The 57,671-nt window shown below is 52.5% G+C and carries 51 protein-coding genes (1 of these 51 running past the window's edge); 21 read left to right on the forward strand and 30 right to left on the reverse strand.

Features of this window, described 5'->3' with window-relative positions; all coding sequences use genetic code 11:
- Nucleotides 1-1,074, forward strand: coding sequence for a RepB family plasmid replication initiator protein (locus tag ACXKZD_RS19055; RefSeq protein WP_010256943.1), 1,074 nt, complete (start codon nt 1-3; stop codon nt 1,072-1,074).
- 1,362 nt (nt 1,075-2,436) lie between these two features.
- On the opposite strand, the gene ACXKZD_RS19060 is transcribed toward ACXKZD_RS19055, so the two are convergent.
- The 4 genes from ACXKZD_RS19060 to ACXKZD_RS19075 all read right to left on the reverse strand — a co-directional run bounded on the left by ACXKZD_RS19060 (nt 2,437) and on the right by ACXKZD_RS19075 (nt 6,777).
- Entirely contained in the window at nt 2,437-3,624 is a 1,188-nt protein-coding gene (locus tag ACXKZD_RS19060) for a diguanylate phosphodiesterase (protein ID WP_488982104.1), read from the reverse strand.
- 251 nt (nt 3,625-3,875) lie between these two features.
- A complete protein-coding gene (locus tag ACXKZD_RS19065; RefSeq protein ID WP_033759908.1) occupies nt 3,876-4,085 on the reverse strand; it encodes a YdgH/BhsA/McbA-like domain containing protein in 210 nt (69 codons plus the stop codon).
- A 162-nt stretch (nt 4,086-4,247) separates the two neighbouring features.
- On the reverse strand, nt 4,248-6,032 hold the full coding sequence (locus ACXKZD_RS19070; RefSeq protein ID WP_010256951.1) for a GGDEF and EAL domain-containing protein: 1,785 nt from the start codon (nt 6,030-6,032) through the stop codon (nt 4,248-4,250).
- Between the two features lie 520 nt (nt 6,033-6,552).
- Nucleotides 6,553-6,777 (reverse strand): DUF3606 domain-containing protein, encoded by a 225-nt coding sequence (locus ACXKZD_RS19075; RefSeq protein WP_010256955.1) that lies wholly within the window; start codon nt 6,775-6,777, stop codon nt 6,553-6,555.
- A gap of 368 nt (nt 6,778-7,145) precedes the next feature.
- On the opposite strand from ACXKZD_RS19075, the gene ACXKZD_RS19080 reads away from it, so the two are divergent.
- Nucleotides 7,146-7,385, forward strand: a complete 240-nt coding sequence (locus ACXKZD_RS19080) for a hypothetical protein (protein ID WP_022624236.1) — start codon at nt 7,146-7,148, stop codon at nt 7,383-7,385.
- Between the two features lie 175 nt (nt 7,386-7,560).
- Nucleotides 7,561-8,049, forward strand: a complete 489-nt coding sequence (locus ACXKZD_RS19085) for an Hsp20 family protein (protein ID WP_010256958.1) — start codon at nt 7,561-7,563, stop codon at nt 8,047-8,049.
- A gap of 73 nt (nt 8,050-8,122) precedes the next feature.
- Here the strand turns inward: ACXKZD_RS19085 and ACXKZD_RS19090 are convergent, their stop codons facing one another.
- The 3 genes from ACXKZD_RS19090 to ACXKZD_RS19100 all read right to left on the reverse strand — a co-directional run bounded on the left by ACXKZD_RS19090 (nt 8,123) and on the right by ACXKZD_RS19100 (nt 10,681).
- Nucleotides 8,123-8,887 (reverse strand): MerR family transcriptional regulator, encoded by a 765-nt coding sequence (locus tag ACXKZD_RS19090; RefSeq protein WP_010671952.1) that lies wholly within the window; start codon nt 8,885-8,887, stop codon nt 8,123-8,125.
- A gap of 195 nt (nt 8,888-9,082) precedes the next feature.
- A complete protein-coding gene (locus ACXKZD_RS19095) occupies nt 9,083-9,292 on the reverse strand; it encodes a CsbD family protein (RefSeq protein ID WP_010256969.1) in 210 nt (69 codons plus the stop codon).
- A 171-nt stretch (nt 9,293-9,463) separates the two neighbouring features.
- Nucleotides 9,464-10,681 carry a diguanylate phosphodiesterase gene (locus ACXKZD_RS19100; protein WP_010256973.1) on the reverse strand — a complete coding sequence of 406 codons (1,218 nt, stop codon included), beginning with the start codon at nt 10,679-10,681 and terminating at the stop codon, nt 9,464-9,466.
- Between the two features lie 959 nt (nt 10,682-11,640).
- On the opposite strand from ACXKZD_RS19100, the gene ACXKZD_RS19105 reads away from it, so the two are divergent.
- Nucleotides 11,641-11,874, forward strand: a complete 234-nt coding sequence (locus tag ACXKZD_RS19105; RefSeq protein ID WP_060678836.1) for a hypothetical protein — start codon at nt 11,641-11,643, stop codon at nt 11,872-11,874.
- A 75-nt stretch (nt 11,875-11,949) separates the two neighbouring features.
- On the opposite strand, the gene ACXKZD_RS19110 is transcribed toward ACXKZD_RS19105, so the two are convergent.
- On the reverse strand, nt 11,950-12,279 hold the full coding sequence (locus tag ACXKZD_RS19110) for a hypothetical protein (protein WP_010256979.1): 330 nt from the start codon (nt 12,277-12,279) through the stop codon (nt 11,950-11,952).
- Between the two features lie 641 nt (nt 12,280-12,920).
- Between ACXKZD_RS19110 and ACXKZD_RS19115 the strand changes: the two genes are divergently transcribed.
- On the forward strand, nt 12,921-14,579 hold the full coding sequence (locus tag ACXKZD_RS19115) for a methyl-accepting chemotaxis protein (protein ID WP_157354224.1): 1,659 nt from the start codon (nt 12,921-12,923) through the stop codon (nt 14,577-14,579).
- Nucleotides 14,580-15,180: 601 nt separating this feature from the next.
- The gene (locus ACXKZD_RS19120) at nt 15,181-17,106 is read left to right on the forward strand and encodes a methyl-accepting chemotaxis protein (RefSeq protein ID WP_010256986.1); all 1,926 of its coding nucleotides are present in this window, start codon (nt 15,181-15,183) and stop codon (nt 17,104-17,106) included.
- 55 nt (nt 17,107-17,161) lie between these two features.
- On the opposite strand, the gene ACXKZD_RS19125 is transcribed toward ACXKZD_RS19120, so the two are convergent.
- From ACXKZD_RS19125 to ACXKZD_RS19135, 3 genes are all read right to left on the reverse strand, one after another.
- Nucleotides 17,162-17,962, reverse strand: coding sequence for an MBL fold metallo-hydrolase (locus ACXKZD_RS19125; protein WP_033786354.1), 801 nt, complete (start codon nt 17,960-17,962; stop codon nt 17,162-17,164).
- Between the two features lie 77 nt (nt 17,963-18,039).
- The gene (locus tag ACXKZD_RS19130; protein WP_488982105.1) at nt 18,040-19,155 is read right to left on the reverse strand and encodes a metallophosphoesterase; all 1,116 of its coding nucleotides are present in this window, start codon (nt 19,153-19,155) and stop codon (nt 18,040-18,042) included.
- A 237-nt stretch (nt 19,156-19,392) separates the two neighbouring features.
- Nucleotides 19,393-21,720 (reverse strand): FdhF/YdeP family oxidoreductase, encoded by a 2,328-nt coding sequence (locus ACXKZD_RS19135; protein ID WP_033786351.1) that lies wholly within the window; start codon nt 21,718-21,720, stop codon nt 19,393-19,395.
- Between the two features lie 267 nt (nt 21,721-21,987).
- On the opposite strand from ACXKZD_RS19135, the gene ACXKZD_RS19140 reads away from it, so the two are divergent.
- Complete coding sequence (locus tag ACXKZD_RS19140) at nt 21,988-22,518, forward strand: cyclophilin-like fold protein (RefSeq protein WP_235194763.1); 531 nt, start codon at nt 21,988-21,990, stop codon at nt 22,516-22,518.
- A gap of 173 nt (nt 22,519-22,691) precedes the next feature.
- On the opposite strand, the gene yajD is transcribed toward ACXKZD_RS19140, so the two are convergent.
- Together yajD and ACXKZD_RS19150 are read right to left on the reverse strand one after the other, a co-directional pair.
- Complete coding sequence (yajD, locus tag ACXKZD_RS19145; protein WP_003850685.1) at nt 22,692-23,039, reverse strand: HNH nuclease YajD; 348 nt, start codon at nt 23,037-23,039, stop codon at nt 22,692-22,694.
- 334 nt (nt 23,040-23,373) lie between these two features.
- Nucleotides 23,374-23,541: a hypothetical protein gene (locus tag ACXKZD_RS19150; RefSeq protein WP_009093121.1), complete on the reverse strand. Its 168-nt coding sequence runs from the start codon at nt 23,539-23,541 to the stop codon at nt 23,374-23,376.
- Between the two features lie 290 nt (nt 23,542-23,831).
- Between ACXKZD_RS19150 and ACXKZD_RS19155 the strand changes: the two genes are divergently transcribed.
- On the forward strand, nt 23,832-26,936 hold the full coding sequence (locus ACXKZD_RS19155; protein ID WP_031292285.1) for an efflux RND transporter permease subunit: 3,105 nt from the start codon (nt 23,832-23,834) through the stop codon (nt 26,934-26,936).
- Between the two features lie 59 nt (nt 26,937-26,995).
- Here the strand turns inward: ACXKZD_RS19155 and ACXKZD_RS19160 are convergent, their stop codons facing one another.
- Complete coding sequence (locus ACXKZD_RS19160; RefSeq protein ID WP_488982106.1) at nt 26,996-28,021, reverse strand: alpha/beta hydrolase; 1,026 nt, start codon at nt 28,019-28,021, stop codon at nt 26,996-26,998.
- Nucleotides 28,022-28,089: 68 nt separating this feature from the next.
- A complete protein-coding gene (locus ACXKZD_RS19165; RefSeq protein ID WP_331843457.1) occupies nt 28,090-29,214 on the reverse strand; it encodes an MFS transporter in 1,125 nt (374 codons plus the stop codon).
- A gap of 202 nt (nt 29,215-29,416) precedes the next feature.
- Here ACXKZD_RS19165 and ACXKZD_RS19170 point away from each other — a divergent pair, with 202 nt between their 5' ends.
- Entirely contained in the window at nt 29,417-30,313 is an 897-nt protein-coding gene (locus tag ACXKZD_RS19170) for a LysR family transcriptional regulator (RefSeq protein WP_062759515.1), read from the forward strand.
- A gap of 63 nt (nt 30,314-30,376) precedes the next feature.
- On the opposite strand, the gene ACXKZD_RS19175 is transcribed toward ACXKZD_RS19170, so the two are convergent.
- Entirely contained in the window at nt 30,377-30,553 is a 177-nt protein-coding gene (locus tag ACXKZD_RS19175) for a con-10 family general stress protein (RefSeq protein ID WP_010257023.1), read from the reverse strand.
- A gap of 124 nt (nt 30,554-30,677) precedes the next feature.
- Here ACXKZD_RS19175 and ACXKZD_RS19180 point away from each other — a divergent pair, with 124 nt between their 5' ends.
- Nucleotides 30,678-30,863: a hypothetical protein gene (locus ACXKZD_RS19180; protein WP_033786345.1), complete on the forward strand. Its 186-nt coding sequence runs from the start codon at nt 30,678-30,680 to the stop codon at nt 30,861-30,863.
- A gap of 44 nt (nt 30,864-30,907) precedes the next feature.
- Here ACXKZD_RS19180 and ACXKZD_RS19185 read toward each other — a convergent pair whose 3' ends face one another.
- Both ACXKZD_RS19185 and ACXKZD_RS19190 read right to left on the reverse strand, forming a co-directional pair.
- Nucleotides 30,908-31,195 carry a type II toxin-antitoxin system RelE family toxin gene (locus tag ACXKZD_RS19185; RefSeq protein WP_010257030.1) on the reverse strand — a complete coding sequence of 96 codons (288 nt, stop codon included), beginning with the start codon at nt 31,193-31,195 and terminating at the stop codon, nt 30,908-30,910.
- On the reverse strand, nt 31,195-31,434 hold the full coding sequence (locus ACXKZD_RS19190) for a type II toxin-antitoxin system RelB/DinJ family antitoxin (protein WP_033759932.1): 240 nt from the start codon (nt 31,432-31,434) through the stop codon (nt 31,195-31,197). Before ACXKZD_RS19190 ends, ACXKZD_RS19185 begins: the two co-directional genes overlap by 1 nt.
- A 359-nt stretch (nt 31,435-31,793) precedes the next feature.
- Here ACXKZD_RS19190 and ACXKZD_RS19195 point away from each other — a divergent pair, with 359 nt between their 5' ends.
- Nucleotides 31,794-33,767: a methyl-accepting chemotaxis protein gene (locus ACXKZD_RS19195; protein WP_122459953.1), complete on the forward strand. Its 1,974-nt coding sequence runs from the start codon at nt 31,794-31,796 to the stop codon at nt 33,765-33,767.
- A 104-nt stretch (nt 33,768-33,871) separates the two neighbouring features.
- Nucleotides 33,872-34,888 carry an NADPH-dependent aldehyde reductase Ahr gene (gene ahr / locus ACXKZD_RS19200; protein ID WP_010257039.1) on the forward strand — a complete coding sequence of 339 codons (1,017 nt, stop codon included), beginning with the start codon at nt 33,872-33,874 and terminating at the stop codon, nt 34,886-34,888.
- Nucleotides 34,889-34,937: 49 nt separating this feature from the next.
- On the opposite strand, the gene ACXKZD_RS19205 is transcribed toward ahr, so the two are convergent.
- Entirely contained in the window at nt 34,938-35,606 is a 669-nt protein-coding gene (locus ACXKZD_RS19205; protein WP_031292291.1) for a DUF2268 domain-containing putative Zn-dependent protease, read from the reverse strand.
- 350 nt (nt 35,607-35,956) lie between these two features.
- On the opposite strand from ACXKZD_RS19205, the gene ACXKZD_RS19210 reads away from it, so the two are divergent.
- Nucleotides 35,957-36,736, forward strand: coding sequence for an MBL fold metallo-hydrolase (locus ACXKZD_RS19210; RefSeq protein WP_010671936.1), 780 nt, complete (start codon nt 35,957-35,959; stop codon nt 36,734-36,736).
- 75 nt (nt 36,737-36,811) lie between these two features.
- Nucleotides 36,812-37,804 carry a GlxA family transcriptional regulator gene (locus ACXKZD_RS19215; protein ID WP_163641589.1) on the forward strand — a complete coding sequence of 331 codons (993 nt, stop codon included), beginning with the start codon at nt 36,812-36,814 and terminating at the stop codon, nt 37,802-37,804.
- A gap of 91 nt (nt 37,805-37,895) precedes the next feature.
- On the opposite strand, the gene ACXKZD_RS19220 is transcribed toward ACXKZD_RS19215, so the two are convergent.
- The gene (locus ACXKZD_RS19220; protein ID WP_010257048.1) at nt 37,896-38,297 is read right to left on the reverse strand and encodes an H-NS family histone-like protein; all 402 of its coding nucleotides are present in this window, start codon (nt 38,295-38,297) and stop codon (nt 37,896-37,898) included.
- Between the two features lie 275 nt (nt 38,298-38,572).
- On the opposite strand from ACXKZD_RS19220, the gene ACXKZD_RS19225 reads away from it, so the two are divergent.
- Nucleotides 38,573-40,135: a sensor domain-containing diguanylate cyclase gene (locus ACXKZD_RS19225; protein WP_191919426.1), complete on the forward strand. Its 1,563-nt coding sequence runs from the start codon at nt 38,573-38,575 to the stop codon at nt 40,133-40,135.
- Nucleotides 40,136-40,203: 68 nt separating this feature from the next.
- Complete coding sequence (locus tag ACXKZD_RS19230) at nt 40,204-40,650, forward strand: VOC family protein (protein WP_346542432.1); 447 nt, start codon at nt 40,204-40,206, stop codon at nt 40,648-40,650.
- 229 nt (nt 40,651-40,879) lie between these two features.
- Here the strand turns inward: ACXKZD_RS19230 and ACXKZD_RS19235 are convergent, their stop codons facing one another.
- Nucleotides 40,880-41,281 carry an H-NS family histone-like protein gene (locus ACXKZD_RS19235; protein WP_010257055.1) on the reverse strand — a complete coding sequence of 134 codons (402 nt, stop codon included), beginning with the start codon at nt 41,279-41,281 and terminating at the stop codon, nt 40,880-40,882.
- A gap of 872 nt (nt 41,282-42,153) precedes the next feature.
- Between ACXKZD_RS19235 and ACXKZD_RS19240 the strand changes: the two genes are divergently transcribed.
- A complete protein-coding gene (locus ACXKZD_RS19240; RefSeq protein ID WP_010671932.1) occupies nt 42,154-42,339 on the forward strand; it encodes a DUF2256 domain-containing protein in 186 nt (61 codons plus the stop codon).
- Nucleotides 42,340-42,391: 52 nt separating this feature from the next.
- Here the strand turns inward: ACXKZD_RS19240 and ACXKZD_RS19245 are convergent, their stop codons facing one another.
- The 3 genes from ACXKZD_RS19245 to ACXKZD_RS19255 all read right to left on the reverse strand — a co-directional run bounded on the left by ACXKZD_RS19245 (nt 42,392) and on the right by ACXKZD_RS19255 (nt 43,642).
- Nucleotides 42,392-42,694, reverse strand: coding sequence for a hypothetical protein (locus ACXKZD_RS19245; RefSeq protein ID WP_029519489.1), 303 nt, complete (start codon nt 42,692-42,694; stop codon nt 42,392-42,394).
- 105 nt (nt 42,695-42,799) lie between these two features.
- Nucleotides 42,800-43,342 carry a YfaZ family outer membrane protein gene (locus ACXKZD_RS19250; protein WP_033770122.1) on the reverse strand — a complete coding sequence of 181 codons (543 nt, stop codon included), beginning with the start codon at nt 43,340-43,342 and terminating at the stop codon, nt 42,800-42,802.
- A gap of 63 nt (nt 43,343-43,405) precedes the next feature.
- Complete coding sequence (locus ACXKZD_RS19255) at nt 43,406-43,642, reverse strand: YgdI/YgdR family lipoprotein (RefSeq protein ID WP_010257065.1); 237 nt, start codon at nt 43,640-43,642, stop codon at nt 43,406-43,408.
- A 970-nt stretch (nt 43,643-44,612) separates the two neighbouring features.
- On the opposite strand from ACXKZD_RS19255, the gene ACXKZD_RS19260 reads away from it, so the two are divergent.
- The 3 genes from ACXKZD_RS19260 (at nt 44,613) to feoB (ending at nt 48,039) form a co-directional block, all read left to right on the forward strand.
- Nucleotides 44,613-44,993, forward strand: coding sequence for a YgiW/YdeI family stress tolerance OB fold protein (locus ACXKZD_RS19260; protein WP_010671929.1), 381 nt, complete (start codon nt 44,613-44,615; stop codon nt 44,991-44,993).
- 494 nt (nt 44,994-45,487) lie between these two features.
- Nucleotides 45,488-45,712 (forward strand): FeoA domain-containing protein, encoded by a 225-nt coding sequence (locus ACXKZD_RS19265; protein WP_010257073.1) that lies wholly within the window; start codon nt 45,488-45,490, stop codon nt 45,710-45,712.
- Nucleotides 45,712-48,039, forward strand: a complete 2,328-nt coding sequence (feoB, locus tag ACXKZD_RS19270; protein ID WP_323170421.1) for a Fe(2+) transporter permease subunit FeoB — start codon at nt 45,712-45,714, stop codon at nt 48,037-48,039. The genes ACXKZD_RS19265 and feoB overlap by 1 nt, the downstream gene beginning before the upstream one ends.
- Before the next feature lie 435 nt (nt 48,040-48,474).
- On the opposite strand, the gene ACXKZD_RS19275 is transcribed toward feoB, so the two are convergent.
- On the reverse strand, nt 48,475-49,512 hold the full coding sequence (locus tag ACXKZD_RS19275; protein ID WP_010671927.1) for a tyrosine-type recombinase/integrase: 1,038 nt from the start codon (nt 49,510-49,512) through the stop codon (nt 48,475-48,477).
- Nucleotides 49,513-50,444: 932 nt separating this feature from the next.
- On the opposite strand from ACXKZD_RS19275, the gene ACXKZD_RS19280 reads away from it, so the two are divergent.
- The gene (locus tag ACXKZD_RS19280) at nt 50,445-50,915 is read left to right on the forward strand and encodes an SgcJ/EcaC family oxidoreductase (protein ID WP_033770116.1); all 471 of its coding nucleotides are present in this window, start codon (nt 50,445-50,447) and stop codon (nt 50,913-50,915) included.
- A 294-nt stretch (nt 50,916-51,209) separates the two neighbouring features.
- Here the strand turns inward: ACXKZD_RS19280 and ACXKZD_RS19285 are convergent, their stop codons facing one another.
- The 5 genes from ACXKZD_RS19285 to ssuD form a co-directional block, all read right to left on the reverse strand.
- A complete protein-coding gene (locus ACXKZD_RS19285) occupies nt 51,210-52,427 on the reverse strand; it encodes an acyl-CoA dehydrogenase family protein (RefSeq protein ID WP_033781081.1) in 1,218 nt (405 codons plus the stop codon).
- The gene (locus ACXKZD_RS19290; RefSeq protein WP_122889891.1) at nt 52,420-53,880 is read right to left on the reverse strand and encodes an MFS transporter; all 1,461 of its coding nucleotides are present in this window, start codon (nt 53,878-53,880) and stop codon (nt 52,420-52,422) included. Before ACXKZD_RS19290 ends, ACXKZD_RS19285 begins: the two co-directional genes overlap by 8 nt.
- A gap of 358 nt (nt 53,881-54,238) precedes the next feature.
- Entirely contained in the window at nt 54,239-55,648 is a 1,410-nt protein-coding gene (locus ACXKZD_RS19295; RefSeq protein ID WP_033759964.1) for an LLM class flavin-dependent oxidoreductase, read from the reverse strand.
- 68 nt (nt 55,649-55,716) lie between these two features.
- Nucleotides 55,717-57,129, reverse strand: a complete 1,413-nt coding sequence (locus tag ACXKZD_RS19300; protein WP_488982107.1) for an FAD/NAD(P)-binding protein — start codon at nt 57,127-57,129, stop codon at nt 55,717-55,719.
- Between the two features lie 19 nt (nt 57,130-57,148).
- Nucleotides 57,149-57,671 carry the 3' end of an FMNH2-dependent alkanesulfonate monooxygenase gene (gene ssuD / locus ACXKZD_RS19305; RefSeq protein WP_307595375.1) on the reverse strand. Its footprint extends 650 nt past the window's final position, so 523 of the gene's 1,173 nt are visible here — the last part of the coding sequence; the start codon falls outside the window, past its right edge; it ends in the stop codon at nt 57,149-57,151.

Raw genomic sequence — 57,671 nt, forward strand, 5'->3', positions numbered from 1 at the left:
ATGCCAAGAAAAGAACCAGATATCCTGAACATAGCTGATGCGTTTAGCGAAACAGATAAACGTACAGGTGAAGTTGTTACTCTTACCCCCAACAGTAACAACACCGTCCAGCCGGTAGCATTGATGCGACTCGGTTTATTTGTTCCGACGTTAAAATCCACAGCGCGCAGTCAGAAAAACCAGATGAACGCCATGGATGTGACCCAGGATCTTAAACAGTTATCCCTGGTCAGGTCAGAAGGCTATGACAACATTAAGATTCTGGGTGCCCGCCTGGATATGGATAATGATTTCAAAACCTGGGTCGGGATCATTCGTGCATTCGCTACGCATGAGTGTCTGGGAGACACGGTAACGCTCTCTTTCGTTGAATTTGCCAAACTATGCGGCATACCCTCAGTGCGTCTCTCCTCGAAGCTCAGGAGCCGTCTGGATGCTTCGCTGACGCGTATTGCCTCTAACACCCTGACTTTTACCAGCAAGGGCGGAGAGAACTACACGACGCACCTGGTGCAGTCTGCGAAATACAGCATCAAGAAGGACACGGTAACGCTGCAGGCCGATCCCAAGATCTTTGAGCTGTATCAGTTCGACAGAAAGGTTCTGCTGCAGCTTAAAGCCATCAATGAGCTGGCACGCAAAGAGTCTGCTCAGGCGCTCTACACCTTCATTGAAAGCCTTCCGCCGAAGCCTGCGCCGATATCTATGGCGCGTCTGCGCGCAAGACTTAACCTGACATCGCGTGTGATTACCCAGAATGCCACCGTCAGAAAGGCCATGGAGCAGTTAAAAGAGATCGGCTATCTCGACTACACCGAAACCCGACGTGGCTCATCAGTCTACTTCTGGGTTCATTATCGTCATCCTAAGCTGCGCCCGGCCGAACTGCCGCTCAGTAAGTCAGGCCTGATCGATGATGAGATGGATGAGTTTGACGATCTTGATATCGATTCCGACGTAATTGACGTCAGCCTGCCTGAACCGGTGATTGAAGAGGATAGCAGTGAGCTGGTGATGGTCTCGCGTGAAGAAAAAGAGCTACTGAACAAAATCAGGAAGCAGAAGAAGCAATGACACGCTTTCTGCTAGCATGCTACTCCGCTTTCAATCTCTTATCGGGAACGCCGGGCTGAAACGCAATAACCACTGTAGCGAGTAACGTTACTCACTATAGTGGTTACCAGCACGACAGCAACATACGTAACGCCTGTCTGAACAGGGCTAATCGCGCTATTCATCACTCTCCATCGGCAGGACCTGAATTGAGCCCGGTGCTGTGTTTACTCTCTATAGTGGTTAGTCTCTCCCGGAAGAGCGGCCTCAAAAGCGTAATAGCCAGAATGAGACCCAATGTTCACTCGCTATAGTGGTTACTTACCTGATCACAGCACAGAAAGTACGCCCGTCATGAAGTATTCAAGCAGGCCGTGCAGGGGAATTGGTGTCATTACTCTACTCGCTATAGTGGTTATCTCCTCCGTTACCGCGCTATTTCATCTCCGTTTTGTCCATCCAGGGTGAGTAAACTACTCGCTACAGTGGTTATCAGGTTGTTTTATCGCTAAAGCGTTCAGTTAATGATCAGATACTGGCGCTGATGAATGCGATATTCTCGCTACAGTGGTTGTTAATTGGGAGCAGAAATGAGGAGCTTACTCGCTATAGTGGTTGTTATTGTCACTGGCCTATGCTCGATATAGTGGTTACCTTAAATAGAGTAAGCACTCACTATCATTTATTGCACTGTCAGTAAAAGACTTCCTGTTAAATTGCCAAATTCCCACACCTAAAAATGGTTACTCGCCACAGCCGTTAAACGGTGTGCCGTGCTTCAGATTTTTGCAGTTAAAGAGCTTAGCTGCATTCATAAAAGCACCTTTGCGAGGACCCACACAGGGCGGATTCTGCAATCAAGGGTCAAAATTCATTGTTGAGAGGGAGATCGGTTTTTTACTCGCTATAGTGGTTATGACTGAATGAAACCGTACCTGGAGTACCTGAAACAAAGGCTAATGCGCCTTCGCGCTGCAATTTAGAAGGACGGATGACGATTTACTTGCTCTGCTTACTCGCTACAGTGGTTTCCGAACCCTGAATATCGTTACTTTACTCGCTACAGTGGATAGGCGATGAAGTTCGATCCTAAAAAGGATCCGCCACTGATTTGCTTACTGGAAGAGTTAAACAGGTAACTTTACTCGCTACAGTGGTTATCAAATAGAACTAAGCCAGAATGAGTACAGAGATTGAGGCATGGCCGGAACCATCAGGAAGGCGCTGCCGTTATCCCTGTCACAAGAACGGGTCCGATGGGGGCGCGGGGGAGGGGAGGTGTTTAGCGGGGCCGATGCGGCTTTGATACTGCTCTGCAGGACATCGGTGAAGAAAGCGGACTCGCGCTGACGTACCGCTTTATCACCGTTGGGACAGAGAGTGTTACATCGCCTCCCGGTATTCCGGCCAGGCAACGGATTGTGCTTCATAACGCCCTGCGGCTGCGAACAGCGTGCCCTGGAAGTTGATCACACCTGCAGCCTCCAGCCACATCCACTCTTCTGCCTGTACGATCCCTGCTGCGATGACGGTAATTTCCAGCGCGGAACAGCATTTAATAATCGCCTGAACCACCGCCTGCTTTGGCCCACTGCGATGAACATCGCGGGTGATACCGGCATCAATACGAATGCGGTCGGGCTGAATGTGAGTCAGCAAGGACAATCCCGCAGAGCCGTCACCAAAATTGTCGATCGACAGACTGATTCCGACCGCTTTTAGCGCGCGTACGGCTTCAGAGAACGCTTCCAGCTGCGAGATCACTGCGGTTTCACTTACGCCAACTACAATCTGCTCAGGAACCAGTCCCGCCTGCTGAATAGCGGCCACAATATGATCGACGGCATTGGGTATCACTACAAGCGTCATAGGCAGCAGGCTGACGTACAGTGTCATACCGTCCGGGCAGACCAGGCCAGCATGGGCAAACGTCTTTTTCACGGTTTCCAGATCGTTAACATAAAGCTGATCGCCTGAGATGTCGTCGGCGGGAGCAGGTCGCAGAGTGGTCGCTTCAATCGCTGTGACCTGACGAGCGAGGGGATCCACCACCGGGCGAAAGCTGACGCCTTCTGTCTCCGGACGGGAGTCCGGCACATCATTGTGCTCAGAAATAAACTCCCAGTAACCCGGCGGGAGGACCTCGTAGTAGTTCTCTTTCTCACGAGACTCTACAAACGTGCGCAGGAATTGCAGTGCCCGATCATCATAGGTCAGACGATATTTTGACGTCCCTTTATCCAGCACGGCCTGCAGGAGCGATGAGCGATCGTGTTCACGCAGGTCAAAGAGTGCCATGCCCGCATTACCAAAGCGGCGGTAAGGCGCATAGTCGCGCATCAGCTCCACCACATTGTGGTGCCGTCGATCTGCACAAATTCTCTGATAGACTGCCTGAATGCCCGCTTCCGGACCCTCAAGTAATTGAAAAAAATGGGTACCGTTAAATAATAAGATGCCGGTCACGTCGTGAGCCGCATTTATTTTGCTGGCGTTGTCGACCATCGCAGGCAGGGTTCTGATGGAGAAGTCATCTGAAATATGGCTGCGGTATATTATGGTAGTCAGCATGTGCAGCTCCGTTTTATAAGATTATTGCGCACACGCTAGCATTGTTCAAAAAATGTTTCATCTCTCCTTATTCACTGTCGCACAGACTGCACCACGGCAGGTGGCAGTAAGCGAAACGGCAAATTACGGGGCACGGTTCCAACAATCGTAATGGGATCAGAGACGCTGAACCTGAGCAGACGAACTTATGCTTACTGCATAATAAAAAAGGCCGCCGTAATGGCCGCCTCATCGTATTGAAGGGGTAAATGTTATTTGATCAGTTCAGCAGAGACATAAGCACGATTATCAACGCGTGCGCCGGTAATTTTATAGGATGCACCTGCATCTTTGGCCTGTGCCGCGACTTTAGCTTCAGCAGCATCCAGGGTAGACGCGGTAGCGGTAATAGTCTGGGCAAAACTACCGAATGAAATCAGAGAAAGTGCAGTAACAGCAACGAAAATTTTGATGGGGTTCATGGTCAATTCCTTAGCGTATTTCAGTCAGGGAGAGGCGTTTTGCCTCGATGGAATAAATGATAGGCGCGATCTCGCCAGACTGATATAGCTAAATTTTGCTGATATTGATCAAATATTTTGAATTATTACCATGGGGGATATCAGATTGCGTCAGCTCCAGTTTTAATGACACTCGCCACGCAGCTTCCAGTGCAGCCAGTGATCCAATGCTTCTTCGTTCAACGGCTTCGAATAGAAATAGCCCTGAGCCTGATCGCAGCCATACTCGGTCAGGGATGTTACTGCATCCGGACACTCAACCCCTTCTGCCACCACGGTATAGTCCAGCTCTTTAAGCATGGCGATGATGCTGCGTGCAATGATGCGTGAAGCCGTGTCAGAGGAAAGCTCACTGATCAGGGAACGATCCAGCTTAATCACATCAAGCGGCATGCGACGCAGATAACTGATATTGCTGTAGCCGGAACCGAAATCATCGAGTGAAATAGTGAATCCTCGTGCTCTGAGCATCTCCAGCCCGCGCAGGGCGGTCGGGCTTTCAAGGATACGTTCGGTTTCCAGACATTCAATTCCCAGCAGAGAGGTCGGGAGCTTAGATTTGACCATCTTACTTTCCAGCGCTGAAGCGAACCCCTCGCGCGCAAAGTCACGTACGCTGACGTTTATCGTTAGCGGCAGCTGGATACAGTTATTCCTCAGCCGGCTAAGGCGCTCAACCGCCCGATCGATAATCCAGGCTGTCAGCACAGAGAGCAGATCGGTCTGCTCAGCCAGCGGGATAAAGGCGGCAGGTGAAAGTTCGCCCCGGCTGGGATGTTGCCAGCGGATAAGCGCTTCCAGACCCACGGGTTTACCACTTTGCAGGCAAATTTTCGGCTGATAGACCATATATAGCCCGGTGTTCTCGCGTAATGCCGTTTTAAGATCGGTCATCAGCAGGAAATCTTCTGAACGCTGCGTTTCAGCCTCAGCGTCAAAGCGCTGAGAGGGCAGGCCGCGGCCGACCGCTTCATGCAGCGCACTGACCGCACGGCCTAATATTTCAGATGCTGGCATGCTGCCAGCGACAAAGTCAGCCTCACCGGTATGGGGAGTCAGCGCGACTGACAGACCTTCATCCATGTCCGCACTGATACCTTCCAGACGACCGGCTACCCACGCGGCACTGAGTCGGCTATCCGCTCGGGTCAGGATAGCAAAGCGGCCGGTGGCCACCGTATAGATCATCTCCCCAACCGCCGGACGCAGGCGTAGCGGCAGCAGAGTGGCCATATCTTTCAGCAGGCTCTCAACCGGGCTCATTCCCATGGTGCGGGCCAGTTCATAAGCGCGCGACATATCGATGCAATCAATCAGAACCAGACGGCGTGGCGTGGTATCGCCGGCAACGGCAAGATATTGCAAATCACGTATCAGGCGCTGACGGTTAGGCAGCCCGGTCACCGGATCGGTAAAACCCGCCGAGTGCCAGGCTTCAAGAAAGGACATTACCAGCGTAGAGAGCAGCGTTAAGGTCGTCACCTGGTCACTGGGAAACGCATGCGGCTCGGTGTCGGTCACACATAGTGTGCCCAGAATAATGCCATCGCGTGTTTTCAGTGGCACACCGACATAAAAGCGGATAAAGGGTGAGCCAGTGATCAGGGGATGCGTGACAAAACGCGCATCGTAATAAGTATCAGGGACGATCACCGCACTGTCGCTATCAACCACGTGTCGACAAAGTGAATCCGCACGCGTTGAGCGTTGCAGTTCAAAATTGTGTGATGCCCGAACGGTCTGGAACTCATCATCCAGCACCGATATAAAGCTGCCCGGGATACCCAGGGCCTGACTGGCTAACCGGACAAACTTCCGGAGAACTTCATCGCGGCTTTCATCAGGGTCGCGCAACGCCTGTAAGGCGCGGCTGCGGCGCTCATTGTCGCCGTTTAAATTGTTTAACATGTGTGTAGAACCCCCGCCCCGGCTGATTACGGAGCGAAAAAAGAAAACTGTCCGGAGCGAAATGTGATTCGGGCGGCAGGAAATATGGCGTGATTTTTTATTTTCAACTGGATAATAAGGGACTATGCAGCGGGTGTCTCTTAATATTTTCTTTAACGCATTAAAGGGGTTGTTACGATTCGAAAATTTAATCGAAGATGCGCCTGATTATTTACATTTGTACATTTTATATAGCCAGGAGAGGGTTTTTACGGTTGTTAATGTTTATTTTCCATCAGGAGATGAATAAGCATTCAGGGTGGTTAATGTTATTTCTAAGTCAGTTTTACAATTAAACAGGTCTGCAGCCAGAGACGGATCGCTATCCGCTGGTTGATCAGGAAGATAACCTATTAAAAATACAGGTAAAAGCCTGTAAAGATGAAGACCGGCAGATATGACCTGTCAGTGTACTCCTGACTGCTATAGGTCAATCCACCGCAAGACTGCCAGTAACGCGTCGCTTCAGAAAGTAATCAATTTAACCTTTCATGCCGTGTGTGAATTGTGTCGGACGACGTGGCGGCGGGTTTTGCTCCAGCCAGTCACGAACCTGTTCGGTCCGCGGCCCTCGCTCGCGGATCGCGCGTGTCAGCCTTTCCTGTGTTGTCCTCAGTTCCTGGGTCCAGTAGGTGATTTGCCACTGTTCACGAATTTCCACCTGCGACAGATCGTCGGGCGAGCGACGCTGGATAGGATTTTTCATTCATTATCCTCCTCTTTTTCAATGATTCTGCCTGAACATGACCCTCAGGCTATACCTCTATCCTGATGAAGAAAGGGCGCTTGAGGTAGCGGAATAATCCCTGAATGGCCCTTAAGGCAAATAACAGGATAATTCCTGGCAGGAGGAATAAAGCACTCTATGGAAATAGAAAAGTCTCCGTCAGGGCGAAATATGCCGCTTCGCTTATAAAAAATCATGCATAATTTTTAAACCTGAAATTTGACATTTATTTAAAATAGTCAATTATTCTGTGGTCTTTTCGTTATGGCCGCTCTTAGGTTGCTTCGCTTTTATTGATGGTGAAGCGCTGTGCCTTTGCGGTTTAATCATGTTGAAGGAGTCTTTGTTTGGTGAATCGTCCCCCCAGGCCGCCTGTGGTCGTCCAGAGTAATGTGCGTGAACTTCGTCTTGCCGCCGGGCTCTCACAGCAGAGCGCCGCTGAGCGTTTTGACCTTAGCCTGCGCGTCTGGCAAACCAAAGAAGCCGCAGGTAACCCGACACTATTAAGTCAGGGAGAATATGAGTTGCTGTTATTACTGGCTGGCTGTCATCCCCATTTTGCTCTTGCACCTCAGAGCAAAAAGTAACGGCTGCGTTAATACCCTGAAATTTATTTCTGTGGTAACCGGCTGTCTGATAACGGTAAAAAAATTATATTTACCAACTTGAAAACTGACTACTGATCCCTATTTATGGAGATGATCGGAAATATGAGCCCGATCAGATGAACTTTTGGATGAACCTGTTCAGGAGATTATCACCATGTCAGTACAACAATTTTCAGTGTTCCCTTCGCTGTCTGATTCAGTCTTTTCAGACCGCTTTAACCGCATCGATAAATTGTTCAGTCAGCTTACTGGCGACAGCCCGGTAACGTCGGTTCCCGCTTACGATCTGCAGCGGGTAGAGGATAATCGCTATGCGTTGACCGTCAGTGTACCTGGCTGGAAAGAGCATGAACTGGAGATCGAGTTACGAGGCGGACGGCTTTCAGTGGCCGGTCACAGAGAGAAACCGTCACAGGAAGCGTCTGGCGAGGCCCGGGAAGAGAACACCAGCTGGATCCACCGCGGCATTTCCCGACACGATTTCCAGCTGAGCTTTTCCATTCCAGAGCACATGAAGGTCACCGGAGCCAGCCTGGCGGAAGGTCTGCTTAGCATTGATCTGATCCAGGAAATACCGGAGAGCGAGAAACCGCGCCGTATCCCGATTGCGATCGGCGGTCAGCGAACTCTTGAACATCAGTAACATGAACAGGGCGGAAACGGCACAGGCTGTTTCCGCCTTTTTATTCACTGGCAGGTAAGAAAGTCAAAAGAGTTCAGGCGCTGGCTGCCATAAGGCTGATTTGCGACGGTAAGCCGGTATTCGTTCCGGTCAGCATGATCGGTTCACCCGCCTCAAGACTGGAGTGAAATGCAGCCTTCATCGATGCACTGATACCATCACCACACCACATCAGATGATGCTCAAAGCGGCGTTGCGCCACGGCGGGGATACCTGACGCATCTGCTGCAACTTCAACCCGAAAGCCCTGTCCGTTAAGCCGTATCGCTTCCATCCAGATCTCGGTTTCATCTGTGACACTGACTGCTTCAAGAAACAGCGGTACGGTGCTGCGTCGTTGTGAGGCCAGCGCCAGGCGCTCCCACTGACTGACTACCGCTGAATGAAAGCGCTGCTGGCGCCGCGCCGCACCTTCGCTGAGGTCAGTGCGCAGCCAGAGGTTGAGCGGCCGCAGGTAGCGATTAACATAATCATCACCACAATAGTCGGTATTCATCATCTGTAGTTCGCGATCAACATCTGCGTCCGTATTATGCGCCAGCAGATGCAACATATCCTCTTCCCGACAGGCCCAGCCGCCAGGCAGCGTAACGCTGGGCCAGTTAAATGCAGTATGGATATCAAAGAGCGTATGGCCCCCTGAGGTCATTTCACGCACACAGAGCGCACGCGTAAGCTGATTATCTGAGTAACCAGCAGGGCCAGGCGGCGTTATCAGCCCGGCACGGCGCCAGCGGCGCAGAGTTTCAGGAAGAACACCGACGAGACCACATACGGTGTCGGTAGAGTGCTGAGGCATAATTGATATCCGGAAGGCATTGAGATCCCATGAACAGGGAAGATGACGCAGTATGCGCGTCAGGAATAAATAAAGAAACAATCATTTCCATAATCTGCCGGTGTATCGGGTGCAGAGAGGGCAGTGGGTGAGGGGGATTAAACAGGGGTACAGAGCAGATGCCGGACGCAGAGACGCCCGGCGATTAAGAACGCGTTACCAGTGGTACTTGTTGGAATCTTCCCACTCTTTCACTTCTTTTTCGGCACGATCTTTCTCGTAGCCGTAGCGTTCCTGAATTTTACCGACCAGCTGATCGCGCTTCCCTTCTACAACGGTCATATCATCATCCGTAAGATCACCCCATTTTTCCTTAACTTTACCTTTGAACTGCTTCCAGTTACCGCCAATGCGATCTTCGTTCATGGTGACTCTCCCATTTCCGGTTGTTGTCCAGTGACCTGATGAATATCTGTGTTGCCTGAAGGCTGTCAGATGAATCAAGCATGGCACAGCTTTTGCCTTTTGCAGCGAAGCGGTGTGAGCCGCATCAAATTATGGGCAAAAGGGAAGGAAAGGGGATTATCACGGCGGGGTCTATTCCGGGCGTCGTGCTGGCCAGCTTACTGCAGGCAGGGCATTGAGGGCTGGACGGGCAAACAGAAAGCCCTGGTAATAGCGCACCCCGGCACCTTCCAGCCAGAGCCACTCTTCAATTTTTTCAACCCCTTCCGCAATAACCGTAATTTCCAGCGCCTGACAGCATTTAATGATGGCCATCACAATCGCCTGACGCGGGCCACTGCGGTGGATATCGGTGATCAGCTTGCGATCGATTTTCACTTTGTCGGGCTGGAAATCGGCTAACAGCGACAGGCCAGCGAAACCGGCGCCAAAATCATCGAGCGCCAGGCTGATCCCGGCCGCTTTCAGCTGCTGGACAGCAAACTGGAATGCGTCGAAGCGCGAGATGATCTCATCTTCGGTCACCTCAACCACCACCTGCTCTGGTCGCAATCCCTGCTGCCTGATCTGCTGGATAAGATGTTCAACAGCATCATCGATTACCACCAGCGACATTGGCAGCAGATTGACGGAGAGCGTTTGCTCGCGCAACCCCAGATGCCTGGCCAGCTGGAAAGCGTAGGTTTTAGAGTGCAGATCGCCCTGATAGCGCTCGCTTTCTGGCAATTGCGAAAAGTAATCAGCGGGCGATGCGCCGTGCTGGCCACGTATCAAGGCTTCACAAGAGACAATCCGGCGATTCGCTGTATCCACAATAGGCTGTAGCGCAAATTCACAACGCTGACCCGGTGCCGGTTGCCAAGCTGGCTGAGATTCGGAGGTGACGGGTGTTGTCAGCGTCCACTGACTGGCAGGATCAATTTTGATAAACGTCTCTTTATCCCGCCCCTCGACGAAAGAACGCAGGAACTTCACCACCCGGTCATCTCTGATCCGTTCATCACTCAGGGTAACCCGCTTAAGCAGGGCATCCACTACGGTGTGTTTCTGATAATCACGTAAATCAAATAAGGCCATACCGGCATGACCGAAGCGACGCGCAGGGGCGTAATCCCGCATCAGCTCAATCAGGTTAAAATGCCGCTCATCCTGACTGATACGCTGGAAAACCGTGTGAACGTTGTCGACGCTACCCTCCAGCACCTGAAAAAAGTGCTGTCCGTCATAGAGCAGTATCCCGGTGACTTCAGCCTCAGCATTTTTGATACTGGCGCGCTCCACCAGCGCTTTCAATCTCTCTGGCGAGACAGAACCCGCAAGCTGGCTACGGTAAATAAGGGTGGAGAGCATAATCAGACTCACGTGGCAGAAAGTTACTGATTAAACATATCACAGAAATATTGCTGGTTAAGCGCACAACTACGACCATTATGCCGTTATATTTGCAGCATTAATTTAATCGTAGATTCAGGTAGTACTAAAGGATTCGACAATCAGGACATCAGATCGCAGTGCGGCAATAACCGGGCATAGAAATGAAGGGAAAAGAAAAACCCCCATAAAATCGGGGGCGAACAGCAGATATAGCGCATTATTATAACGTTACAGCTTCCCTGGTGAGGCGCTGGTCAATCTGATATTGCCAGATTATTACGCACTTTTTATTCTCCTTACTACGTCATTCTGGCGAGGCTTTTAAGCGGGTAAAAAATCCGTTTATTTGCTATTTCGGAAAATTGTTTTCAGATTCAATCCACTGTTTCAGGCTTCTGCTGATGACAGCACGGCCAATGAATTATCAGGTTACGAATCAACCACTTTTCCAGACACTCCCTTGACGTCATCAGCAGATCAGCCCGGAACGCATGAACGTTGCCGGTCTGCAGAGACAATCAGATGTTGATATCTGCGTTATCTTAAAAAAGTGCCCCCTGTAAAAGGGGGCAAGGGTAGGAGTCAGATCACTCTGCAAAAGAAGTGGATTTCATTACAGAGCCATTCAAAGATAGGGCAAAAACGATGTTTATGCCGCTACGGTTAACTCTTTTTTTAATTAGATATCAAACAATTAAAAAGCTAACAATATTCAATGGCTATTTAAATCAATAGCTTAATCAGATATGAAAACGATTTCTAAGATTAGGATTAAAGTCCTGTTTCGCCTGCTGCTTCTGCTATAAATGGCCACAATTAAGCCATTGCTTAGCGATCTGAGACAGGTACACAGAGCAGACTTGACCGTATAAGAGAATAATTGTACTGTTTATATATACAGTTTATTATCGATTGAGAGCCGGTGTGGGGTAGAGATGTCACAGGATGATGAGGTCTGGTCAGCATTCAGAGAGGCGATGAGGCGGGATGATACCGGTCAGTGCACAGTGAGTACCCGGGATTTTGTGGCTGAACTGGAACAACGCAACTCACCTCACACACTTCGGGCCGCGAATACCTGGATCGAGATGCATATCACGACTTTCAGTGATATCTCAATTGAGCCCGGGGAATGTCGGCTGTTCCAGGTGCCTGCGGCGCGTGATTAAAACGTGCCGCAGCGCAGACAGGATAAGAAAGCGTTTCAGCCTGCCCGCTGTAACAGGTGCAGGCTGAAGCAGGCATCAGAGCCTGGATGTGTTCCGACGCATGTCAGACCGATCCTGGAATTTAGGATTCGCGGGGAAGCTCTTCTCGCACGCCATGCGCGCCAGATTCAATGCGACTTTGCGTTTTTTAAGCTTTAACTTCGGCAACCACTCTTTGAACTGTGCCGTTAGCGACGCTGCCTGCTGCTCGTTGGTGACACGACAGATAAATAGCTTGCTCTTGGTCTGACGACTGACATCAATGGCATAGATCTCTACACCTGCGCTGCACACTTCATATTCAACATCCGTAAACTGCATGTGTGGCCAAAGACCGGTTCTGGTTTCAAATGTGGCTAAATCCATGACGACTACCTTTTTTTATTTTAAGCGTTATTGCTACCCAACAGACTAAAGCCTGGTCGGGCCAGTGAGCATAGACCAGATTCAGCATTCCGCCAGCGATTTCACTGATTTAATCTGGCCCTGACACAAAAGGCTAAAATCTCCCACCGTCGCCTGTTATCTGACAGGTAGCCAGTCATCCTCTTATCAGAAAATCTGATGACAGACTGTCATGCTGGTTTTTCACCACTTCAGCTCTTCAGCTTTACAAGCCCTGCCTTTGCTGCGTCTGCGACGGTATCCCACGAATTTAAATCGCCTTCTCCTTAACAATTATCGTCAGCATCGCTGTTGAATTAGCGGGCTAATTATCAGATCCAAATGAATGCCTGCTTCCGCTTCATTGTGACCATCCGGCAGTGGAAATCTTCTGACAGGAGATGTGGCAAATTTATCTCAGATGATGAGATGTAAAAAGGTGTGTCAAAATAAAAATGAATAAATGGCAGAGTAGTGTTCTGGCTAGTTCACTCTGTACCATTCGCAAGGAAAAATAAAAAAATATATTCGCCATGCTTAATTAAAGCCCTGCAGACAAAAGCCGATAAGAACGATCCAACTTTGAATTATGTCCAGATTATTCTTTTTTGCCGGGGGCAAGTATGACTATTACACAACGTCTGGTATTGATTTTCTCACTGCTTGCAATGTCACTGATTGCGCTGGTGATTATCTCTTTATCAGTGATTTCGGGCTTTCAATCCCGCTTTGAATATGTACAGATGAACGCAATACCCAGCATTCGCGATCTCAATAAATCGATCAGCGTGACCAATCAGTTGGGTATTGCGCTTTATCGCCACCACAGCACCAGCGATGCGGCAAAATTCCCTGCTGCGGAAGAGCGCATTGAGAATCTGCTTACGCAGATTAAGTCGCTCAATGATTACTACATGGCTAACGACATCTCCAGCGATGAAGATAAGGCGATGACGGAACAGGCCTATAAAAATCTGGATGCGGTCCGCAGCGCATTGCCGGCATTTCTTGCCGCGTCACGCGCCCATAATGATGCGGTCACGCTGCCATTATTGCAGAGTGAGGGCGGTATTGGTGCCGCATCCCGTAAGATGGAAGCGGATTTCACCCGTCAGATTCAGCTGAATATCGATATTGGCGAACAGCTCAGGGCGGAGAACAAGCGCGTTTATAGCCAGACCCTGTGGGCGATGTCTGGCGGATCGCTGCTGCTTATTCTGATACTGGCCGGTTTCTCCACTAAGGTGATTCTCGGCATCAAAAAGAGCCTCTCAGGCATGGTCAATACCATGACGCAGGTGAGTCATACCCTCGACCTGACTCATACCGCGGAGGTCCGCAGTAAGGATGAGATCGGCAAAACGGCGATGGCATTTAATCAGCTGCTGGCACGCGTCTCCGGCACGTTGCTTTCCGTCAGTCACGCCGCGCAATCGGTGAGTACCGGATCAACGCAGATAGCGGCGGGCAACGAAGATCTCTCTGCACGCACGGAAGAACAGGCGGCTTCACTGGAGCAAACCTCAGCCAGCATGGCGACACTGAGCGAAACGGTGCGACAGAACTCAGAGGGTGCGCAACAGGCCAGCAGCCTGGCAAATAACGCGAATCACATGTCAATCCAGAATGGGACGGCGGTGAAGCAGATGCTCAGTACCATGGATGAAATCCGCGCCAGCTCTGCCAAAATCTCTGAAATTACCGGACTGATTGAAGGCATAGCGTTTCAGACCAATATTCTGGCGCTGAATGCGGCAGTCGAGGCAGCGCGTGCAGGCGAGCATGGTCGCGGCTTCGCCGTTGTTGCCTCTGAAGTGCGCAATCTGGCGCAGCGCTCCTCTTCTGCCGCCCGTGAAATTAAGGATCTTATCTCAACATCGGTTTCACAGGTCGAGCACGGTTTAGAGCAGGCCAGCGGCGTTGGATCTAACAGTGAAAATGTCCGTCAGGCGATTCAGCAGGTGGCCGATCTGGTCAATGAGATTGCGGCGGCTACCTCTGAGCAGAGTAAAGGCATTGAACAGGTTCATCAGGCCATTGGTCAGATGGATGAAGTGACGCAACAGAACGCCTCACTGGTGGAAGAGGCCTCATCTGCCTCTAAGTCGCTGCAGGAGCAGGCAGAAACGCTGTCGGGACTGGTGGCGACCTTTAAGCTGGAAAGCAATCACCGTGCAGTGCAGTCGCAGCAGACCGCTGCAGTACGGCGTCCGGTATTACACACAAAGCAGCCTGAGCACCATACCATCGACCTGACTAAGGCGAACTGGGAAAGTTTTTAATGGTTGAGCAGTAACTTAAGGGCCTCCACAATGTGGGGGCTTTTTTTATCTTAAATCAGAATAAATAAAGCAACTTTTCCTGAAATAAATATAATATGAAATCGATTTCATTATAAAAGCGCAGATAACTCTTTAGGGTTATAAGGTTTGAATTGAAAGCCGGGCGTGGTTATATGTGTGTAACAGTCTGGTGATAATGAATCAGATACAGGCAGGATGTCAGTTATCGGCTATTCATGACGCAACTTGAATTTCTTTATTTTCAAAACAATAACGCTGAAGTCAGGCTTGATGATTAATGTGTTATGCCAGATTGTTTTATTTCAATTATTTGATTTATATGGTTATTTTTTAAGTTTGTCTTAGGTGGATATTGAAGTAAATATTGTCATTTTATTCGCTGTAAAATAACGCAGCGCAATCTATACTCCCTTCCGTGTTATATGTACTTCTGATTTTTTATACGAAACTCCTTTCTTCATAGCGACATTGTGCTGCATGAGGCATCTCTGGCTATGTCAAAGAAACGGTAAAAATAATATTACGAAAGCTATTTCGTGCGCTACACACCTGCACGTCTCACACATCAGAGCGGAAAAGAATGAAAAAAATACTCGACCGGATTAATTTGCCAGCGAAATTCCTGTTACTCGGATCCTTTGCGCTGGTGCTGTTTATTTTACCCACCTTTCTGTTTATTCAGACGGGCAACCAGCTTATTGATACAAAGAATGTGGAACTGACCGGTATACCGGTCGAAAGAAAGGTGCTCAAGTTGCTGAACTTGCTGCAGCGGCACCGTGCGGAAAGCGCGATCGCTATCTCGCTGAACAAGCCAGATAACGCGCCACGTATGGCGTTGGTCAGTGAGGTTAATCGCTTATCTCAGACGATTGCTGACGAATTACGTCAGAATAATGAGCAGGCGCAGCCGCTGAAGCGGCTGGAGCGGGTTAATCAGGAGTGGAGCCAGCTGCAGAACGATATTAACGCGGGCAAACTGACCCTGGCAACCAGCCTGACGCGACATGCTCAGCTGATTCAGGTGCTACTCGATACGAACCAGGATGTACTTGATTTTTATCAGCTATCGCTGGATGCCGATCTGAATACCTACCAGCTGATTGTCAGTATCTTTAGTCGCCTGCCGCAACTGACTGAAACGCTGGGACAGATTCGTGCTAGCGGCACGTCGCTGATTGCGGGTGGGAATGTGTCGGATGCCGATCGCAGCCGCATGGCATTTCAGCTTGATTATGGCAAAACGGCGCTGAGACAGTTTAGCGGCAACATGGATAAAGTATTTTCCATTGAGCCAGATCTTAAAACCACCTTTGGCAATCTGGCACAGGATGCGAACCAGCAGGCGCTGAGTGCGCTGAATCTGGCTGATAGTGTCTTTGTCAGCGGTCACGCCAGCGTGACGCCGGTTGACTATGTACGGATCTTTACCCAGGCGATTAACCGTTACGGCGAGCTGGGTGAACAAACCAGCCATCGTCTGGAAGGAATGATGCAGACGCAGATCCAGGAACGCCGCTATGCGCAATATCTGTTACTGGCAGGTCTGTTTGCCGTCGCGCTGCTGGCCATTCTGCTGGCCGTGATGATCACCCGTTCTGTTACCCGGCCGGTTAAAGAAGCGGTCGAAGTTGCCAGCCGCGTCGCGGCGGGCGATCTGACGGCACAGCTGAACGTTTCCGGCAGCAATGAGATGGCTGAGCTGCTGAATGCACTGATGCGGATGCAGCAGCGTCTTGCTCAACTGGTGTCGGATATCAAAGGTAACGCGGCTACCATCGCCAACTCCTCAGAAGAGATTGCCCGTGGCAATGGCGATCTGTCGTCGCGCACCGAGCAACAGGCGGCTTCACTGGCTGAAACGGCTGCCAGCATGGAGCAGCTGGCGGCAATCATTCAGCAGAACGCGGATAACACGCGCTTTGCCTCTGCCCGTGCAGAATCTGCCACGCAGGCTGCACTCTCCAGTGGTGCAGCAATGGATTCGGTGATGGAAACCATGCACAAAATTCGTGGCAGCTCAGGTAAAATTGAAGAGATTACCTCGGTGATCGACAGTATCGCCTTCCAGACCAACATTCTGGCACTGAATGCGGCCGTTGAAGCGGCACGCGCCGGTGAGCAGGGTAAAGGTTTTGCGGTCGTCGCGTCGGAAGTGCGGGCACTGGCACAACGTTCAGCCAGTGCAGCTAAAGAGATCAAGGGTCTGATTGAGCAGTCAGTCGGCCACGCGCAGGAAGGGATCGCCATGGCGCAGAACGCAGGCGATAAGGTGAAACAGAGCGTCAGCGCCATTGAACAGACCTCTCAGCTGATGCGCGACATCACTTCTTCATCCGAAGAGCAGAGCAGTGGTATCTCGCAGGTCAATATTGCGGTGAACCAGATGGATCAGGTGACGCAGCAGAACGCCGTGCTGGTTGAAGAGTCGGCCTCCTCAGCTGATGAGCTCGCCGCGCGCGCAGGGCAGTTACGTACGATGGTTGCGGTGTTCCAGACCGCATAATGGTGTTAAACAGCCGCCTGTGGGTGGCTGTTCTCTTCTCAGCGTTTATTCCGCGCTACGCCTGATGATCCTGCAGACAGGCCAGATACTTCTCGCCCGACCGCATCACCTTCTCTTTTGCCTGCTGATGGATATCCTGCCCTTCAAACGCGCCATACAGTTGCCCGAATGTCACGCCGGAGAGCCTATGCAGTATGTCGCCTACCGTAGCGGCTGACAGCGGAAGCATATTCGGGTAGCTCCACATAAACGACACGCCATGCGCACCCGGCGTGACCTGGATAATATCACCCGCCAGAATCATCCCTTCTCCTTCGTCCCAGTGCAGCACGCTGCCGCCGGGAAAATGACCGCCCAGCCGTAACAGCGTCACAGAGGGCATCAGCGTCAGCGACTCGCCCTGCCATAACTGGATATGTGGACTCTTCCGCACAATCCATTGACGATCGCGGGCGTGCAGATGAATGGGCGCATTAAACGCTTCAGCCCACTCCTGCATGGTGGTGTAGTAGTGCGGATGTGAAATGGCGATAGCATCAATGCCGCCCAGCGCCGCGATCAGCGTATAGGTGGCATCATCAAGGTTGGCAATGCAGTCCCACAGTACGTTGCCATGCGGCGTGCGCAGCAGAAAAGCGCGCTGGTTAATGGCAAACTCAGGCACGGTTTTAAGACTTAACAGCGCATCGCTGTGAGCCGTCCACTTATTGGCGTGGCTGGCGCGCAGTTCATCAAACGCGAGCCAGCGCTGACCGGCGGCCGGAACGTACTGGCGTTCATCATCACAGATTTTACAGTGCTGATGAGTGGAATGAGCGGGATAAGCCGTTCCGCAGGCGGTACATAACATCGTCATGGTGATCTCCTTTGTCTCACTCAATCTTATGCACACCTGCGAAAACCGCACTTTCCTGAGGCCATTTCGTTACGCGATTACGGCTGGCGGCGAAGGGTAATCCGGGTGAGTTCTGAGGGACGACCCAGCCTCACCGCCATGCCTGGCCAGAGTGCCGTGCCGTTATTCACATAGAGCTGCATTCCGCCGACCTGATAAAGCCCGGAAACAAACCCGGCGTTGGGTTTAGCAAACAGCCTGTCCAGCCCGATAATCAGGCCGCCATGTGTATGTCCTGAGAGCTGCACATCCACGCCCTGCGCTGCGTTCTGGCGTGCATTGCGTGGCTGGTGATCCAGCAGGATTACCGGCGCGTTTTCAGGTGCCTGTTCCAGCGCGCGGGCCAGATCCGGGCCGACCGCGTTTCTGCCGGGTGCGGAGGCGTCCGGCAGGCCGGCAATCACCAGCTTTGCGGTTCCGCGCTGGATCACGGTATGGCTGTTGAGCAGAGGTTGCAGACCCAGTGAGGCCAGATGCGCCGTCCAGATTGCCTGATGGAAGAAATATTCATGGTTGCCGGTGATAGCCCATACGCCGTCAGGCGCTGCCAGCCCGCGCAGCGGCGCAACGTCCTGCCGCCGATGCGCCAGGCTGCCATCGATCACATCGCCCGTGACCACAATCAGATCGGCTTTGAGAGACATTGCCCGTTCAACCATTGCGGCGGTCCAGGCCGCATTAAACAACCGGGTGATATGCAGGTCGGTCAGCTGCAGCAGCTGATAGCCATCGAATTCAGCGGGCAGATTGGGCAGCGTAAGGGTCACCTCTTTGACTGGCGGCACGCGTATCGCCTGCTGAACGCCAAAGGCAGCCAGCCCCATCGCCAGCACTACGGCCAGATAGCGAACACCGGGAACCAGCTCCAGCGGATGACGCAACAGCAGGGCAATCAGCATAACCGCATCCATCAGCATCTGAAGCAGCGCCAGCAGCAGCACGGTGCTGTACGCCCAGTTAAACAGAATGATGATGATGCGGGGCATTTCAGCGGAGAAGATCCCGCCCGAGGGAAAACGGCTCACCAGAAGATATTGTGACGCCAGCAGCACCAGAGCGGAGAGCAGGATCTTTACGACAAGTGGCAGGGACAAAGGAATAATGACGCGCGCAATTACATACCAGCTGGGTAAGCTGAAAATCAGGTGAAACATGGCATTTTTCCGGTAGGGCGCTGAACATCTGCGCAGGCAAAAAAGAGTCGATCGTTTATAGAGCCGTTTTCAGGACTGTAGTGTATATGATGTTACCGTCAGGCTTGCTTCACGTCGGGTGCTTTACAGGCGGTAAAGCAGGCAGAGAGGATCGATAAAACTTCAGGGCGCAACAATGAAAACAGCGTGACCGGAGCACCGGCCACGCTGGCAACATTCGCAAATTGAGACGCCTGACTAGCGTAAAACGCCTGAGGTCGTCTGGGTCTCGTCAGTGACACGCTTCATGGATATCGGAATGCTTTTATAGGCGGGAATGCCGCTTTTGGTATCGTGGCTGTCAAGCGGAACCATCACATTGGCTTCGGGATAGTAAGCGCCGACCGAACCTGGGGCCATATCAATAATCACGATGGTCAGGTTTTTCATCTGGCGCGAGGTGGGATTGCCATCCGGGTCCAGCGCCATCAGATCGACACGGTCACCGACCCGTAACTGTCGCTTCTCCGCCTCTTCTGCATTGATAAACAGCACATCGCGGCGGCCTGTCACGCCACGATAGCGGTCATTCAGCCCGTAAAGCGTGGTGTTGTACTGATCGTGACTGCGCAGGGTAGTGAGCACCAGATCATGGCACTTCAGTGACCGGGGATCTTCATTGATGCCCTGCATCACTTTAAACTGCGCACGGCCAGATGGCGTCAGCCAGACGCGCTCTGATGCGGCGTTATAGAGCCGGAATCCACCCGGATGCTTAATCCTCTCATTGAAGTTTTCAAACGCTGGGAACACCGCTTCAATGGCATCGCGGATGCGGCTGTAATCGGCTGCCATGGCCGACCAGTCAACCACGCTGTCCGGCAGCGTTGCCTTCGCCAGTGAGGCGACCAGCGCCGGTTCAGACTTCAGATGGGGTGAGGCGGGATCCAGCGAACCGCGTGAGGCATGCACCATCGACATCGAATCTTCCACGGTGACGCTCTGCGCGACGGTTGCCTGAACATCGGTCTCTGTTCGGCCCAGCACCGGCAGCAGATAATTATGTTTACCCAGTAACAGGTGCGAGCGGTTCAGTTTGGTCGCCATATGTACCACCAGATCAAGATTGCGCATCGCCGGGAACGTGACCTGCGGATCGGAAATCGCTTCCGCCAGGTTGCCGCCCAGACACAGCAACGCTTTGGCTTTGCCGTCGCGCATCGCCTTTATTGCTTCAATGGCCCCGTGACCATGCTTCTGCGGCGGGCGGAAACCAAACACCCTCTCTATGCCATCCAGCAGCGACTGCGGCGGGATCTCTGTGATGCCCACTGTGCGATCGCCCTGCACATTGGAGTGACCGCGTAACGGACAGATACCTGCACCCGGCTTGCCGATATTGCCGCGCATCAGCAGCAGATTAGCGATTTGCTGCACGTTCTGAGTGCCGTACTGGTGCTGGGTAATTCCCATGCCATAACAGATGATGGTACGTTCAGCGCTGGCGTAGAGCCGGGCAATATGCTGGATCTCCTTACGCGCCATGCCCGAGACTTTCAGGATATGCTCCCAGTCCGTGCTTTCCAGGTCGGCTTTCAGGGCGTCAAAGCCTTCAGTGTGCTCAGTAATAAATGCTTCATCAATCACGCCGGGTTCGCCTTTGCTCAGCGCCTCCTCGTGCATAGTGAGCAGGATCTTCATCACCCCTTTCAACATCGCTGCGTCACCGCCCACCCTGACCTTGTAGTAGGTCGAGGCCAGCTCAGTGGAGCTCATTGACAGCATCTCAATCGGGCTCTGCGGCGAAGTAAAGCGCTCAAGCCCACGTTCACGCAGCGGGTTGATCGCCACAATAGTGGCACCGCGTTTCGACACTTCCCGTAGCGTGCCCAGCATGCGCGGATGGTTGGTACCTGGGTTGTGGCCGATACAAAGCACCAGGTCGCAGTGATCAAAATCTTCCAGCTCTACCGTCCCTTTGCCGACGCCAATTGACTCCGGCAGCCCGACACTGGTCGGTTCATGGCACATGTTTGAGCAGTCGGGGAAGTTATTGGTGCCATATTCGCGGGCGAAGAGTTGCCACAGAAACGCCGCTTCATTGGAGGCGCGTCCCGAGGTATAAAACTCTACGCTGTCCGGATCGTCGTAGCTGCGCAGATGTTCTCCAATCTCCCGGAATGCCGTCTCCCATTCGATGGGCTGATAGGTATCCGTAGCGGCATCGTACTTCATCGGATGGGTCAGGCGGCCTTCGCCCTCCAGATGCAGTGCGCTGCGCTCCCACAGTTCAGTCACGGTATGAGCGGCGAAAAATTCCGGTGTAGTGCGTTTGCTGGTCGCTTCCCAGGAGACGGCTTTTGCGCCGTTTTCGCAGAACTCAAAGGATGAGGCATGTTGCGGGTCGGGCCAGGCGCAGCCCGGACAGTCAAAGCCCTGCGGCTGGTTGACTTTGAACAGGGCGATCACATCCTGTTTCACAGACATCTGGCCGCGGATAGCATCGGCAACCGCCTTCAGTGCGCCCCAGCCTCCGGCGGCACCCCCATAAGGAGCGATGCCATTTGTGCGATTTTGCTCTTTCATAATGCTCCACATTGTCTCTGTTGTTATTTGTTAAGCCTGGTACAGAAATAGTTGCAACAACGTGGAAACCGGCTGTTATTCAGGGAAATTATTTCTCAAAATGTTTCGACAGTCCGAAACGTAAGCCGCAAATCAGTTCAGCACATCAGATGAAGCGCAGCGCATCCGGGCTGTTGCAGAATAAGCGGCGCGCGAGTTCCGCCGACAGGGTGATGGTGCAGCGAAAGGGTGAAGGATAAATCTTTACCATCAGATAACGGCGGGTAAGTGAGCCAGTTTCTTCAGGGCTGGACGGCGATCGCAGTAACGCACTCCATGTCTGAACAGATGCGCCATAATCCGGAGAGCAACCTTATGAAAAGAGCCTTACTTTTTCTGATCTTACTTTCCACCTATAGTCTGATACCCGCTAAAGCCAGTGGCCCGGTTCGGGCAGGAGAGCTGCGTCCCATGAAGATTATTATGACGATCAACCATCAGTCGTATGAGATTGCGCTGGCGGATAACGCCACCGCGGAAGCATTTGTACAGCAACTCCCGCTGACCATGACGATGGAGGAGCTGAACGGCAATGAGAAGTTTGCAGACCTGCCTGCTGCTCTTAATAGCGATCCGCATAAACCCGGCACGATCCAGCAGGGCGATGTGATGCTGTATGGCAATAAGACGCTGGTTCTTTTTTACGAGACATTCCAGACCTCCTATAGCTACACGCCAATAGGAAAGGTGCTGTCGACAGATAGCCTCAAAAAGCGTGTCGGTGAGGGGGGGATTGACGTACGGTTCTCCCGGCCATAACTGATATCAAAATCTGAAATAACCGGCTGGTAAAGGATTCATATTGCGCTGAGTCTGGCCAGGGTGGCATCTGGTATGACGGACTACGTTATGTTCTGGCCGCGGCCAGACGTTGTGATCCTCTTCGGGAAACGAGACTGTCAGGCCGGTCGGCCAGCCTGACAGTTCAGTCATTACTTCTTCTTATTCAGCATCGACTTCAGGTCAGCAAAGGGATTGTAGGTAGCTTCGCCGACATCTTTTTGTGCGTCCTCGCCAGCCACTACACGGGTGCCATACTGGTCAGCCTCGGTGTACTTTGAGTGCTCGTGGTCATGACAATAGAGACACAACAACTCCCAGTTACTGCCATCTTCCGGGTTGTTGGTATGATCGTGATCGATATGGTGAACCGTCAGTTCGCGCAGGTTTGAATAAACAAACTCGCGTGAGCAGCGTCCACACACCCACGGATAGATTTTAAGTGCTTTCTCACGGTAGCCGCTTTCCAGCCGCGTATAGTTTTTAGGGATCAGAGCCATTGCCGGGATAACCTGTTATGCAGAGAAAATTTCACGATAGTGATGCCAATATATCCCATAACGGCACAGAAGAAGAAATCATCGTGTTCCGCGGGACGGGAGGCTTTAAAATCCAGAGGGTTAGCTGAAAATCCGCGTAGCCGCCTTATATGATTTTTCCAGCACGTCTCGCAATCCTGAATAACTGCCGGGCCTGTGAGAAGGCACAAAATCCTGTCGCTGTGATGAAAACTCAAAAATGATATATCTCTAAGCTCCCGCTCACGCTAACCCAATTAATCAGCAGGATAGCGCCCAAAACATCCCTGTTTACCGCTTTGCTTAAAAAATGACATCAAATGTAATGCATGACACCATAAACGGCCCAGAAAATGGCGTTAGCACCCAGATAAGTCCAGCATCCCCAGTAGGCTATGGGTTCACGACGGGTGCGGAGTTTAGGCAGGAAGGCCAGTAAATAGAGGGCAGAGGCGATGAGCGAAACGAAGTAGAAAAATTTCATGGTTTTCTCCTGATCAATATCCTTTATTTGAGAATAGTCAGGGCTCACCATTTTGCTTAATGCATCAGCAGATTCGTTATGGATCGGCTTTCTCTTTGATGCCCACATCGGATGTCAGCACAGTTAAATCCGCGATAAATCGAAAATGCAGCGTCACGGTACGATCAGCCAGCCTTAAGAAAAGATCACGTCAGGATGTTCAGCCTGAGGTTACACCCTATAATCAACGCTGTTTGTTAGCCTGCAGGAATGCAGGTTTTGCACCCGCCCAAAAGGAAGAGATCCCGCTGATGTTTTCTCGTTTTTTTATTTATCGTCCCGTTTTCGCATGGGTTGTTGCCATTTTAATCATGCTGCTTGGCGCGCTCTCCATTACCCTGTTGCCGGTTGAACAATATCCCGATGTTGCGCCGCCTTCGGTGAATATCAGCGCAACGTACACCGGTGCTTCTGCGGAGACGCTGGAGAACAGCGTCACGCAGGTGATCGAGCAGCAGCTTACCGGGCTGGATAATCTGCTCTATTTTACCTCCAGCAGCAGTTCACAGGGGAATGTGTCGGTTACCGTCACCTTCAGTCAGGGCACCGATCCGGACACGGCTCAGGTGCAGGTGCAGAACAAGGTGCAGCAGGCGCTCTCCCGTCTGCCCAGCGAAGTGCAGCAGCTTGGTGTTACCGTCACCAAATCGCAGTCAAACTTCCTGCTGGTGATGGGGTTGTATGACACCACGGGCAAAAGCAACAGCACGGATATCGGTGACTGGCTGGTCAGTAATATGCAGGAGCCGCTGGCCAGGACCGAAGGGGTAGGTGACATCCAGGTGTTCGGCGGTCAATACGCGATGCGCATCTGGCTCGATCCCTTCAAACTAAACTCCTTTGCGTTGCAGCCCTCCGATGTGTCGGCGGCGATACGCTCGCAGAACATTCAGGTTTCAGCCGGTAAAATCGGCGGCCTGCCATCGCCTGATAATCAGCAGCTCACCGCCACGGTCAGAGCGCAGTCGCGACTGCAGACGCCGGATCAGTTCCGAAACATCATCGTCAAAAGCGACAAAAGCGGTGCCATCGTGCGCGTGGGTGATGTGGCGCGGGTGGAGCTGGGCGGCGAATCCTATGACATGACCACCCGACTCAACGGGCATCCTGCGGCGGGTGTCGGTGTGATGCTGGCGCCGGGCGCGAATGCGCTGGCCACCGCGACGCTGGTGAAAAACAAAGTTGAAGAGTATCGCCACTCAATGCCGGAAGGTTATGAGGTGGCTTATGCGCTCGACAGCACTGACTTCATCAAAATCTCCGTTGAGGATGTGGTGATCACCCTGATCGAAGCGATTGCGCTGGTGGTAGTGGTGATGTACCTGTTCCTGCAGAATATCCGTGCGACGCTGATCCCGGCGCTGGCGGTGCCGGTGGTACTGCTCGGAACCTTTGGCGTACTGGCGCTGTGCGGCTACACCATCAATACCCTGACGCTGTTTGCTATGGTGCTGGCCATCGGGCTGCTGGTGGATGATGCCATCGTGGTCGTCGAAAACGTCGAACGCATTATGCATGACGAAGGTCTGCCGGCGCGTGAGGCAACGGAAAAGTCGATGAAAGAGATCTCCGGCGCGCTGGTGGCTATCGCGCTGGTGCTCTCCGCAGTATTTCTGCCTATGGCCTTTTTCGCCGGGTCGACCGGTGTGATTTACCGGCAGTTCTCCATCACCATCATCGCCGCCATGACCTTCTCCGTGGTGGTGGCACTGACCCTGACGCCTGCACTGTGTGGCATGTTGCTGCGGCCGACCTCACCCCATCGTAAAGGCTTCTTTGGCGGTTTTAACCGCTTTTATGCCGCCACCGAGCGCCAGTATCGTCACAAAGTGGTGAGCACTCTGCGCCGTCCGCTGATCATGGTATCGCTTTATGCGGCTATGGGCGTGGTGCTGTTTGTGATGTTTACCCGCTTGCCGGGTAGCTTCCTGCCGACTGAAGATCAGGGCAGCATTATGCTTCAGGCGACATTGCCAGCGGGTGCCACGGCCAGCCGCACTGAGGCAGTCAATCAGCAGATTGTTGACTGGTTCCTGACTGAAGAGAAACAGAATATTGATGTGGTCTTCACCATCAATGGTTTTAACTTCAGCGGTGCTGCGCAGAATGCCGGTATGGCGTTTATCAAGCTTAAGAACTGGGATCAGCGACCGGGTAGTGAAAACTCTGCCGAAGCGATTGCCGGGCGCGCCACCTACGCGCTGGCGTCGATTCGGGATGCGCAGATCTTTGCGCTGACGCCGCCGTCGGTGCCGGGTCTGGGACAGAACAACGGCTTTACTTATGAGCTGCTGGCCAGCGGTGGCACCACGCGTGAGCAACTGGGCAACCTGCGCGATCAGCTGCTACAAAGCGCAGCGCAAAGTCCGGAACTGCTCGGCGTGCGGGCCAATATCCTGCCGCAAACGCCGCAGTTGCAGGTCGATATTGATACCAGCAAAGCGGTGGCACTAGGACTGCAACTGGATGACGTGACCGATACGCTGACCAGCGCCTGGGGCGGTGCCTATATCAATGACTTCATCGACCGGGGTCGGGTAAAGCGGGTCTATGTGCAGGGCGACGGTCAGTATCGTTCATCACCTTCTGATCTGGATAAATGGTACATCCGTAACAGTGAGGGCACCATGACGCCATTCTCGGCGTTTGCCTCGACCCGATGGACCATGGGACCCGAAAGCCTTAACCGCTACAACGGCTCTGCCTCTTACGAAATTCAGGGGCAGAACGCCGAAGGGTTCAGCTCCGGCGATGCCATGAACACCATTGAGCGACTGGCCAATGAACTCCCGGCAGGGACCACAGGGGCATGGAGCGGTCTTTCGCTGCAGGAGAAGCAGGCGGGCGGGCAGTCAACCACGCTGTATGCGATCTCGATTCTGGTGGTTTTCCTCTGTCTTGCTGCGCTGTATGAGAGCTGGTCGGTACCTTTCTCCGTGCTGTTAGCGGTGCCGCTCGGCGTACTGGGTACCGTGCTGGCGGTGGCACTGCGCGGGTTAAGCAATGATATCTACTTCCAGGTGGCGTTGCTGACCACGGTCGGACTCACCTCCAAAAACGCGATACTGATCATCGAATTTGCGGAGGATGCGGTTCGTCGGGGAAGTTCGCTGAGCGCGGCTGCGTTGCAGGCAGCGCGAACCCGTCTGCGGCCGATTATGATGACGTCGCTGGCCTTTATCGCCGGTGTGATCCCGCTGGCGGTGGCGACGGGCGCCGGTGCTAACAGCCGCATCGCCATCGGTACCGGTATCATCGGCGGTACGCTGGCAGGCACGGTACTGGCGCTGTTCTTTGTTCCGCTCTTCTTTGTCCTGGTGAAGCACTACCTGACCCGCCATCGCAAAGGCCAATAACGCAGAAAGCCCGTCTGCAGGCGGCTGCAGACGGGCTGGGATCAATGATCAGCGGAAGATTACAAATGCTGTTTAAAGAAGGCGGTCAGCTTCGCAAACGGGATCAGGTCAGTGCGGTCATAAAGGTCCACATGGCCTGCATCAGGCACGATATAGAGCTCTTTGGGCTGTGCCGCACGCTGGAACGCATCTTCGCTGAACTCGCGTGAATGCGCTTTATCACCCGTGATGAAGAGCATCGGGCGCGGTGAGATGGTCTCAATGTCATTAAACGGATAGAAGTTCATGAATTTCACGTTGCTGGTGAGCGTCGGGTGCGTGGTCAGCGCAGCTGAACTGTTTTTCGGTGTGAACTCACCGCGAGGCGTCCGGTAAAAATCATAGAACTCTTTGGCTATCGGAGGCGAATCAGCATCAATTTTATGTGGTGTACCACTGGTGTACTCAGTTTTACCCCCGGTGAACTCTACATAGCGTTGCTGTGCCGCCGCTTCAATGATTTGCTTGCGCTGCGCCAGTGTCTGGCTTTTATTCAGCGCATTACGGTTGGCTGACCCCATGTCATACATGCTGACGGTAGCAATGGCTTTCATGCGGGGATCAATCTTCGCTGCGCTGATGACAAAACTGCCACTGCCACAGATACCCAGCACACCAATCCTGTCGCGATCGACAAATTCGCGGGTACCCAGGTAATCCACGGCGGCGCTGAAGTCTTCGGCATAGATATCCGGAGAGACCGCGTTGCGCGGCTGGCCTTCACTTTCGCCCCAGAATGAAAGATCAATTGCCAGGGTAATAAATCCCTGCTCAGCCATTTTCTGCGCATAGAGGCTGGCGCTCTGCTCTTTGACTGCGCCCATCGGATGACCTACCACAATCGCCGGAAGGCGCGCCGTTTTACCGGCCTCTTTTGGTCTGTACAGCGTGCCGGTCACACCCATCTGATACTGGTTTTTAAAGGTGACTTTCTCGCGGGTGACTTTATCGCTTTGATAAAAGTTATCGGCGCCGCGTGACATATCGGCAGCGCTGGCCGCAAATGAACTGATCAACAGTCCAAACATCAGGGTTAATGCTCTCATAAGAAGATCCTTATCGGGGTTGACGACGTGAGGGCAACGGGTTGCCCGGTTAAACAACACATCTGCTATCAGGCAGCGCTTTCCTTACGGGCGGTGATCATCGCCAGTCCGGCGGCAGTGACCAGTAATGTGGCGCTGATGGCAAAGGTGGTCTGCCAGCCTGCATGGTCAAAGGCCAGGCCACCCAGCGTCGACCCCAAAGCAATCGACAGCTGTACGATGGCCACCATTAATCCGCCGCCGGTCTCGGCATTTTCCGGAAAGGTTCTGGCGATCCAGGCCCACCATCCGGTTGGTGCCGCTGTTGCCACCAGTCCCCAGATGCCAAGCAGTGGCGCCACCAGCCACAGGTGATGACCGAACACCATGAGCAGCACCGCAACCAGCGCCATAATCAACGGGATGATCATCAGGGTCAGATAGAATCCGCGCTGCAAAACAGCACTGATAATCAGCGTGCCGATAAAGCCGGCGACACCAATGGTCAGCAGCACCAGCGACAGCGCAGAAACGTCAACCTGCGTCACGGTTTCCAGAAACGGACGGAGATAGGTAAACAGGGTGAACTGGCCCATAAAGAGCAGGCCGCAGGCGGTCATACCCACCGTAACCAGCGGCGAACGCAGCAGCTGCAGAATTTTTCCGCTGCGCTGCCGGGCCGAGTTGACCGGCATCGATGGCAGCGTGAACGCCTGCCAGATCAGGGCGATCAAGGCTACCGGCACCAGGCTGAAAAAAGCCCCGCGCCAGCCAATGACAGAACCGAGATAGCTGCCCAGCGGTGCAGCGATAACCGTCGCCAGCGCATTGCCGCCGTTGAAAATGGCCAGCGCGCGCGGCACCTGCCCGGAGGGGACCAGCCGGATAGCGACCGCCGCTGACATCGACCAGAAACCGCCAATCACCACGCCAATCAATGCCCGGCCAGTCATGTAAGTCAGATAGTTGGGTGCCATCGCCACCATCAATCCGGATAGTGCCATTACCAGCGTGAGCGCCAGCAACAGAATTTTGCGGTCGAGGTTCCCTGCGATGCGGGTTATTGAGAGGCTGGTGATCACTGCCAGTGCGCCGGAGATAGCGATGCCCTGTCCGACCAGACCTTCGCTGACCGCCAGATCTTGTGATAACGGCGATAACAGGCTGACCGGCATGAATTCAGAGGCGATGAGCGCGAATACACACAGCGTCATTGCCCATACACCACCCCAGTGCGCTTCTTTATGCCGGGGGGAACAGTCAGTTGTTTCCGTGGAAGTCATGTTGTGTCCTGTTTCATTGTTTGCGGTGCTGATGAACTCAGGAAATTTTACTGTTTCGCTTTATATTGACTAGCTAATGAATCCTTAATGGGGTTATAACCAGAACTTATAAATCTATCGGCGGGAGTGCAGTATGAAGCGCAACATGAATGACCTGCAGGCTTTTATTACCGTGGCGCGTGAGGGCAGCTTTACCCGCGCGGCAGCGCTGCTGGGCGTGACGCAGCCTGCATTGAGTCAGACCATTACCGCGCTGGAAAACCGGATGGAGATTCGGCTGCTTACCCGCACGACCCGTAACGTCTCACCGACCGCGGCGGGTGAACGGTTAATCCAGGCGATTGGCAACCGATTCGATGAAATTGAGGCGGAACTGGATATGCTGACCGCGATGCGGGACAAGCCAGCCGGCACGGTACGGATCACCTGCGGGCCGCATATTCTTAGCTCGCTCCTGATGCCAAAGCTGGCGCCATTGCTGGCGGCTTATCCTGATATCCGGCTTGAGTTCGATGCTAATCATGGCTTACGCAATATCGTGGCCGACCGATTTGATGCAGGGGTCAGGATGGGGGACACCATTGATAAAGACATGGTAGCGATGCCGATAAGCCCGCCATTACGGATGGCTGCGGTGGCCACGCCCGACTACTTTCGGCGTCATGCTGCGCCGCAGGTTCCACAGGATCTACTGCATCACAACTGCATTAACATGCGGCAGGCGACAGCGGGTGGGTTGTACGTCTGGGAGTTTGACGGTGAAGAGGGGCCGTTAAATGTACGGGTGGATGGACAGCTAACGTTCAACACTTCGGCACACATTGCAGAAGCGGCTCTCGCCGGGCTGGGGATCGCTTTCCTGCCTGAGCAGGAAGTCGCAGAAGGGCTGGAGCAGGGCACCTTGATCCGCGTGCTGGAGCGCTGGTGCGAGCCGTTTCCCGGCTATTACCTCTACTATCCCAGCCGCAAGCAACATTCACCCGCTTTTACCCTGGTCAGAGAGGCATTAAGGCTAAAAGAGGGGGCATGATGAACCTGATTGGAATAGATGCCATTCCATGGCGTAATACGTCCTAAAGCGCTTTATTCAGAATTACTTAGAAGGACGGCGACTAATTTTGCCTCCTTTCCGACCGGCTTCCCTGGCTTTTTCAGGATCGTTTTTGAAATTGCCCCCACTGGCCTTGCCTCCTGCACTGCCAGCTTCACTCGCCCGTTCTGGATCGTTGGCAAAATTGCCGGCACCACCTCTGTATTTCTGTTGTGTCATAGGAAGACCTCATATCAATGTTCCATTAGATAAAAAGGACTAGCTAGTCACACCTGCAAGCATAGTCGCCCGCTTCGTTTATGCAAATGCACAGAATTAAAGTATTGATAAGACTGATTTTAATTTGTCGCAGGGTGATAGCTGGCAGCAGCTGGATGAGAAAATCACGTTCGCCGCGCAGGATGAACAGCAGGAAGCGAGGGGATCAATAGGCTACGGTTCCGGCGACACGCTCCCAGACTTACGTGACCTGCCTGCCGAAGCTCGGGAGCGCTGCGAACAGCACTGGAACCAGCAGAGTGACAGGTAAACAGGAATAGCGCCGCTTTGTTTGTTAGCGGTGAAGTCTCCTGTTTAAGAGAGACGCCTGGAAGCGGCAGAATAAACCTCTGAGCGCTCTCTTTTCCCGACAGCCACCACAAAAACCACCACCCGGTCATCAATAACCTGGTATACAAGTCGATAACCGGATGACTTTAGCTTGATCTTATAGCAGTCAGGTATCCCGCTGAGTTTGTTCGCCTCAATTCTGGGTGACTCAAGACACTCAGCCAGCTTCTTTTTAAGCTGTTCACGTACTGTCGGGCCCAGCTTGCGCCACTCTTTCAGTGCCCTCTGATCGAACTCCAGTTGCCAGGTCATTAAAGGTCATCCAGTGTGACCCGGACAGGCTCAGGGTTTCGCAGGCGTTCTTTAACTATGTCTACTAACGCCGCATCTTCGTCACTGAGTAACGTTTGCTTAAAGGGAAGACGTTCATTATCTGCAATATATTCAAGCATCAGGCGCAGCGCTTCAGAAGGAGTCACACCCATTTTTTCGAGCGCAGCATAGGATCGTGTCTTCAGGTCATCATCGATTCGAATGTTAATTGTGCCCATAGCGAGTTCCTTTGTATTTACACTTGACATTACAATTGTCGCACTGATGAGTCTGTATCGCAAACAGTAAACATCAGTCACCCGCACAGCCTTATATCTTCCCGATAAAATCACGCTAAAGCTTATTTTATGCTACGAAAATATAACATCTTCATCCATTAAACCAACTGCAGCAATCGTTAAAGGTTTTCCCGCTACTGGCGATAACCAACAGGCGTTGAGCGCGCCGATCATTGATGAACCCGGCACTCCGCGACGAGTTCTGAACGCGAACGGACCTGCTTTTAGCCCTCCTTTTATACACACCAGAAAGCGCTGATTTAAGCGCAAATTACTCAAATAAAAGCGAAAATAATAATATGTCGATCATTAAGACGATCAAAAGACACCTGCCTGTTGCCCGTCTTAGGCGTAGCAGTCAGCCTGCCAATGGCACCTACGATTGTCGTGCGTTGCCAGATTCACTGGCCTCCGTGGGTTTAAGCTCGCGGGCGGGCGGCATCCTGATGACCTTCGTTCCGCCTGAAGCCGATTTTCAGCGGGTCAGTCAGGCCTGGCAGCGATTCAATTCCGCCGACCTGACGGTATTGACGCTCTCTTCCAACGGCGCGCTGAGCAGCAGCAGATCGCAAAGCACCTACTGTGATGGCAATGGCCCGGAGGGAAGCTACCTCTGGCTGCCGGACACACTGATCGCACGCCATGAGACGCATATTGTTGATCTGCATGTCGCCGACACGCAGACGGCCAGCCAGCGCATCACCGCCATCCAGCAGGAGCTGGCGCGCTTGCAAGTGCGGATGCCGCTCTCGGCCGATCGTACTTTCGCCATGATTTACTGCGACGGATTATCGGCATCCGAAGGCTTTCTGATGCAGGCCTGGTATAACAGCGGGCGCTTTCCCTGCCTGGCAATTGGCGGTTCTGCCGGGGGTAAAATCACCTTTGATGGCACCTGGATTGGTACAGGTGGCAGGGTGTTGCAGGGCAAGGCTGTGATTGTGTTCTGCCAGATGGCGCCAGGAAAATCATTTGCTCCTTTTAAAAGCCAGAACTTTACGCCACGCGATCAGAGCTGGCTGATTGCTGAAGCCGATCCGGTTGCGCGTACTGTAACGTCAGTATTTAACCGCCAGGGGCAGCAGCAATCGTTTGTTGCGGCGCTGTGTGAACATCTCAACTGCAACGAAGCGCAACTGAGCGAACGGCTAAAGGGACTCACTTTTGGCGTTAAAGTTGGCGGCGAGTACTTTATTCGCTCGATCGCCAAAATTGAATCGGGCGGCGTACACTTTTTCTGCGATCTTGAGTTTGGCGATCGACTGTTCCTGATGGAAGAGAAAGACTTTAAACAGACGACGCAGCAGGAGTGGCAGGCTTTTACCGCTCAGCATGGCAAACCCGCGGCGATCCTGATGAACGACTGTATTCTGCGCCGTGTCGGTAATGCCGATAAGCTGCATAATGCCCATTTCTTCAAAGGCATTGCCGCCGCCGGTTTTTCCAGCTTCGGCGAAATCCTGGGTGTGCCCATCAATCAGACGCTCTCCGCGCTGGTGTTCTTTAATCATGACGTCAAAGCGATGAGCCAGTTCCCGGTAGAGTACGCCGGCTACGCGGCACACTACGCGCAGCGAGCGTTGCGCCGCTGGGAAGCGCTGAACAGCATCCAGACGCGGGTGCTGGATCGGGTTATCACTTATCAGCAGGCGCTGACGCCGCTGATGGAGGCGCTGCCGGTGCTGGAAACAGCCACTCAGAGCCAGGGAGAAACCCTGAGCCTGGCAGAGAGCAGTATCCGTAACATCAGTAATATCGCCACCGAGAGTCAGCAGGCGCAGGGCCGGCTGGATGATGGTCTGGACGATCTGGAGAAAATTTCCAACGGCATCAATGAGATTACGCATGGCATCAGCAATATTGCTTTCCAGACCAACATCCTGGCGCTGAATGCCGCAGTAGAAGCGGCTCGTGCAGGCGAGGCTGGGCGGGGATTTGCTGTGGTCGCGGGCGAAGTTCGTCGTCTGGCGCACTCCTCAAAAGAGCAGGCTGAAGCTACGGCCAGTAACATCGGTGAGGCAGTCAGCACCATCTCACGTATCCGGCTGGTGGCCAGTGATTCGGCGCAGACCGCCGCCCAGATGGCAGAGCGCAGTATCAGTGCAGCCGATACGCTGGCGGCCATGAATCAACAGACGCGACATGAGCGCGCTGATATTGCGAAGCATCTTGGCAGCCTGCGTGAACTGACGCAGGGGATGGATGCAATGCAGGAGGCCGTCGCGCAGCTCAAGGTGTTACAAACTCTTTCCGGTGCGCAGGTTAAGGGCTGATTTATCAGCATAAAAAACAAAAAAGTGCGGTGTAAGCGTAACGACCAGGCAGGGCGGGCTTTCAGTTGTTACACTTGTCGGTGATTAACCACGCAGAGGTATGAATGAAAATTAAAAGTTATGCAGCCATGCAGGCTGGCCAGGCCCTTGAACTCTATGAGTACGATGCCGCCGAACTGGCAGCCGAAGAAGTCGAAGTCCAGGTCGAATATTGTGGCGTCTGCCACTCAGATCTGTCGATGATCGACAACGAGTGGGGCATCTCTCAGTTCCCGGTGATTGCAGGACATGAAGTGATTGGCCGGGTTTCAGCCCTGGGCGAAGCGGCTAAGAACAAAGGTCTTTCAGTCGGCCAGCGTGTAGGAATCGGCTGGACAGCAAAAAGCTGTCAGCACTGCGATGCCTGTATTAACGGCGAGCAGGTTAACTGTCAGCAGGGCAGCATCCCGACCATCATGAACAAAGGTGGTTTTGCCGAGAAGCTGCGTGCTGACTGGCAATGGGTTATTCCGCTGCCAGAAAAACTGGATGTGGCGAGCGCCGGTCCGCTGCTGTGTGGCGGTATCACCGTGTTTAAACCGCTGCTGATGAGCAACATCACGGCAACCAGCCGTGTGGGTGTGATTGGTATCGGCGGACTTGGCCATATCGCAATCAAGATCCTGCACGCGATGGGTGCCGAAGTGGTGGCATTCAGCTCAACGCCAGATAAGAAGCAGTCGATCCTGGATATGGGCGCGGATGAAGTGGTTAACAGCCGTGATCCAGAAGCTCTGAAAAAGCAGGCAGGCCGTTTTGACCTGATCCTGAGTACTGTGGCGGTCGACCTGGACTGGAAACCTTATTTCGCTGCGCTGGCACCTCAGGGTAAATTCCACACCGTGGGTGCCGTGATGAAGCCGATTGAAGTGAGTGCTTTTGATCTGATCCTGGGCGACAAAGCGGTGACCGGTTCATCAACCGGCTCACCAGGCCAGCTGCGTTCGCTGCTGCGACTCGCCTCGCGTGCGGATATTGCGCCACAGGTTGAGTTCTTCCCGATGTCTGACATCAATAAAGCGCTGGATCACGTTCGCGCCGGTAAAGCCAATTACCGTGTGGTTCTGAAAGCCGATTTCTGATGCGAATCTGAAATGACATGCCGCAGCCTGCTGCGGCATTTTTTTATCCTCAATTTGTCAGCAATCCCTTAGCCAGCCCCGCGGCAATCACCTCATCGGCTGTCACGCTGAACCATTTCTCTGTAGCGCATTCCGCGTTATCACGTCGCCATGCGGCAACCATCTGGTAGCCCAACGTATAGCCATACCATCGGCGAAAGTCACCCGTGCCGAAGAACCAGGCAGAATGATCATAATGAGGACTTTGCAGCGTGGTCAGCGGCACTGGATTAGCCTGCAACTCGCTTAGCTCTATGGCTTGCTCCCAGGGCTCTGCTGCCGTTTTAAGCAGCCAGCAGACGAACTGACCCGCCAGACCTTCGCTGACCAGCGCTTCACCCAGCGTCCAGCCATATCCCGGCCCGCGCATTCGCAAACAGTGATGGACTTCATGCACGATATGCCGCACCAGCGTGCCATTTTCCAGCATCCCGGGCAGATTCGGATTTGCCGGGTCAATGGCCAGGCCGAACAGGGTGGGCCCGTAAGCCCGGCCTGCAAAACCGGTTTCAGGTATTACTGCCTCCGGCATGCACTGAACCAGAATATCCAGACGAGGGACACGTGTCACGGAGGAGAGGTGCTCGCAGGCGAGCTCAGCGGCCCTGACTATTGACGATTTATAGGGCCCAACATCACCCGATGCCTCAAGCCAGTGCAATTTCCATAAGTCGTTCACAGACTCTCCTGTCAAAGGTTGATAATCAGAACACAGGTCCGGGACGCGCCAGAGCTACTAATACCTTAACCGGCAATGCTTTAAACAGACACCGGAAGAAAGCGTTATCGTTGTCGGTAAAGAGTTAAAAGCAACTTCCGGAACGCCTGCCATTCCTGAACATTCAGGGCTGTCTCGTCGCGACGCCAGCACCGATAGATACCCTGCCACAAGAAAATAGTGCAGTTTGGCCCGATTCCATCGAACACTGTCCTTTGAGCCTGTTACGCGCAGGTAAACAGTGCCGTAAATTAACCTGATGGTAGCCAGTAAGCCTGGCTGATTTCACTGAGACTGTTTACGGAGCCAAAATGAAGCTGACCCAGATTCGTAATGCCACCCTGCTACTGGACTATGCAGGCAAAAAATTCCTGATCGACCCGATGCTGGCCGAAAAAGAGGCCTGGCCCGGGTTTGCCGGAAATGCCCGTCCCCATCTGAGAAATCCGATGGTTGAGCTGCCTGTCCCGGTCGCTGCACTGCTGGCAGTCGATGCGGTGATTATCACCCACACGCATATGGATCACTGGGATGAGGCTGCGCAGCAGCTAGTGCCGAAGACGATGATGATCTACAGCCAGGATGAAACGGATGCAGCGCTGATTCGTTCGCAGGGGTTTGAAAATGTTCGCGTGCTGCAGGATGAGAATCCGTTTGTTGATGGCTTGACGATTTATAAAACCGACGGTCAGCACGGCAGCAATGCGTTATATGCCGACAAAGTGATGGGCGATATTCTGGGTGACGCCTGTGGCCTGGTCTTTACCCATCCGGCAGAAAAAACCCTCTATATAGCTGGCGATACCGTATGGGTCAAACCCTATGTCAGAGCGCTGCAACGTTTTCAGCCGCAGGTGGTGGTAATGAATATCGGCAATGCAACCAACGATCTCTATGGGCCGATTATCATGGGAAAAGAGGATACCCAGCGCACGCTGAATATCCTGCCTGACGCAACGCTGGTTGCCTCACACATGGAGGCGATCAACCACTGTTTGCTGACGCGCGCAGAGCTGCGAGCCTGGACTACCGAACAGGGTATTGCTGACCAGGTGCTGATCCCGGAAGATGGTGAAACAATGACGTTCTGAGCGTCGTGGCACTAAACCGGCACAATTGTGCCGTGAGTTCTCAACACTACGCTTTCACACAATAAGGGGGAGAGGATGGCTGCTCTGAGAGTCGCGGTGCTGGCAACGGCCGGTTTTAGTCCGTTTCATTTTTCAGTTCCCTGTATTCTGTTCGGCTCAGCCCTGCCGCAGCAGGATCTGTTTCATGTCGATATCTGCGCACTGAAACCAGGCCCGGTCATCTCAGAGATGGGGTTGTCAATTACGGTGGAACAGGGTCTTGACCCGCTTGATCAGGCGGACATTATTATCGTGCCCTACTGGCATAATCCGGCTGAAAAACCTGCGCAGGCGCTGCTTGATAAGCTGGTGGCAGCCTGGCAGCGCGGCGCAGAGATCGTTGGACTATGTCTGGGCACTTACGTACTGGCTTATGCAGGTTTGCTCGATAAGCATCGTGCTGCCACTCACTGGGAATTTGAGCGTGACTTCAGCGAGCGCTTTCCGCAGGTTCACCTCGACAGTAATGCTCTTTATACCCGTGACACTCGTCTGATCACCTCTGCCGGCACCGCGGCGGGCATCGACTGCTGTCTGGATATCATCCGTCACCACTATGGCAGCGCCATGGCTAATCGGGTAGCCAGACGCATGGTGGTGCCGCCTTACCGTGAAGGCGGTCAGGCGCAGTTCATTGAGCGACCGGTTCCGGAAACAACGCGTGACAGTAAGATCAACGCGTTGCTGGCGTCCCTGCGACAGAATCTGCATCAGCCGCAGGATCTTGACTCACTTTCGCGGACGCTTGGCATGAGCAGGCGAACGCTGACGCGTCATTTTCACAAGGCGACAGGCATGTCCCTGGGAGAGTGGCTGACAGCAGAGCGTCTGCAACGCAGCCAGCTATTACTCGAAACCACCGGCATCAGCATTGAATGTGTGGCAGAAAAGGCGGGTTTTGATTCGCCCGTGTCATTTCGTCAGCGTTTTAAATCCCGGTTTGGCGTCTCTCCCAGTGAGTGGCGCCGGACATTTCGGGGGCCGCATCCGGTGATGAGTGATGAGACATTACGACAGGACGATGAGTGACCAGGCCCGGATGAATTTCTGCGCCTGTGACTTTGCCTGCCGGAATATTCCCGCGTAATGACGGTCACTATTCCGGCAGAAATAAATGCGACTACAGCAGGAAATCATCCAGCGACTGGCCGTTTTCAATGGCCGCCTTAATTACGGAGGGCGTTCGGCCCTGACCCGTCCAGTAACGAACCTGACCATTTTCGTCATTGTAACGGTATTTCGCCGGACGCTTTGCGCGTTTCTTTTTGCCGGTTACCGAGGGGGATGCGCTATTCACCAGCTCCGCCGGGTTGATCCCTTCTTCCATTAACAGCTCCTGGTAGAACGCCAGTTTTTCTGCTTTCTCACGGGCTTCCGCTGCCCGCGCGTTTTCCTCTTCACGACGTTCATTTACCACGGTCTCTAATTTCTGGCGTAACTCTTCCAGCATATCTAAAGCCATATTGCGCGCCTCTGCACGAAGCGTGCGGATATTGTTCAGGCTGCTCAGGTTCTTACTCATAACAAATCCTCAAATACTCAACTTAATCAATGAAGTGCAAATTATTCAGCTGGCAAGGGTAACATTTACCCACGTGATATTTGAAGCGCTAGTGTAGCCTTATTCGCTATTAATCCTCTATTAAGGGTGCTGGTTGAACCAATAAAGAAGAAATTTTAAGCGAAATCTGCTGGTTAATTGCGGATTATCATTGTTGAAACAGGATTGTGGGATTTGCATTTTTGCTTTTGATTAACTGTGCTTAAATCAGTCAACAGGGTTTATTAAGGACAGGCATGAAGTTTCGCCAAAAAAATGAGGGTTCAGCGCCAAAAATCTCGCCGCTGCTAAGAAGTATTATCCTTTCAGGCGTATTGCTCAGCGTGGCGGTGATTGGCTTAAATGTGTGGACGCTGCGGGAAGACTGGAATGAGACCGTCGATAAAGCTGAAGATACGGCGGTTAATCTGTCGCTGTCACAGGCGCGCCAGGCGGACGATACATTTTTGCAGACCGAGCTCTCTTTGCGCGAGGTGCAACGCGAGCTCGAAAAGCAGATTGCCACAACCGGTGTAGATGGCGAGGCGCTGAGCCAGACGATGCGCCTGTTGCAGAGCCACCTGCCACAACTACATGGCTTATTCTACTATGATGCGCAGGGGAAATGGATAGCCACTTCTATGAGCCGGATACCGCCTGACATCAATAATTCCGATCGTGAATATTTCGATTATCACCGCACCAGCCCGCGCGATACCCTGCACGTCGGCCCGGTGCTTCGCAGCCGCACCACTCACGAGCTGGTGATCCCGGTTACGCTGCGTGTGAACGATGCCTTTAACGGCTTTCGGGGCGTCTTACTCGCCACCGTCAAAGTGGACTATTTCCGCCGTTTCTACAGCTATTATGAACTTAGCGAAGGCGATGTACTGGTACTGATGCTGGCAGACAGTACCGTGCTTTACGCCCGTCCGATGCCGGATAGCTACATCGGCAAAAACCTCTCAGTGAGTCCGCTTTTCCTCAGGATGCTGGCCCATGCGGATAAAGGCAGCGGTCAGTGGACCGCTGCGCTTGATGGTAAAAAACGCATCTTTGGCTTTGTCCGCTCACAGCGATACCCGCTGGTGGTGGCCGCGGGATATGACAAGCGCGCGCTGTTTAACCACTGGCTCAAGAGCTGGGTACATGATCTGATTCTGAGCCTGGCGCTGCTGATTGTTATTCTTTTACTGGGTGCATTTGTACTGCGTCAGGCACGGCATACGCTGCGTTATCAGCTTGAGCTGACCCGATTACGCGATGATCTGACCGCGGCTAATCGCGCACTGGAAAATCTGGCACAGAGTGACGGGCTGACGGGTGTTGCCAACCGGCGCCATTTTGATCACATCCTGACTGAATGCCTGCAGAACGCGGAGCGCAGTGGCCAGCCGGTGTCATTAATCCTGCTCGATATCGATTATTTTAAACGTTTCAACGATACCTACGGCCATGTGTCGGGTGACGACTGTCTGAAAAAAGTGGCTACTGTTCTGAAGAACGCCGCCCGCCGCAAAAACGAACTTACGGCCCGATATGGCGGCGAAGAGTTTGCCATTATTCTGCCCGGACAGCCGTTGTCAGCCGCGTTGAACTTCGCTGAATCGATCATCGATGCTGTTAACAGGCTCGATATTCCGCATCTCACCACGGAACTGCCGCAAAAGCACGTCACCCTGAGTGCAGGCTGCGCCGTCTATCTTGCTTCAGGCTCACAAAAGGAAAAAGAATCGCTGATAGCGCGCGCGGATGAGGCTTTGTATCACGCGAAACGGGCAGGGCGTAACCAGGCCATGTGTGAAGAACGTAGCGGCTGAGCATCCGTGATCAAATCCTGAATCCTGCCTGTGGCATGGTGACAGCTCAACTTAAACAGGGAGCGGCCATGTCAAACGATACCGGTTTCACTCATCTTGCTTTACAGGTACGGGATTTAGAGAAGAGCGTAGATTTTTATCAGCGTTATGCCGGGATGCAGGTGATACATCAGCGTGAACCTGGCATTCCTGAAGCACAGAAAGTGGCATGGCTGTCGGATTTAACCCGACCTTTTGCGCTGGTGCTGGTGCAATCTGTCAACAGTGAAGATACGCCGCTGGGTCCATTTGGTCATATAGGCGTGGCCTGTAGCAGCCGTGAAGAGATAGATGAAAAAGTGGCACTCGCACGGCTCGAAGGTGTGTTGCGACGCGACGCGCAGCAATCTGGTGTGCCAGTCGGCTACTGGGCATTTTTTGCCGATCCTGATGGCAATACGCTTGAGCTCTCTTATGGTCAGCAGATCGGACTGGAAATTATCACAGCCCGCAACACACAATCGCTGAATAAATAAAGCGGTTGAGAGAACAGAATGAATCCCATTATCTGTTGCGTGACTGCGTAAAGCTTTTCAGTTATTGAGTTCAGGGTAACGCCTGAGCAGGATTATGGATGGAGAGACAATATCAAGATGAGAAAGGAAAGGGTACAGGCTGGCCGGTAATTGAGATGCTTGAGCCTGACGATTTATGGTGAAAAAACCGCCTGCCTGACGCAGGCGGTGTTTCATTATGCATACTGAATTAAATCAGGAAATCATCCAGCGATTTACCTGCATCAATGGCAGATTTAATAGCAGATGGGGTACGGCCCTGGCCAGTCCACTGCTTAACCTCACCATTTTCGTCGGTGTACTGATATTTAGCCGGACGAGGAGCGCGTTTTTTCTTCACGGCTGGTGCAGTCGGCATACCATTTAACAGTTCGTTAGGATCGATACCTTCCTGCAACAGTAATTCACGGTATTTTGCCAGTTTCTCAGCTTTTTCACGATTAGCTGCTTCAGAAGCCTGTGCTTCTTCACGTCGCTCACTCACCACAACCGACAGTTTTTCCAGCATTTCTTCCAGGGCAGCAAGGTCAAGCTCGCGAGCGTTTGCGCGAAGGGTACGGATATTATTCAAGCTGTTGAGAGTGTCACTCATCAAAGTCACCATAGTCATGTTCAGATAATAAAATACAGAGCGGGTTCACGCTGATGCTTTTCGTCAGACCTGCTTTTTTAAGATGCTTGCCTTCGAAGAATCAAAATACAGAACCGATAGTTCAACGCCAACATATTAATCGCTTTCTCAAAGAGTTTAAACTGTAATTAACGTAAGACCCTTAAACAAAAGTAAAGTTACTCTTTTTTTTACACTCTTCGCTCAAAATGTCAAAAAGGTGCCTCATCTGATGATGTTCAATAATTTAGTTACGTTATGGATAAACCGGGCTTTCACGCCGCTTTTCCAGCGGAATCGCTTCGCTAATCACGGAGCTGCTTTGTTCCGAGAGGCAGTCACCGTGCATACTTCTCCAGATAAAGCTGGATATGTCCATGAGGCCACCATAATAGGGTTGTAAAGGACGCATAGCAAAATTACTAAAAAATAACCATCAGGCGGCTGATTTATTCAGACTATATGTAAGGTCATGAAATCAGATTAATTTATCACTTAATTAACGTTCTGGTTAAGGCGATCATCACCAGACGGGTTATGGCTTTGTTTTAAAAGCCTGGAGAGACAAACCCCAGTAAAGGGGGATAAAACAGTCAGAATCACGCGTGACCTGTATGACCCTGGATTGATTATTTACGGGCGTAATGACTTTTTAGCCGCCGTATGGGGCCAGAGAGGCTGTCCGCTAATCAAGGAAACCTGAGCCACATCATCCGGGTACCATATTGCCTTATGCGCCGATGAAGCGGTAAACAGAGCGATCTCAATTGCCCTCAATACTTACTCACAAGCAAGCTAAACTGTATAAGAGACGCTATTGTCAGCGTTATAAGGGGTTCTCAGGAGAGACTGGCGTGTTCAAAGGCAATAAAAAGTCATTACCGGTTCGCTACTGCAAAACGTGTAATAAACCGATGTCATGGCGAAAAAAGTGGGAGCGATGCTGGGACGAGGTGTTGTATTGCTCGGAACGGTGCCGGCGGCAGCGTACTGATCGGCAAGAGGATGATACAGAAATAAAACCTGAACCTGACCTCTGACGCTGATCAAAGCTGGCCAGGGATTGACCTGGCCTCAGTCAGGGGAATGGGGCTATTGCTGTACCTCGATCTGTTGCCAGCCTCTTTTAAACATACAATCTTTAACCAGTATCTCTCGCTGGCTTTCATTGGCGTCGCTGGTGGAGTAATCGGTGTCAGTGGTTTTATATTTACTGTCTTTTGAGGTGTATTTACCGCTAACGACATTGTCAGGGGGTAAATCCCGCAGTGCCTGGGCCCGACAGGCTGTTTCCGTTATTGTTTCCTGCTGTTCAGATGCATCTGGCTTGACCCATTTATACTGCACACATCCGGTCAGACAGAGAGTAAATAACATCAGCATAAGAGGTTTCATAATCTGTTTCTCAGTGCTCCCCGCCTGAGTTGAGACGAGTGATTGAGTAAGGAAACCGATCGGCAGGGTTTCCTCACCACAAAAAAAGGGAAGAGTCATCCGACGTTAAAATGTCAGGCCGCCACCGATATAGGGACCATCGATCAGGGTATGACCCGGACGTCCATCTTTGCCATCAACACCCGCATAGCGATAGCCCACTTTTAAAACCAGTGGATCCACAGGTGACCAGCTGACACCGCCATTGGCCTCAACGAAATTCTTAACGCTGTTGGTCAGCTGTTCCGGGGCGGAATAACCTTCTCCATACAACGCAAAATTAGCGGGCAGATTGATTTTCACACCGCCGCCAACAGGAAACGCAACGCCGTTATCTCCTTTTTTGCCGCCGATGTAAGCGGCTTTAACGCCAGCCGTCAGCATCACAGGTCCAATTTCAAGGTTATAACCGGTACCCGCCTGACCAATCTGAACACCATCCGCCGTATTTTTGATCCACTGACCATCAACATAAAGCCCGCCGGATGAACGGCCGATTTCTGCGTCCAGCACCGAGGTGTTTTTACTTTGTTCGGCATTCAGGCCAATGGCCATGGCAGAGGAGGATGCACACAATAATAAGCCAAAGCCAATTACAGAAATTTTCATTGCTCAGTTTTCCCACAGAATCAGATTTTCAGGATAATGATTAAGATTGCTATTAAAGCAGGTTTACTTTTGCACAATCTCTTTAACATCGTGCTGTTGTAACTGATGCATGTTTCCATCCGTGTCTTTATAAGAGATCATGCCTGTTTCTTTATCTTTTGCGGGTTTGCCATGAGTCGTAATCATGTGCCCATCGTTGGTGGAGATCACATAATTGCTTGAGCAGGCGGAAAGGGACATAACAGAAGTTATCATCGCAATAGCAAAAGCGAATTTCTTGCCAGAATTAAAAGATGTCATTTTACTTTCCTGTCGTTTCTTTTTAAGAAGATGCGGCATTATTCGCTGTGATTGTTAAACGACATGCTAACAATCCGGCTGTTTGCCTCTTTATCAGGATGATAATGATCTGGATCAATATCATGGGTTGCTCAGGAGTATGCAACCATGGCGGGTATTGATTGTTTTGCGACCAGTACTTGCGGAAGCGAAGGCAGAAGGTTGTACTGAGAGAATCAGGAAGAAAACCAGCAAGGTAGAGGAAAAGAAACTTAAGCTCGAATCCGCAAAAATGAATCTGAAAGAAGGACAGGCTGATGCTCAAAGACTGAATTAAACTGATTTACTCGTAGGCTCACGCTGGCGAATCTCCGAACATCGGTAAATTCCGCATGTTCCTTTATCTCTTGTCAGTTTGGGTGGGCATCAGGCTATCACCACTCTCCTCTTCTTTTTATGCATTTTCAGACAGTATCAGGCAACATTCTTACCCTTTTAATGCCAGAAAGGGCTGCATTCCGAATGGGAGCCGTTGTCGATACACTGCATACTCAGCGTTACTGGGTTCTGTTACTATCATCGGGAACCAGGCATAAAAAAAACCACTCAGTTGAGTGGTTGTAAAAAGAAAAAAATAGTTAATGAGCAAAACTGCGATACATAATGTTTTAATACTGGGATATATCTATGCCAGGAAAAATACCCGTTAACAGACATGTTAGCTATGGGATTTATATGAAATGATGCAAAGTGAAAGCGTAACAATGACCATAATACAGTGAATGTTAAAAGTTCAGCTCTCACGTAACTGTTTATCTATCAATTTATTTTGTTAACAACATGGATTTAACTTTGATTGTTTTTCTGATGCGAATTTATCGTGCGCATCATGCTCATTACATTTTTAAAACACATGGAGGTAATCACTTTTCTTAAGATCCCGTTAAGATCTGCATCGTAAATTAGCCCGACAATTTTAACGGAGATAAATATGAAAAAGATTCTTTTAGCAGCATTGTTTGCCGGTATGAGTTTTGGAGTTTCTGCACAGGAAGGTTTTGTTAATCCAGCAGGGCAGGGGTATTCTCAGGGCGGATTTAAAGGTCCGACACCCGGCGTCTCTTCTGTCGCTCAGGTTAAGACGCTGCGTGATGACGCATGGGTCGTGCTGGAAGGTAACATTATCAGACAAGTGGGGCATGAACTTTATGAGTTCAAAGATGCTACCGGAACGATTAATGTCGATATTGATGACAAGCGCTGGATGGGACAATCGTTATCACCGAGTGATAAAGTCCGTCTTGAAGGTGAAGTTGATAAAGACTGGAACAGTGTTGAGATTGATGTAAAAACGGTTCGGGTTCTTAAGTAATTTTTATTCGCTCATCATCTGGCGGTGGCCTGAAAATCAGGGCACTGCCATTGTGAAAATGATCCTTCCCGGACGCCTTTCTTTCATTACAGCGGCCGCAAATTAGTTACAACACCCTATTTGAGCAGATTATGTTACCGGCGCTATCCTGTCAGATTGGTTTTTTGATTTAACCTGAACGGAGCCGTTCTGTGAATCCGAGTGCTCATTGACCAGCCGCCCCGCACGGCCCGAAGGGCCGTAATAGTTATTTACGGCAGACTGAATGATGTAACTAAACGGATGCTCTCTGCTAGAGTGCGGGAATGATTATACATTCTCCACATCCGCCTTTAACTGTTGAACCCGCGCCTGGAAGAACCCCCATTTAATGCGCTGTTGACCTGCCGTTGACCCTGACGGCAGTTTTCTTCTGCCTGCCCGATGCCAGATCAAAAACCGAAACGAGTATCATTTATAGAATGAGTGCTTCTTACTTTTAGGCAGCGCGTGATATGGCAATTAATATGGGCAGCACCTACCGGATCCTTGGCTATCAGCCATCGGTAAATTCCGCCTGGCGCCAGAAATTACTGACAATGGGTATGCTTCCCGGCGCAGTTATTGAGGTCATTCGCGTGGCGCCAATGGGCGATCCGGTGCAGATCTCTACCCGCCGTGTCAGCCTGGCGGTGCGGCAGCGTGACCTGGACGACATCATCCTGGAGGAAATCGTCTGATGAAGAAGATAACCATCGGGCTGATTGGTAATCCTAATACCGGCAAAACCACGCTGTTTAACCAGCTCACCGGTGCCCGACAGCGGGTCGGGAACTGGGCTGGCGTCACAGTTGAGCGCAAAGAGGGTCAATTTTTTACCGCGCAGTCAGATGTCAGGCTTATTGATCTGCCAGGCACCCGATCGCTGACAACGCTATCTGCTGAAAGTTCGATAGATGAGAGCATCGCCTGCCAGTATCTCTATCAGGATCACGCCGATGTGGTGATTAACGTCGTCGATGCCTCCAGTCTGGAAAGTAATCTGTTCCTGACCTTTCAGCTGCTGGAACTGGGCGTACCCTGCATTGTCGCCCTGAACATGCAGGATATTGCCGCCAGCCAGAACATCACTATTGATGTCGCAGCACTGTCAGCTCATCTCGGATGTCCGGTCGTTTCACTGACCTCAACCAAAGGTGATGGCATTGCCCTGCTCAAAGCGCTGATTGACCAGCCCCATATTTACCGCGCACCTGAACGGGTACGTTATCCGGCTGCGATTGAAACGGCCATTGAGCAGCTCTGCCAACAGATGCCCGCCGCCATAGCCCCACAAAAACGCTACTGGCTGGCCTTGCAACTGCTGGAAGGGGATATCAACAGTCAGAAACTTTGTCCGGCGCTGGTTCCGCATTTGCCCGAGATTATGCAGCAGGCCGGAGGAGAGACCGGCGTACAGATTGCCGATTACCGCTATCGCACCATCAATGCGCTTTGCGCGGCAGTGAGTAACATTCATCACGCAATGCCCGCCGGTCTGACCCGCAGGATCGATAAAATTGTGCTGAACCGCTGGCTGGGCATTCCGATATTCCTGGCGGTGATGTATGTAATGTTCGTGCTTTCAATTAACATCGGTGCTGCGCTACAGCCACTGTTCGACAGCAGTTCGGTGGCGATATTCATTCATGGTGCGCAATGGCTGGGCTATGTCTGCCACTTCCCTGACTGGCTGACGGTTTTCCTGGCGCAGGGTATCGGTGCCGGTATCAATACCGTGCTGCCGATCATTCCGCAGATTGGCCTGATGTTCCTGTTCCTCGCTTTCCTTGAAGACTCCGGCTACATGGCGCGCGCCGCTTTTGTGATGGATCGTCTGATGCAGTCACTGGGCCTGCCGGGAAAATCCTTTGTGCCGCTGATTGTCGGCTTTGGCTGTAATGTCCCGTCGGTCATGGGGACACGGACGCTGGATACACCGCGTGAGCGTCTGCTGACGGTGTTGATTGCGCCTTTTATGTCATGTGGCGCACGGCTGGCGATTTTTGCGGTTTTCGCTGCGGCATTCTTTAACACCCACAGTTCCAGCCTGGTTTTCTCCCTCTATCTGCTGGGCATTGTGGTGGCCATCGCGACCGGGCTGGTGCTTAAGCATACCCTGCTGGGCGGAGAAGCCTCGCCGTTTATCATGGAATTGCCGGTCTATCACCGGCCTCACCTCAAAAGCCTGCTGTTGCAGACCTGGCAACGGCTGAAAATGTTTGTGGTGCGAGCCGGACAGGTGATTATCCTGGTGAGCATGCTGATTGGCGTACTGAGCAGTTTTGCCTTTAATGGCCAGATGGTTAATGACATTAACCACTCTGCGCTGGCGGCGACCAGCAAAGCGATCACGCCCGTGCTGTTGCCGATTGGTGTCACTCAGGATAACTGGCAGGCAACAGTGGGGCTGGTGAGCGGCATCATGGCGAAAGAGGTCGTGGTCGGCACGCTCAACAGCCTTTACACCACAGAGGCAATCCAGAGCAGTCCATTTGATCCGCAGGCTTTTGACCTGCCTGGTGAGCTTAAAGAGGCGCTGACAGAGACCTGGGCGGGGTTAACGGCTGCCTTCAGAATTGATGCGCTGGCCCATCCCATCGATGCCAGTAAAGGCGATGGTGAGATGGCGACTGGTTCGATGGGCGTGATGTCAGCCAAATTTGGCAGTGGCTTTGCCGCTTACAGTTACTTAATTTTTGTCCTGCTTTATGTTCCCTGCGTCTCGGTCATGGGGGCTATTGCGCGGGAAGCCGGTAAAAAATGGATGATGTTCTCCTTCTTCTGGGGACTCAATATTGCCTACGCCACCGCCACGCTGTTTTACCAGACCGTCACTTTTGCCGACCATCCTGCATTTAGTGCGACCTGCCTGATAATTGTGCTGGTGCTGAACGGAATCATCCTGCTGGCATTGCGAAAAGCGGGAAGCCGGGTGCAGTCAATACCGGTCATGCTCAGGGAGGAAAAGGGGAGTTGCAGCGGCTGCCACGGCGGCTGTGATAAGCAGAAAGGCTTTGCCCGGTAAAAATAAGTACTGATGACATTCACTCTTTCCGCTGCCGGCGATTCCTGGCCGCAGCGGACAGGTGAGGATTGTCCTGTTGATTGTTCTTACGAATTTGAAGCCAGAATGGTGGGATGATTAGCGTATGAGCAGTGACAAAGGCAGCATGACAATTAACCCCGCCAGAAGCATTATCCTTCCCGCTAAGGCGGATACTTACCAAAGCAGGTCTGACCATGCACTGCAGCATGCCCTTATTATGGATAGCAGCTCCTGTTTTGCAGACAGATTCGCAGCATGCGGTATGGCAGTAAGAATAAATCAATTAAATCAGCCGGATGAACGCTATGGATGCCCGCCACAGCGATAATCCGTACCGGCTTACACACAGGCTGTCCACTTTTTCTGTGGATAACTTCAGCCTGAATAAGGGCTTTATTCTCATTTCAGGAGCCATCAGCCAGGATAATCAGGGTCACCATATTGCTCCATAAACTCCACCATGGCACCTTTGTGTGCATCCACATGGCGAATATAGCGCATCAGTGTTTCTGGTTTTTTCCACGTGCCTTCCTGCATGATCCTGGCAATCGGATAACCTTTATCTGCCATATCCTGCGCAGCTCCTACCCTGGCGCTGTGGCCACTCCAGCCGGTGTAGCGATTTTTATTGGCCTTTACTGCGCCCTCTTTTCCGGCAGTGCGCCATGCCCGGCTAAAAATCTGTTCCAGTGCCCTTGTGCTCATCGGCTTTTCGGCAATCAGTGGCCGGCCAGACCGATGTACTGCAGTAAACAGCCAGGCATCAGGCTGGCTGGATAGCCCTGACGCTTCAATCCACTCTTCCAGTCGTTGAGTTGAACGGGCGCTGAGCGCCTTAATCAATCCGCCGGTCTGCACAATAGTTTTTGTCCATGCCACATCCAGAATGATGCGACCATCACCGGCACGCATCACATCCCGCACCCTCAAACGCGACAGTTCACTGATACGCAATAGCGTTGCATAAGCCACATGTAAAAAAGCCAGATCGCGAAGCGCCTGAAGGTTATCAGAACCTGACCATTCTTTATCCAGCGCCAGCAGGTCACTCAGCCTGAAGGGCACGGCCTGGCCTGCCCGCTCACCGTTGATCACCGCCACACGGTTTATCTTCTTCATCGTCCGGAAAACCAGCGGAGAGACATTGGGCACCGGCAATCCGGCGTTACGGTGTAACATCGAAATTAACGCCGCGTGTGAAGTGACGGTTGAGGAGGCCCGGCCGCTTTCAGCCAGAAAAGAAAGATAGTCACGCAAATCGTCTGCACTCATCGGCAGGAAGCTGCGCTGGTTATCTTCCGACCAGCGATTGCAGATTCGCATTACGCTAAGCAGCTGTCGCCAGGTGTTAGGTGAGAAAGCCTCTTTATCCTGAACGAACTGCCGGAGCCGCTCGGTGATATCGCTATTCCGGTCAACCGTCAGTGGGGTTAACGGCACTAACTCACTCATATTTGCTCACTTATCAACCAAAGACGCCGATGATCGCGCTACGTTAATTCTGAGAACTAAGCAGGGGGATAACCGGTCAGAATTTACGTAGCGTTGTCATTTTCAGGGCGAACTTTACTGCTATCCATCTTAACCCGGCACCATCCCTATGTCATGACTTCGTATAAGAACAATTATACGAAGTTAGTATGGCGTAACCGATCCCGTCTGGCTTTTAACGGATTGACGCTCATCGCAGTCAGTCAGGGAAGGTATAGGTCACACGCTTTATCAATAGCTGAACGTAACTCACTGCGAGTTGTTCAAGTGAAACCACGATGCAAAAAAATGTCTCAAACTAAGGCGCGGTTAAACCAAGGTATGAACGGTTTAATCATTATTTAAATAAATCAGCGCATCACGATGCTTTATTTTTCCAGCGCAATAATGAACAGGAGCATCAAAATAGAGATGTTAAAAAATGGCAGGCTACGTTAATTAGTTAGTCAGTTAAATTAATAACTCATAAAAAGGTTCCATATAACACTGCTCACAGGCAATACCCTTTGAAAGTTTTTATAGAGTACATAAATTAAACACTACTTCCCGATATTACGTTCATAGCTCTGAACAGGCGACATGTCATTTACGCTACCAAAAGAGATCCAGGCATGAACACTCAGAACAAAAAACTAAATACCAGCTTATCGCCGATTTAAATACCAGACAGCACTTCCTTTCATCTATCTTATTCCCCTGCATATCAAAAGCGTCGATAAGTATATGCATCAGCTTTTTAATCGAATAAAGCGGCTAATGTATTTATCGCAGCAGTCTTATTCTGGCTGATCAGCCGGATTAAAACGTATTAACGAGTTATACACATTTATGGCGGCGTCTGAAAGAACGCACAGAACGCTGGCTTCACCCAGGGTAAATACGAGGATTTTTTCATGAAAAAAACGTTATTATCGCTGTGCCTTTTAGGTCTTTCCTGCGCCCCAGTTGTTACGCAGGCACAACAGTCCGTGACCTGTGTCAGAGCCTCAGAGCAGGATGTGGCTAACCTGTTTGACGCCTGGAATGACTCTCTGGCAACCGGTGATGCAACAAAAGTATCTGAATTATATGTCAGCGATGCCGTTTTGCTGCCGACCATTTCAAATCAGGTACGTCTGACCGATCAGGAACGTATCGATTATTTTAAAGATTTCCTGAAAAAAGGGCCGAGCGGTAAAATTGATTCCCGGACTATCAGAATTGGTTGTAATAAAGCGATTGATACCGGCGTTTATACATTTACTTTTAAAGATAACACGCACGTCACAGCACGTTACACCTTCACTTATGTCTGGGATGGTAAGGGCTGGAAAATCTCAACCCATCACTCTTCAGCTATGCCAGAGCCTGTAAGCAAGCCTTAACAGACGCGCTGATGAAAAAATAGCCAGCGTCATGATGTGATGCTGGCTCTTTTCCCTTTACGCAAAAATAAACGTTCGGGCTTGAAGATAATAACGCCTGGCTCATACTTAATAAATGGCAATTAATATCCTTCGCATTTAGCGTGTCTGTTTCCTGTATCACGGACAGTATAAGTGCTATTAAATGGCCAGCGTCAGTTTCTCATCCGAATAAAATGAAATCTGTCGGTTTGGTGTTTCCATTTCAGGCTGATCAATTCCCAAACGCAAATATCTGCCCATGAAACAGCGATTTTATACTCCATTTCCATTGCCTATCTGCCAGATAAAGGTCGGATCGGTGCCGTTCACCTCCCAGTCACCCACGTTACGTAGCTTGTAGATCACCGGATTGTGCGACGACACCGTTCGTGCATTACGCCAGTGCCGGTCGAGTGCCTTGCTGACTCGGGTATCAGATGCACCCAGCGCATTGAAGAATTCTGTTGCCGCACGCGTCACCAGCTCAACGGCCACCGCCTGTGCCTGAGCGGACTCTACTTCGGCCAGCACGTTTGCCGCATGAAGCTGTGCCTCATCTGCGCCACTCAGTTGCAGCTCAAATGCCCGCTGCAACGAGTGGGTCGCCCGGTCGACGGCGGCTTCGGCTGCCCATGCCCAGCTGCTTATCTGACCGACCACCTGCAACACCTGAACATCCTGCTTCACCTGCGGCGCATTACCGTGGCTGTAAATACGCTTACGCTGCGCCACGCCCTGAGCAGCATCGCGCACCACCGCCCGCCCGATGCCCGCCAGCGTGGCCAGTAAGACATGCTGATAGAATGCCGTCTGATAGCGGAAACGCTCACTGAAATCATAGACATGTGGCAGTTCAACCCGGGCCTGATGAAAGCGCGTCGTACCACTGCCGGTCAGTCGCTGCCCGAAGCCATCCCAGTCATCATCGCGCTCCACCTCATTCTGGTGGGTGTTCACCAGGGCAATCACATCACGACCGTTATCCGCGCGCTGAGCATAGACATCAATCCAGTCCGCATAGAGTGTGCCGGTGCTGTAGAACTTCTCACCGCTGATCCGCCATCCCCCCTCATCGGGAGAAACCTGAGTGTTGACTTCACCCAGCTTCACCGCGCCGATCTCGCTCCAGCCGCTGCCTACCAGCTCACCGTCCACAAAGCGGCGGAACCAGCGACGCCGATCCTCACTGGCTGGCTGGTTCAGGCGATCCTCAATAAATGCGAAGTGCGCACGCAGCGCCTGTGGCAGGTTGGAATCTGCCTCAGCCAGTTCGGTCAGCAGAGCAAATAACTGCGGCAGCGAAACCCCAAAGCCGCCTTCTTCTTTAGGGATACGCAGGGTGCCGAAGCGCGCCGCTTTCAGCCAGCTGATCGGCTCATGCAACAGTGTGCGTTCGGTTTCACGGGCACATGCCCCCTCAGCGATGCGGGCGAACAGCGGCCTGAAATGCTGAACCAGTTCGGCAAATTCGGTACGATTTAATTCAGACATGATCCTCTCCTGAGTCGGGTTGTTCATCGATGTCCTGTCGGGTCGGTTCAAAACGAATGATTAACAGGAAAATAATCGGGATAAGGGCGGCCAGCGAGACAATCCAGAACATATTGGTGCCGTAACGCGCCTGCAAAATTGGCAGAATAAACAGCGCCAGCGCGCTGCCCACACCGGAGAGCGAACGACTAAAGCCGACACCGGTGGCGCGTATGTGGGTCGGGTAGGAGAGCGCCGGATAGATCATCAACTGCGCGCCGGGTCCGAATCCCTCTGCAAAGAGCCACAAACCCAGCATCAGCACCGCAAACACCACGCCAGCTGTCGCCTGGGGATGACCAATCAATGCCAGCGAAATCAGCGCGATAAACTGCAGCGCAAATCCGGCGATTGCGACATGCCGTGAGGGAAATTTCCACGCCAGTCGCATCCCCAACAGCCCGCCGGTAAAGGCGAACAACGCATTCAGTCCCAGCGAGGCAGAGATAGTTTCAAATACGCCCGCGCCGAGAAATTGCGCCAGGATAGAGGGCAGGAAGAAAGCGATGGCGGTGTATTCAAACGAAATACAGACGTTCATCACCGCACTGACGACCGTGCGCTCCAGATAAGGCTTCTGAAACAGTACGCGGAAACGCACTTTCGGCGTCGCTTTCACCGCATCGGTTTTAGCGGGCGGCTCCTCATGCGCAACAATGCCGTAAGAGTCACGCAGAATACGCACCGCACCGCTCAGGTCGCCCTGATTCGCCGCCCACAGCGGTGACTCATTCATAAACTTACTGCGCACCGCAATAATCAGTAGCGCCGGTACGGCGCCGAACAGCAGCGAGGCGCGCCACAGCCAGTCGATATGTTCGGCGGGGAGCAGGAAATAGAGCGCAAAAATAATAAAGAAGCAGGCAGACGAAGCGGCATACCACATCGGGCACCAGGCAGCGAGGCGCGATGCTTTATTGCCCTTGCCGGAGAACTTAGAGAATTCTGCCAGATAGGCCATGGCAACCGGCAGATCGATCCCGACGCCGATGCCCATCAGAAAACGGGCACCAATCAACACCCAGACGTTGGGGGCCAGACCTGCCGCAATGGCGGAGACGACAAAAAACAACATGTCCGCCATAAACACTGAGTAACGGCCATATTTATCGGTCAGCCAGCCGCCGATCAGATTACCCACAATGGTGCCGATCATGATTGACGACGTCACCAGGCCCGTGAGTACCGGGGTTAAACCAAACTCCTTTACCACATCATCGATGCCGTAGGAGAGGGTAGTGAGATCGTAGGCATCAAGAAACACGCCGCCCAGCGCCAGGAAAACAATCCAGCGCGCATAGCTGTTTTTCTCGGTGTTACTGTTGATCAGCCGGGCCACATCACTCACCGATCGAACCGGTTGAGAGTGAGGCGGTGGCGCAGTTAAGGTGTTGTCAATTTCTAATGTACTCATCGTATCCTCGTTATTATATTCAGCAGGTAGCGAGGGTTTTATATGAATTACTGGCATAGTTAACAACAAACAAAATCAGATAACTATTATAATTAATTCAATAAGATAGGATTATATCTCACCCACACCAGACCCCGCATGAAATATAAAATTCATCCGGTAGCGTTCAGCGAAATGTTGTTTTTTATACTGCTGAAACGGGTGAAGTTTCAGCAGTATATGGCAGACCTGTTTAGCAACGGTTAACAGCAATGACCGGTCCGGTAATGCCTGTCATCAACCGGCGACAAGACGTACTCTTGCCTCTTTGCACTTTGCTATGCGCCGGTTATTCATGCCGGACAGCCAGCCGTCTCTGTTATGAAACTTCCACCCTTGCTGCTCGCTGTTCCACATCAGCACTCCGGCGATAACCGGCACCCGGATGCGGCAACGCCAGCCTTGGCCCCTGGCCAAATAACTTTTCACGCAGCGTACCGGGCTGATACTCCTGCTTGTAGACGCCACGCTTTTGCAGTTCCGGCACCAGCAGTTCCACCACGTCAGTAAAGGTTTCGTGCGTCACGGCGTAGGCGAGGTTAAAACCATCGACATCTGTCTCTTCGACCCAGCTTTGCAGCTCATCGGCCACCGTTTCGGCGCTGCCCACCAGCAGCGGGCCAAATCCGCCGATGCCCACCCAGTCTGCCAGGCCCTGCACCGTCCATTGGCGGTTAGGATCGGCAGTGGAGAATGTCTCAACCGCCGACTGAATCGCATTGGTGTGCAGATGTTTCAGTACCTGATCCGGCTGATACTGCCCGAAATCAATACCGGTCCAGCCTGAGATCAGCGCCAGCGCGCCTTCGTAACTGACATAGCGCTTGTACTCCTGCCATTTGGCCTGCGCCGCCAGGTCGGTTTCGCCAACAATGACTGTCTGCAGGTTGAAGATCAGTATGGAACGGGGATCGCGTCCCGCTTCAGCGGCTCTCCGGCGAATATCCGCCACGGTTTTCTTCAGCAGCACTTTTGAAGGAGCCGCTACGAACACGCATTCGGCATGCTCCGCCGCAAACGCTTTACCGCGGCTGGAGGCGCCCGCCTGATATAGTACCGGCGTGCGCTGCGGCGAAGGTTCACACAGATGGATGCCGGGCACCTGGAAGAATTTACCCTGATGATTAATCGGATGGATTTTATTCGGGTCACTGAAAATATGACGTTCACGATCGCGCAGGACCGCGCCATCTTCCCAGCTTCCCTCCAGCAGCTTATAGATAACCTGCAGATATTCATCGGCATAGTCGTAGCGCGCATCATGGTCGGTCTGAGCCTGATGTCCGATATTACGCGCACCGCTTTCCAGATAGGAGGTTACAATATTCCAGCCAATGCGGCCTTTGGTCAGATGATCCAGCGTCGAGATCCGCCGCGCAAACGGGTAGGGGTGTTCAAACGACAGTGAGGCGGTCAGGCCAAAGCCCAGATGTTCCGTCACCAGCGCCATCGGCGTGATTAACGCCAGCGGATCGTTTACCGGCACCTGCGTGGCGTGCCGAATCGCGGCCTGGTTATTGCCATTGAGCACGTCGTAGACCCCAAGCACATCAGCAATAAACAGTCCATCAAACCTGCCGCGCTCCAGCAGGCGTGCTAAGTCGGTCCAGTACTCCAGATCTTTGTACTGCCAGGAACGATCCCGGGGATGCGCCCATAAGCCGGGCGATTGATGACCGACACAGTTCATATCGAAAGCATTCAGGCGAATTTCACGTTGCGATGACATAGCGACTCCTGGGCGGATGCGGCAATCGCTTGCCGCCCACCTTTTAGTGATTGTTCCGGAAGGGTGATTCAGTAGATGAGTGAGCCGGGACATCGCTCGCTGAGGGGCAGCGGCGTAGTGGAGAGTAGCTGCCGTGCTACGGACTCAGCATGTTCTGCAACCTGCGGTAATCCCATGAGTTCGCCAAAGCGACCACGCGCGGCAGGCCCGGCTACATAGAGATGAGGATTGGCATCACCCTGCGCATTCAGCGTCTGTGACAGCGCGTTAACCTGGATGCCCAGCGCCAGCGGGTCGGGCTGAATCACGCCGTCGCCGTGGAGCTGGCGCAGCAGCGCGTTACTTTTAAGCAGTGCGTTGTGCGCTGGCCCGGTGGTGACAATCACTTTATCCACCCCCCGGATTTCTGATTGCGCTCCACGCCGGCGCAGCGTCAGCTGAAGATTGTTTCCCATCGCTTCCGCGCCCATCAGCCGCGCCGCCAGCAGTGACAACTGACCGCTCGCCTGCTGCTGGTTGAGAATCTGACTTACCTGCGGGGCAATCCGGTAGCGGTGAACATCCCACCAGGGGCGAAGATGGTGCAGAAAACGCTGCTGCTCATGCAGTGAAAGGCTCTGCCAGATACGCTGGCCGTTACGGCGGATATCATCCAGCACCAGCTGCCAGGGCAGATTTAACGCGGCTGCCTGTTTTACCTCCTGACGCACCCGATGTAACCAGCCACGTGCGCTGGCGGGCTGCGGCTGACTGTAATCCAGGGTGTAGCTCTCATCGCTGCCGCTCAGGTTGGCTCGCGGCAGCTGTCCACGGCGTGAGAAGGCGGTAATCTCTCCGCGATGCTGCTGGCGATGCAGCGATGCCACCACATCGGACATGGTCAGGCCTGAACCTATAATCGCTACCCGATCGTCAGGTGCGACCTGTGCCAGCGCGCCATCCTGCCAGGGATTGGCAATCAACCCGCGATGCCCCTGTAAGGGCTTCAGCAGTGCGGGCAGGTCCGGCGGTGGATGGCTGATTGCCAGCACCACCTGATCGGCCCGAATCTTCTGCCCTGAGGCTGTGGTCACTACGCCATCCTGTAGCGTAACCGCGCTATCACGCAGATGACTAAGTTTTACCGGCGAATGCTGCTGCTGATGCACAAACTGCGCATTGACCCAGCGACCAAACTCCCCGCGTTGCGGGTAGACATTGCCGTCACGCCACAACGCGTCCGGGTCGGCCTGAAAGGCGGGCGATGCGCGATAGTCGCGGTCAAATATGCCCTCCTCATCCCCAGCGAGCTGCATTCTGGCCGCTGGCACATTGATGCGGTGGGCCGGATCGGTAGTGCCGTATGCCACACCCTGAGCAAGCTGCGCTCGTGGTTCAATCACCGTCACGTGCAACCCTGCCTGGCCAGCCCGGGCCAGATGGATCGCCAGCGCGGTGCCGGTAAAACCACCGCCGATAATGACTATCTGCTGCTGTGACATAAGCGAACCTTCTCTTCTGTTAACTGGCGCTGGCCTGTTTATCAGGACGACGGTCGCCGCCAATGGTTTCACCAAAAGGACCGGTGTTCACGCTGCGCTGTCTCTTTTCGGCGTTGGCAGCCAGCGGTAACAGCGGCATCACCAGTTCAGCGAAGCGGTGCGCCTCTTCAAGGTGCGGATAGCCGGAGAAAATAAAGTTCTCGATCCCCAGCGCCTGATACTCCCGGATGCGATCGGCTACCTGCTGCGGACTCCCCACCAGCGCAGTACCCGCACCGCCGCGCACCAGGCCGACGCCTGCCCAGAGATTGGGACCAATGCGCAGGCTGTCTCGCGAGCCCTGATGCAGCGCGCTCATCCGCGCCTGTCCGGCTGAGTCCATGCGGGCAAAGATCTTCTGTGCGGCGGCAATGGTCTCTTCATCCAGATGAGAAATCAGCCGCTCGGCCGCCGCCCAGGCTTCCTCTTCGGTTTCACGGACAATGACATGCAACCGGATGCCGTAGGAGAGGCTACGGCCACTCTCCTGCGCCCGCTGACGA

It is taken from the genome of Pantoea sp. ABR1s (assembly GCF_057812235.1).

Excerpts from the sequence above, each read along its gene's own strand:
- ahr (WP_010257039.1), top strand. The coding sequence starts at position 33,872 with ATGAAAATTAAAAGTTATGCAGCCATGCAGGCTGGCCAGGCCCTTGAA.
- ACXKZD_RS19150 (WP_009093121.1), bottom strand. The coding sequence starts at position 23,541 with ATGAAATTTTTCTACTTCGTTTCGCTCATCGCCTCTGCCCTCTATTTA.
- ACXKZD_RS19160 (WP_488982106.1), bottom strand. The coding sequence starts at position 28,021 with ATGAGAGCATTAACCCTGATGTTTGGACTGTTGATCAGTTCATTTGCG.
- ACXKZD_RS19190 (WP_033759932.1), bottom strand. The coding sequence starts at position 31,434 with ATGGGCACAATTAACATTCGAATCGATGATGACCTGAAGACACGATCC.
- ACXKZD_RS19275 (WP_010671927.1), bottom strand. The coding sequence starts at position 49,512 with ATGAGTGAGTTAGTGCCGTTAACCCCACTGACGGTTGACCGGAATAGC.
- ACXKZD_RS19260 (WP_010671929.1), top strand. The coding sequence starts at position 44,613 with ATGAAAAAGATTCTTTTAGCAGCATTGTTTGCCGGTATGAGTTTTGGA.
- ACXKZD_RS19165 (WP_331843457.1), bottom strand. The coding sequence starts at position 29,214 with ATGACGCTGTGTGTATTCGCGCTCATCGCCTCTGAATTCATGCCGGTC.
- ACXKZD_RS19070 (WP_010256951.1), bottom strand. The coding sequence starts at position 6,032 with ATGTTAAACAATTTAAACGGCGACAATGAGCGCCGCAGCCGCGCCTTA.
- ACXKZD_RS19115 (WP_157354224.1), top strand. The coding sequence starts at position 12,921 with ATGACTATTACACAACGTCTGGTATTGATTTTCTCACTGCTTGCAATG.
- feoB (WP_323170421.1), top strand. The coding sequence starts at position 45,712 with ATGAAGAAGATAACCATCGGGCTGATTGGTAATCCTAATACCGGCAAA.
- ACXKZD_RS19105 (WP_060678836.1), top strand. The coding sequence starts at position 11,641 with ATGTCACAGGATGATGAGGTCTGGTCAGCATTCAGAGAGGCGATGAGG.
- ACXKZD_RS19245 (WP_029519489.1), bottom strand. The coding sequence starts at position 42,694 with ATGAAACCTCTTATGCTGATGTTATTTACTCTCTGTCTGACCGGATGT.
- ACXKZD_RS19235 (WP_010257055.1), bottom strand. The coding sequence starts at position 41,281 with ATGAGTGACACTCTCAACAGCTTGAATAATATCCGTACCCTTCGCGCA.
- ACXKZD_RS19295 (WP_033759964.1), bottom strand. The coding sequence starts at position 55,648 with ATGTCATCGCAACGTGAAATTCGCCTGAATGCTTTCGATATGAACTGT.
- ACXKZD_RS19280 (WP_033770116.1), top strand. The coding sequence starts at position 50,445 with ATGAAAAAAACGTTATTATCGCTGTGCCTTTTAGGTCTTTCCTGCGCC.
- ACXKZD_RS19210 (WP_010671936.1), top strand. The coding sequence starts at position 35,957 with ATGAAGCTGACCCAGATTCGTAATGCCACCCTGCTACTGGACTATGCA.
- ACXKZD_RS19255 (WP_010257065.1), bottom strand. The coding sequence starts at position 43,642 with ATGACATCTTTTAATTCTGGCAAGAAATTCGCTTTTGCTATTGCGATG.
- ACXKZD_RS19125 (WP_033786354.1), bottom strand. The coding sequence starts at position 17,962 with ATGACGATGTTATGTACCGCCTGCGGAACGGCTTATCCCGCTCATTCC.
- ACXKZD_RS19265 (WP_010257073.1), top strand. The coding sequence starts at position 45,488 with ATGGCAATTAATATGGGCAGCACCTACCGGATCCTTGGCTATCAGCCA.
- ACXKZD_RS19055 (WP_010256943.1), top strand. The coding sequence starts at position 1 with ATGCCAAGAAAAGAACCAGATATCCTGAACATAGCTGATGCGTTTAGC.
- ACXKZD_RS19300 (WP_488982107.1), bottom strand. The coding sequence starts at position 57,129 with ATGTCACAGCAGCAGATAGTCATTATCGGCGGTGGTTTTACCGGCACC.
- ACXKZD_RS19285 (WP_033781081.1), bottom strand. The coding sequence starts at position 52,427 with ATGTCTGAATTAAATCGTACCGAATTTGCCGAACTGGTTCAGCATTTC.
- ACXKZD_RS19220 (WP_010257048.1), bottom strand. The coding sequence starts at position 38,297 with ATGAGTAAGAACCTGAGCAGCCTGAACAATATCCGCACGCTTCGTGCA.
- ACXKZD_RS19095 (WP_010256969.1), bottom strand. The coding sequence starts at position 9,292 with ATGAACGAAGATCGCATTGGCGGTAACTGGAAGCAGTTCAAAGGTAAA.
- ACXKZD_RS19225 (WP_191919426.1), top strand. The coding sequence starts at position 38,573 with ATGAAGTTTCGCCAAAAAAATGAGGGTTCAGCGCCAAAAATCTCGCCG.
- ACXKZD_RS19110 (WP_010256979.1), bottom strand. The coding sequence starts at position 12,279 with ATGGATTTAGCCACATTTGAAACCAGAACCGGTCTTTGGCCACACATG.
- ACXKZD_RS19185 (WP_010257030.1), bottom strand. The coding sequence starts at position 31,195 with ATGACCTGGCAACTGGAGTTCGATCAGAGGGCACTGAAAGAGTGGCGC.
- ACXKZD_RS19135 (WP_033786351.1), bottom strand. The coding sequence starts at position 21,720 with ATGAAAGAGCAAAATCGCACAAATGGCATCGCTCCTTATGGGGGTGCC.
- ACXKZD_RS19100 (WP_010256973.1), bottom strand. The coding sequence starts at position 10,681 with ATGCTCTCCACCCTTATTTACCGTAGCCAGCTTGCGGGTTCTGTCTCG.
- ACXKZD_RS19060 (WP_488982104.1), bottom strand. The coding sequence starts at position 3,624 with ATGCTGACTACCATAATATACCGCAGCCATATTTCAGATGACTTCTCC.
- ACXKZD_RS19120 (WP_010256986.1), top strand. The coding sequence starts at position 15,181 with ATGAAAAAAATACTCGACCGGATTAATTTGCCAGCGAAATTCCTGTTA.
- yajD (WP_003850685.1), bottom strand. The coding sequence starts at position 23,039 with ATGGCTCTGATCCCTAAAAACTATACGCGGCTGGAAAGCGGCTACCGT.
- ACXKZD_RS19290 (WP_122889891.1), bottom strand. The coding sequence starts at position 53,880 with ATGAGTACATTAGAAATTGACAACACCTTAACTGCGCCACCGCCTCAC.
- ACXKZD_RS19130 (WP_488982105.1), bottom strand. The coding sequence starts at position 19,155 with ATGTTTCACCTGATTTTCAGCTTACCCAGCTGGTATGTAATTGCGCGC.
- ACXKZD_RS19230 (WP_346542432.1), top strand. The coding sequence starts at position 40,204 with ATGTCAAACGATACCGGTTTCACTCATCTTGCTTTACAGGTACGGGAT.
- ACXKZD_RS19195 (WP_122459953.1), top strand. The coding sequence starts at position 31,794 with ATGTCGATCATTAAGACGATCAAAAGACACCTGCCTGTTGCCCGTCTT.
- ACXKZD_RS19085 (WP_010256958.1), top strand. The coding sequence starts at position 7,561 with ATGTCAGTACAACAATTTTCAGTGTTCCCTTCGCTGTCTGATTCAGTC.
- ACXKZD_RS19170 (WP_062759515.1), top strand. The coding sequence starts at position 29,417 with ATGAAGCGCAACATGAATGACCTGCAGGCTTTTATTACCGTGGCGCGT.
- ACXKZD_RS19250 (WP_033770122.1), bottom strand. The coding sequence starts at position 43,342 with ATGAAAATTTCTGTAATTGGCTTTGGCTTATTATTGTGTGCATCCTCC.
- ACXKZD_RS19215 (WP_163641589.1), top strand. The coding sequence starts at position 36,812 with ATGGCTGCTCTGAGAGTCGCGGTGCTGGCAACGGCCGGTTTTAGTCCG.
- ACXKZD_RS19090 (WP_010671952.1), bottom strand. The coding sequence starts at position 8,887 with ATGCCTCAGCACTCTACCGACACCGTATGTGGTCTCGTCGGTGTTCTT.
- ACXKZD_RS19175 (WP_010257023.1), bottom strand. The coding sequence starts at position 30,553 with ATGACACAACAGAAATACAGAGGTGGTGCCGGCAATTTTGCCAACGAT.
- ACXKZD_RS19155 (WP_031292285.1), top strand. The coding sequence starts at position 23,832 with ATGTTTTCTCGTTTTTTTATTTATCGTCCCGTTTTCGCATGGGTTGTT.
- ACXKZD_RS19065 (WP_033759908.1), bottom strand. The coding sequence starts at position 4,085 with ATGAACCCCATCAAAATTTTCGTTGCTGTTACTGCACTTTCTCTGATT.
- ACXKZD_RS19075 (WP_010256955.1), bottom strand. The coding sequence starts at position 6,777 with ATGAAAAATCCTATCCAGCGTCGCTCGCCCGACGATCTGTCGCAGGTG.